This is a genomic window from Mucilaginibacter lappiensis, from assembly GCF_050433765.1.
Taxonomy (GTDB): Bacteria; Bacteroidota; Bacteroidia; order Sphingobacteriales; family Sphingobacteriaceae; genus Mucilaginibacter; species Mucilaginibacter lappiensis_A.
In genome coordinates this window covers 346,030-403,700 of record NZ_JBNPWP010000001.1, presented here as the reverse complement: position 1 = coordinate 403,700, position 57,671 = coordinate 346,030, and the positions used below count along the sequence as shown (strand labels likewise).

Annotated in this window: 39 protein-coding genes (2 of these 39 only partly in view); 15 read left to right on the top strand and 24 right to left on the bottom strand. The window is 40.6% G+C overall.

Annotated elements, in window-relative coordinates; all coding sequences use genetic code 11:
- From M2273_RS01785 to M2273_RS01745, 9 genes are all read right to left on the bottom strand, one after another.
- Positions 1-161, bottom strand: partial view of an ABC transporter permease gene (locus M2273_RS01785; RefSeq protein ID WP_429392221.1) — the beginning only. 2,263 nt of this gene lie to the left of the window's left edge; 161 of the gene's 2,424 nt are visible here — the first part of the coding sequence; it begins with the start codon at positions 159-161; the stop codon falls past the left edge of the window.
- Between the two features lie 90 nt (positions 162-251).
- Positions 252-2,627 (bottom strand): ABC transporter permease, encoded by a 2,376-nt coding sequence (locus tag M2273_RS01780; protein WP_429392218.1) that lies wholly within the window; start codon positions 2,625-2,627, stop codon positions 252-254.
- Between the two features lie 176 nt (positions 2,628-2,803).
- Positions 2,804-5,194 carry an ABC transporter permease gene (locus M2273_RS01775; protein ID WP_429392216.1) on the bottom strand — a complete coding sequence of 797 codons (2,391 nt, stop codon included), beginning with the start codon at positions 5,192-5,194 and terminating at the stop codon, positions 2,804-2,806.
- A gap of 224 nt (positions 5,195-5,418) precedes the next feature.
- On the bottom strand, positions 5,419-7,803 hold the full coding sequence (locus tag M2273_RS01770) for an ABC transporter permease (RefSeq protein ID WP_429392214.1): 2,385 nt from the start codon (positions 7,801-7,803) through the stop codon (positions 5,419-5,421).
- Between the two features lie 110 nt (positions 7,804-7,913).
- Entirely contained in the window at positions 7,914-10,280 is a 2,367-nt protein-coding gene (locus tag M2273_RS01765; RefSeq protein ID WP_429392211.1) for an ABC transporter permease, read from the bottom strand.
- 109 nt (positions 10,281-10,389) lie between these two features.
- A complete protein-coding gene (locus tag M2273_RS01760) occupies positions 10,390-12,759 on the bottom strand; it encodes an ABC transporter permease (RefSeq protein ID WP_429392208.1) in 2,370 nt (789 codons plus the stop codon).
- Between the two features lie 81 nt (positions 12,760-12,840).
- Positions 12,841-15,270 carry an ABC transporter permease gene (locus M2273_RS01755; RefSeq protein WP_429392206.1) on the bottom strand — a complete coding sequence of 810 codons (2,430 nt, stop codon included), beginning with the start codon at positions 15,268-15,270 and terminating at the stop codon, positions 12,841-12,843.
- A gap of 188 nt (positions 15,271-15,458) precedes the next feature.
- Positions 15,459-16,136 (bottom strand): ABC transporter ATP-binding protein, encoded by a 678-nt coding sequence (locus M2273_RS01750; RefSeq protein ID WP_091144824.1) that lies wholly within the window; start codon positions 16,134-16,136, stop codon positions 15,459-15,461.
- A 111-nt stretch (positions 16,137-16,247) separates the two neighbouring features.
- On the bottom strand, positions 16,248-17,504 hold the full coding sequence (locus M2273_RS01745) for an efflux RND transporter periplasmic adaptor subunit (RefSeq protein WP_429392202.1): 1,257 nt from the start codon (positions 17,502-17,504) through the stop codon (positions 16,248-16,250).
- 346 nt (positions 17,505-17,850) lie between these two features.
- On the opposite strand from M2273_RS01745, the gene M2273_RS01740 reads away from it, so the two are divergent.
- The 5 genes from M2273_RS01740 (at position 17,851) to M2273_RS01720 (ending at position 23,775) form a co-directional block, all read left to right on the top strand.
- Complete coding sequence (locus M2273_RS01740; protein WP_429392200.1) at positions 17,851-19,206, top strand: sigma-54-dependent transcriptional regulator; 1,356 nt, start codon at positions 17,851-17,853, stop codon at positions 19,204-19,206.
- Complete coding sequence (locus M2273_RS01735; RefSeq protein WP_429392197.1) at positions 19,196-20,542, top strand: sensor histidine kinase; 1,347 nt, start codon at positions 19,196-19,198, stop codon at positions 20,540-20,542. Before M2273_RS01740 ends, M2273_RS01735 begins: the two co-directional genes overlap by 11 nt.
- Positions 20,543-20,582: 40 nt before the next feature.
- Positions 20,583-21,149 (top strand): NADPH-dependent FMN reductase, encoded by a 567-nt coding sequence (locus M2273_RS01730; protein WP_429392194.1) that lies wholly within the window; start codon positions 20,583-20,585, stop codon positions 21,147-21,149.
- A gap of 94 nt (positions 21,150-21,243) precedes the next feature.
- On the top strand, positions 21,244-23,127 hold the full coding sequence (htpG, locus tag M2273_RS01725; RefSeq protein WP_429392191.1) for a molecular chaperone HtpG: 1,884 nt from the start codon (positions 21,244-21,246) through the stop codon (positions 23,125-23,127).
- A 126-nt stretch (positions 23,128-23,253) separates the two neighbouring features.
- Complete coding sequence (locus M2273_RS01720) at positions 23,254-23,775, top strand: DUF4251 domain-containing protein (protein ID WP_429392189.1); 522 nt, start codon at positions 23,254-23,256, stop codon at positions 23,773-23,775.
- A gap of 77 nt (positions 23,776-23,852) precedes the next feature.
- On the opposite strand, the gene eutC is transcribed toward M2273_RS01720, so the two are convergent.
- The 13 genes from eutC to M2273_RS01655 all read right to left on the bottom strand — a co-directional run bounded on the left by eutC (position 23,853) and on the right by M2273_RS01655 (position 39,902).
- The gene (eutC, locus tag M2273_RS01715) at positions 23,853-24,611 is read right to left on the bottom strand and encodes an ethanolamine ammonia-lyase subunit EutC (protein ID WP_429392187.1); all 759 of its coding nucleotides are present in this window, start codon (positions 24,609-24,611) and stop codon (positions 23,853-23,855) included.
- Between the two features lie 2 nt (positions 24,612-24,613).
- Positions 24,614-25,996 carry an ethanolamine ammonia-lyase subunit EutB gene (locus M2273_RS01710; RefSeq protein WP_429392185.1) on the bottom strand — a complete coding sequence of 461 codons (1,383 nt, stop codon included), beginning with the start codon at positions 25,994-25,996 and terminating at the stop codon, positions 24,614-24,616.
- A 50-nt stretch (positions 25,997-26,046) separates the two neighbouring features.
- Positions 26,047-27,390 (bottom strand): ethanolamine permease, encoded by a 1,344-nt coding sequence (gene eat / locus M2273_RS01705; RefSeq protein WP_429392183.1) that lies wholly within the window; start codon positions 27,388-27,390, stop codon positions 26,047-26,049.
- Positions 27,391-27,623: 233 nt separating this feature from the next.
- On the bottom strand, positions 27,624-28,556 hold the full coding sequence (locus M2273_RS01700; RefSeq protein WP_429392180.1) for a sugar phosphate isomerase/epimerase family protein: 933 nt from the start codon (positions 28,554-28,556) through the stop codon (positions 27,624-27,626).
- A gap of 232 nt (positions 28,557-28,788) precedes the next feature.
- On the bottom strand, positions 28,789-31,386 hold the full coding sequence (locus M2273_RS01695) for an MGH1-like glycoside hydrolase domain-containing protein (protein ID WP_429392177.1): 2,598 nt from the start codon (positions 31,384-31,386) through the stop codon (positions 28,789-28,791).
- Between the two features lie 260 nt (positions 31,387-31,646).
- Positions 31,647-32,717: a dipeptidase gene (locus M2273_RS01690; RefSeq protein ID WP_429392176.1), complete on the bottom strand. Its 1,071-nt coding sequence runs from the start codon at positions 32,715-32,717 to the stop codon at positions 31,647-31,649.
- Position 32,718: 1 nt separating this feature from the next.
- A complete protein-coding gene (locus tag M2273_RS01685; RefSeq protein ID WP_429392173.1) occupies positions 32,719-33,831 on the bottom strand; it encodes a D-TA family PLP-dependent enzyme in 1,113 nt (370 codons plus the stop codon).
- A 147-nt stretch (positions 33,832-33,978) separates the two neighbouring features.
- Complete coding sequence (locus M2273_RS01680) at positions 33,979-34,443, bottom strand: RidA family protein (RefSeq protein ID WP_429392170.1); 465 nt, start codon at positions 34,441-34,443, stop codon at positions 33,979-33,981.
- A gap of 97 nt (positions 34,444-34,540) precedes the next feature.
- Positions 34,541-35,629 carry a hypothetical protein gene (locus tag M2273_RS01675; protein WP_429392168.1) on the bottom strand — a complete coding sequence of 363 codons (1,089 nt, stop codon included), beginning with the start codon at positions 35,627-35,629 and terminating at the stop codon, positions 34,541-34,543.
- Between the two features lie 104 nt (positions 35,630-35,733).
- Positions 35,734-36,549 carry a hypothetical protein gene (locus tag M2273_RS01670; RefSeq protein ID WP_429392165.1) on the bottom strand — a complete coding sequence of 272 codons (816 nt, stop codon included), beginning with the start codon at positions 36,547-36,549 and terminating at the stop codon, positions 35,734-35,736.
- A 26-nt stretch (positions 36,550-36,575) separates the two neighbouring features.
- Complete coding sequence (locus tag M2273_RS01665; RefSeq protein WP_429392164.1) at positions 36,576-38,132, bottom strand: phosphatase PAP2 family protein; 1,557 nt, start codon at positions 38,130-38,132, stop codon at positions 36,576-36,578.
- Between the two features lie 27 nt (positions 38,133-38,159).
- On the bottom strand, positions 38,160-39,095 hold the full coding sequence (locus M2273_RS01660; RefSeq protein WP_429392162.1) for a hypothetical protein: 936 nt from the start codon (positions 39,093-39,095) through the stop codon (positions 38,160-38,162).
- A gap of 255 nt (positions 39,096-39,350) precedes the next feature.
- The gene (locus tag M2273_RS01655) at positions 39,351-39,902 is read right to left on the bottom strand and encodes a hypothetical protein (RefSeq protein WP_429392160.1); all 552 of its coding nucleotides are present in this window, start codon (positions 39,900-39,902) and stop codon (positions 39,351-39,353) included.
- A gap of 171 nt (positions 39,903-40,073) precedes the next feature.
- Between M2273_RS01655 and M2273_RS01650 the strand changes: the two genes are divergently transcribed.
- From M2273_RS01650 to M2273_RS01635, 4 genes are all read left to right on the top strand, one after another.
- Positions 40,074-40,634 carry a YeeE/YedE family protein gene (locus tag M2273_RS01650; RefSeq protein WP_429392158.1) on the top strand — a complete coding sequence of 187 codons (561 nt, stop codon included), beginning with the start codon at positions 40,074-40,076 and terminating at the stop codon, positions 40,632-40,634.
- Positions 40,635-40,636: 2 nt separating this feature from the next.
- A complete protein-coding gene (locus M2273_RS01645; RefSeq protein ID WP_429392155.1) occupies positions 40,637-41,047 on the top strand; it encodes a DUF6691 family protein in 411 nt (136 codons plus the stop codon).
- A 20-nt stretch (positions 41,048-41,067) separates the two neighbouring features.
- On the top strand, positions 41,068-41,652 hold the full coding sequence (locus M2273_RS01640) for a TlpA family protein disulfide reductase (protein WP_429392153.1): 585 nt from the start codon (positions 41,068-41,070) through the stop codon (positions 41,650-41,652).
- Positions 41,653-41,809: 157 nt separating this feature from the next.
- Positions 41,810-43,360 carry an alpha-N-arabinofuranosidase gene (locus M2273_RS01635; protein ID WP_429392150.1) on the top strand — a complete coding sequence of 517 codons (1,551 nt, stop codon included), beginning with the start codon at positions 41,810-41,812 and terminating at the stop codon, positions 43,358-43,360.
- 78 nt (positions 43,361-43,438) lie between these two features.
- Here M2273_RS01635 and M2273_RS01630 read toward each other — a convergent pair whose 3' ends face one another.
- Complete coding sequence (locus M2273_RS01630) at positions 43,439-44,056, bottom strand: beta-class carbonic anhydrase (RefSeq protein ID WP_429392148.1); 618 nt, start codon at positions 44,054-44,056, stop codon at positions 43,439-43,441.
- Positions 44,057-44,081: 25 nt separating this feature from the next.
- The gene (locus M2273_RS01625; RefSeq protein WP_429392145.1) at positions 44,082-44,723 is read right to left on the bottom strand and encodes a redoxin domain-containing protein; all 642 of its coding nucleotides are present in this window, start codon (positions 44,721-44,723) and stop codon (positions 44,082-44,084) included.
- 463 nt (positions 44,724-45,186) lie between these two features.
- Between M2273_RS01625 and M2273_RS01620 the strand changes: the two genes are divergently transcribed.
- From M2273_RS01620 to M2273_RS01595, 6 genes are all read left to right on the top strand, one after another.
- Entirely contained in the window at positions 45,187-46,809 is a 1,623-nt protein-coding gene (locus M2273_RS01620; RefSeq protein ID WP_429392142.1) for a L,D-transpeptidase family protein, read from the top strand.
- A 398-nt stretch (positions 46,810-47,207) separates the two neighbouring features.
- Positions 47,208-50,405: a SusC/RagA family TonB-linked outer membrane protein gene (locus M2273_RS01615; RefSeq protein WP_429392140.1), complete on the top strand. Its 3,198-nt coding sequence runs from the start codon at positions 47,208-47,210 to the stop codon at positions 50,403-50,405.
- A 5-nt stretch (positions 50,406-50,410) separates the two neighbouring features.
- Positions 50,411-52,003, top strand: coding sequence for a SusD/RagB family nutrient-binding outer membrane lipoprotein (locus M2273_RS01610; protein ID WP_429392137.1), 1,593 nt, complete (start codon positions 50,411-50,413; stop codon positions 52,001-52,003).
- Positions 52,004-52,280: 277 nt separating this feature from the next.
- Entirely contained in the window at positions 52,281-55,475 is a 3,195-nt protein-coding gene (locus M2273_RS01605) for a VCBS repeat-containing protein (protein ID WP_429392136.1), read from the top strand.
- On the top strand, positions 55,475-56,815 hold the full coding sequence (locus tag M2273_RS01600; RefSeq protein WP_429392134.1) for a vanadium-dependent haloperoxidase: 1,341 nt from the start codon (positions 55,475-55,477) through the stop codon (positions 56,813-56,815). Before M2273_RS01605 ends, M2273_RS01600 begins: the two co-directional genes overlap by 1 nt.
- A gap of 29 nt (positions 56,816-56,844) precedes the next feature.
- Positions 56,845-57,671: the 5' portion of an FG-GAP repeat domain-containing protein gene (locus M2273_RS01595; RefSeq protein WP_429392131.1), read on the top strand. Its footprint extends 724 nt past the window's final position; only the first 827 of its 1,551 coding nucleotides appear in the window; its start codon is at positions 56,845-56,847; its stop codon lies off the right edge, out of view.

Here is a 57,671-nt window from a genome sequence, read left to right as displayed (position 1 = left end):
GCTTTTTTGTTGAATCGATCATAGCTCAGTTCATCAATCACATAAAATACGATCAATAAACAGGTAGCCAACCCAACAGATAGCCCTAAAATATTGATAGCTGTAAAGCCTGTGTTTTTCCGGAGGCTGCGGAACGCGGTTTTGATGTAATTTTTTAACATGATTTTTAAATTTAAAAATTCAGACCCTAACTTCCCCAGCTCTTTAAAACCTACTACTCACATAACATACAACTCAAGTTCTGGTTACCCCTATTCGCTTCTTAAACTTTTCACAGGATTTGCCAAAGCTGCTTTAACAGATTTGAAACTAATGGTAAGCAATGCAATTAAAAAAGTAAAAAGCGCTGCCAAAACAAATATCCACCAATGCAATGTGGTGCGAAAAGCAAAATTTTGCAGCCATTTACTCATGCAATAATAACCAACAGGCATAGCGATCACCGTGGCAAGTAATACTGGTTTAAGTAAATCTTTTGATAATAGCAGCAAAATGTTTTGTACCGATGAACCAAGCACTTTACGCACGCCTATTTCTCTTGTGCGCTTAGCTGCTGTGAATGATGCTAAACCAAATAAACCCAAACAGGCTATAAATATGGCCAAGCCTGAAAATATACTCAACATAGTTTGCTGTCTGATATCGTTTCTGTAGGTTACATCAAATTGCTGATCAAGAAACTTATATTCGAAAGGATAAACAGGTGCTACCTGATTGTAAATATCCTTTATGTTTGCCAGGGCAGCTTTGATATTACCCGGTTTTAATTTTATTACGGCTACCCGCCTGTCTTCGTTTGGCGCAATGATCAGGGCATCCATATTTTCTTTTAGCGACAGGAAGTTAAAATCCTCAATCACCCCTATTACTCTCCGTTTTTTATCATCACGTACGGTGTTTTTTACCCATTTACCTATCGCCTGTTGGGGGGTAAACCCAAGCAATTTGGCAGCAGTACGGTTAAGGAGTACCGCATCAGTAGTGTCTGTAGCATATTGCGGGGAAAAATTACGGCCTGCTATTACCTTTAAGCCCAGCGTTTTTATATATTCAAAATCGGCAAATTCAGTTCTTGATTTAAATATTTCATGCTGACCTTCTACTTCGAAGCCATGAATATCAAAAAAGCCACCCGGCTCGCCCGACATAAGTGATACCGAAGCTACACTGCCTGAGTTTTGCAACTCATCTTTAAATGCACGGCGGTGGTTATAAATATCATCATTATCTATACTTACAATAACCGTTTGTTCCTTATCATAGCCAAGCGTCTTGCTTTTTATAAAGTTCATTTGGTTCATGATAACTATGGTACCAATGATCAGTAAAACAGAAATACTGAATTGTAACACCACCAACGACTGCCTAAGCAGCGTACCTCCTTTGCCCAGGCGTAATTTCCCCTTCAAAGCCTGTATAGGCGAAAATGCCGAAAGAAAAAATGCCGGGTAGCTGCCTGCTATAAACCCGACAACTAATATTACGCCAGCCAAAAACAAATAAATGGGCGGCTTATTCCAGGCAACAGTTAATGTAAACCCAAGTAACTGGTTGTACCAGGGCATCAGCATTAGCAATAGACCTATTGATAGGGCACAAGAAATTAATGCCAACAAAAGCGATTCGCCAATAAATTGTATAATTAAATGATTGCGTAAAGCCCCCATCACCTTTCGCATACCTACTTCTTTTGAGCGCTCAACCGCTCTTATGGTTGATAGGTTCATGAAATTGATGCAGGCAATAAGCATGATCAGGATGGCAATGGATATAAAGATGAACACTACGGTTTTGTCGCCGTGCCTTACATTATCAAACGCAGATGATTGTTCAAAATAAATATTATCCAACGGGGTGAGTTTAAGATCAAAGCGGGTACCGAAACGGGCCATATCCTTACCCATATACTTATCCATAAACTGAGTAAAACGGCTTTCAAGCTGCGCCTTGCTTATATGATCATCAAGCAGTACATAAACAAACATGCTGTTGTTGATCCAAACATTAAAGCCATCATCATGAACATAATTTGATAATGGTATCACCATATCAAAATCCATGTGCGAATTTGAAGGTACATCTTTAACTATGCCCGTAACTTTTAGTTGAAGACGCTTATCCATTTGAATAACCTTACCCATAGCATTATCAACACTGCCAAAGTATTTTTTTGCTGTGGTTTCACTAAGTACTATACTACCCGGGTCTTTCAGAGCTGTAACCGCATCACCTTTTTTAAGCGGGAAAGAAAACAAAGTAAAAAAGTCGGCATCGGTTGCGTAAACTTTCTTTTCGTTAAATGCTTTTTCGCCAAATGATACCAGATCATTTCTTGGTGCTACACGTACAGCTTTCTTTATCTCATTAGGATAATCATTTAATAATGCTGGTGCATACGGGCCCGACAAATATGGCACCCTTGCCTTGGTGGCATCAAAACCACGCATAACACGGTAAATATTTTTTCCCTTTGTATGAAATTTATCATAGCTGAATTCATTGGTAATATACAGGAATATCATAAGGCATACGGTGATCCCCATAGTTAATCCAAGTATGTGAATGAGCGAAAATGCTTTATTCTTATAAAGGTTTCGCCACGCTATTTTTATATAACTTTTTAACATGATATTAAAAAAATCTTAAACTCTAAATGCTAAACCCAAAACTTAAATTCTAAACACTAAATCCTAAACTCTAAATTGCCGGGTATTTTTCACTACTCACTACTCACTACTCACTACTCACTACTCACTACTCACTACTCACTACTCACTACTCACTACTCACTACTCACTACTCACTACTCACTCTTTAAACTTTTAGCCGGGTTTGCCGTTGCTGCTTTTACTGATTGTGTACCTACAGTTATAAAAGCGATCAATATGGCTGCAATACCGGCAATGGCAAACACCCACCATTGTATATCAACACGGTAAGCAAAGCTTTGCAACCACTTGCTCATACCATACCAGGCCAGCGGCGAGGCTATAACTGTGGCAACCAATACCAGCTTCATCAAGTCTTTGGACAACAGCGTTACAATATTGGTTACACTTGCTCCTAAAACTTTTCTGATGCCTATTTCCTTAACCCGTTGTTCGGCGGTGAAGGTTACCAGGCCAAACAAACCCAGGCACGCTATACAAATAGCCATTAAAGTAAATACGAACAGGATTTTTCCTTGCTTTTGTTCGGATTGGTATTGGTTGGCAAAATTCTGATCCAAAAAATGAAATTCAACCTTGTTTTCAATATCAAACCGGCTGTATATTTTGCCGATATAATTAAGGGTGGCCGCTATATTGTTTTTACCCACACGTACATATAAATTATCCTCGTCGTTTGCTGTAGCGGGCATTTCCAATACCATTGGCGCAACTTTATGTTGTAACGAATAGGTGTTAAAATCTTTAACTACACCAATTATTTTTTGGGTGATAACGTTTCCCTGCTCATCAACCCCTGTACGAACAGATTTGCCCACCGCATCCTTCCAGCCTAATTCATTCACCAACGTTTCGTTCACTATGATCGATTCTTTTTTATCAGTAGGCATTGCCGGCGAAAAATTGCGACCCTGGGCCATCCTGATCTGCATGGTGGGTATAAAATCTTCATCAATAACCAGGTTCTCTACAATTTTCGATTCAGGGTTTGTTTTTCCATCGGCACCAATGTTAAAGTTTCCTGATCCTATATTATTATTACCTATCGGGTTACCAGCAATACCAACGCTTTCAACCTCCGGGTTTTGCATCAGCTGACTTTTTATAGCCGCTATTTTACTCCTGGCCGATTTATCGCTGATATGAAATGTGAGTACCTGGGCTTTATTGAAACCCAGGTCTTTGTTCATTACATAATGCAATTGCTGATATATGATGCACGAGCCGGCTATCATTACTATAGTGATGATGAATTGAAAAACCACTAACGATTTCCTGAATAATACGGTTGAAGCCTGACTACCTATCTGCCCTTTCATAGCCGAAATGGTACGGAAGCCCGAGAGTAATAAAGCAGGGTATAAACCACTCAAAATACCAGTAACTAAAGAAAACGTGATGAAAGCAAAAACTGTTTTAGCCAATCCAAATTGAAGCAGCACCAAGGTTTTACCCGACAGCTGATTAAAATAAGGTAACACAAACTGAATTAATACACCGGCCAACAATGTGGCTATCATGGTAAGCATAATTGATTCGGCAAAAAACATGAGCATCAACTGCTTTTGGCTGGAGCCGATCACCTTGCGTACACCGATTTCCTTAACCCGTACGGATGAACGCGCGGTGGTTAAGTTCACATAATTAATAACCGCTATTGCCAGTATCAATAAAGCAACGGCGCTAAATACGTATACATAGGTAATATTGCCATTAGAGCCCAGCTCGTAATCTAAATTTGATTTAAGGTGGATGGAGGTTAGTGGCTGTAGTTCAATCTGGTAATGCATTGGCCCAACGGCGCCTTTAAGGTATTTATTAAAGAACACCTCTGACGCTGCTTCTATTTTCCTGAAATCGTCATGATCTTTTAGCAACAAGTAGGTATGCAAATTAGAGTTACCCCATTTATCGGTATAGTTCGCGGGGAAGGAGCGCAGGGCTGCAAAAGTAAAATGCGAATTTACAGGCACATCGTCTATTACACCCGTAATCGTGGTTGGATTAGTTTCTATCAGGATAGTTTTATCCAAAGCACTCGCGGCGTCGCCAAATAATTTTTCGGCCAGCGTTTTTGTTAATACGATGGATTGGGGCTTAGATAAGGCAATATGAGGATCGCCGTATAAAAAATGATAGCTGAAAACGTTAAATATGGCATTATCTGTAAAAAGCATACCACCTTCGTTCATTTGCTTATCACCATAAGTTATTTTGCCGCCACCTTCGGCGTTAATACGCACGGCGTCTTCTACTTCGGGATAATCGTTCTTTAATGCCGGTGCAAATGGCGCCGATGTTACAGCTAAATTAAATTTACCACCGTTCCAACTACCATGCTGCACCACACGGAATATGCGGTCGGCTTTATCATTATATCGATCGTAGCTCCATTCGTCAGCCACATATAAAGCGATCAGCCAAAACGTAGCGACACCAATAGCAAGACCGCAAATATTTAACAATGAAAAAACTTTATGTTTTATCAAATTTCTCCAGGCTATTTTAAAATAATTCTTCAACATGGTGTAAATGGTTTAAACCTTACTTGTAAAATGCGTACCAATTAAGTAAACAACTCATTTACAGTAATTTAAAAAACACAAAGATTAACCAAACGTTCGCATCTGAAACACTCGTTGTGCGGATATGATACAGTTTTAGGGTGAAAGGTGAACCCCTCCCACCACCTCACAAATTTCGGCCTCTTTCTTTTACCTTTCCGTCTTTTGCCCTTAACCTTTCACCTTTACTCGCTTCTTAAACTTTTAACGGGATTGGTAAGCGCTGCCTTAATAGCCTGAAAACTTACCGTAGTAAAGGCTATAATAAGCGCCAGTACCCCGGCAACAACAAATACCCACCAGCTGATGTCTATGCGGTATGCAAAATCCTGCAGCCAGTAATGCATACATAGCCAGGCAACCGGAAACGCTATCAATGATGATATGAGCACCAGTACCAAAAACTCCTTCGAGAGCATATTGACTATTCCTGATACCGAAGCGCCTAACACTTTACGTATGCCAATTTCACGGGTGCGCTGTATGGTGCTGTATGATGCTAAGCCTAATAAACCCAGGCATGAAATAAATATGGCCAGCACCGCAAAATACAGGAACAGGTTACCAAAGGTTACTTCAGATACGTATTGTTTATTAAAACTTTCGTCAATAAATACATAGTTGAACGGACGCTCCGGAACCAGCATTTTCCATTTATTTTGAATTGCCGTGATAGTGGCCGGGATACTTTTTGCCGCTATTTTTAAAGTAAATACATTAGTACCTCTGGCGTTGATACGCATATTTAAAGGCTTTACAGTTTCTTGTAACGATTGAAAGTGAAAATCTTTTAAAACACCTATAATTTTACCCTGTCTGCCCCATTGCGAAAAATTTCTGCCAACCGCATCGGCAGGAGTTTTGTAGCCAAGGCTTCTCGCTGCCGATTCATTGATGACGATAGCCTGGGTGGTATCTGTACCAAAAGCCTTTGAAAATATGCGGCCCGCAGCTACTTTCATTTCATATTGAGGAATATAATCATAGTCAACATCATACATATTCATGTTCATCTGCTGCATGACACCGGTGTTATTTTGAATTTCGGAATAGGCAACACTATTACCAAGACCAGGTAAAGCCCCCGATGTGGTTGCGGAGAGTACATTAGGGATCTTTTTTAGTTCGTTCTTGATCAGTTCTGAACGACTTTGTACCGCGCTGTCACCACTAAAATCAATACTAAGCATTTGGTTTTTTTGAAAACCAAGCGGCTGGTTTCGCATGTAATTGAGCTGATCATATACGATAACGGTTCCGATGATGAGTATAATGGAAATAGCAAACTGAACAATAACCAGGCCCTTGCGCAGCAATATGCCTTTGGTTGATTTGCTGAACCTGCCTTTTAGTATTGTTACCGGTTTAAAGCCTGATAGCACCAATGCCGGGTATAAACCAGCGGTAATACCAATAAAGCAGGCTATAATGAACAGCTGAAATAAATAGCCATTGCTAAAGATGCTGTGACTGATAACCTTACCCGATAATTGATTAAACAACGACAATAAAAGGAAGCTGAACAAGCCCGAAAAAACAAAAGCTATCAGGCAAATAATAACCGACTCACTTAAAAACTGAATGGTTAACTGTTGCCTTACAGCACCTATCACTTTACGGATACCTACTTCCTTTGCCCGCTCTGTAGCTCTTGCCGTTGTTAGGTTGATAAAATTGATACATGCTATTAGGAGTATAAAAACCGCGATGATCGAAAAAATACGAACATTATATAAATTTCCGGATTCAGGTGCTCCTCTTTTTGATACCATATAAACATCTTTTAACGGCTCCAGAAAATAATCGTAATCCATGCCCTGTTTTTTGTCATTGGCGCTGTAATGCTTGTTTACAAATGCCGGCATACGCGCCTGTAGTTTATGATAATCATACCCTTTAGATAGCATGATATAGGTGTAGTTACCAAAGTTACCCCACTGGTTTAGCCTTCCCGGATTCTGTTTTTCAAGAGTTGATAAGGAAACCAGCATATCGAACTTGAAATGTGAATTTGCCGGAACATCTTTTATTACAGCCACTACCGATGCCGGATTCTTACTGTCAAGTATTAATGATTTACCAACGGCATCGGCGCTGCCAAAATATTTCTTAGCAGCGGTTTCGGTCATTATCACCGTAAAGGGTGCTTGAAATGCCTTATTTACATCGCCTTTTATTACCGGGAAAGTAAACATCTTAAATAGCGACGGCTCCGCGAACTGCATATTGTTCTCCTGAAATTTCGAATCGCCGTACTGAACCAAAAATCCAGTGCCAAATATCCTTGTATTGGCTTTAATTTCAGGATAATCCTGTTGCAGCGCGGGCCCTATTGGCGCAATTGACGATGGCCAGTGAAGTGTTTCGGTTGGCGTCTTAATGTCCGAAACCACCCGGTAAATTTCGTCGGAGTTTTGATTAAAATTATCATAACTCAGCTCAAATTTCACATACATGAAAATTAAAAAGCAAGCGGTCATACCGATAGCAAGCCCTATAATATTGATGAGTGAAAAGCTTCTGTGGCGCCAAAGGTTCCTGAAAGCTATTTTTACATAGTTTTTTATCATGATACTTTTTTTGGAGCTTAAAGCATAAAGCTGAAGGCTTAAAGCTCTACGCTGTGATTCGTTACTAAATATTAAAAAGCTTTCTGCCTTCCGCTTTAAGCTTTCTGCTTCTATTCATTTCTTAAACTTTTTGTGGGATTTATAGTGGCTGCTTTTATAGCCTGGTAAGCTATGGTGATGCCTGCTATCAGGAATGATGTGCCTATGGCTATAATAAATATCCCAGGACCTATATTAATGTGATAGGCAAAGTTTTGCAACCAGTTATGCATTACATAATAACCAAGTGGGGCCGCTATCAGGAATGCTATCCCTATTAAAAAGATAAACTCACGGGTAAAGAGGTTAACAATGCTATATAAAGATGCTCCCAGTACCTTGCGAATGCCTACTTCTTTAGTACGTTGTGATGCAGCAAAGGCAATTAACCCATACAACCCTAAACAGCCTATTAAAATAGCTATGTATGAGAACAGCTGGAAAGCGGTATATACTTTTTGCTCCTGTTTGTACATTGCAGCAATATGCTCGTCAATAAATTCATACTGAAACAGGTTATCAGGAAACAGTTTTGACCATTGCTTGCCTATGTAGGCAATGGTTTTGCTCATTGAGGTTGGCTGTATACGAATGCTGGCGGCAAAAAGGTTATCTGCACTGTACTCCAATACGCAAGCTCTGCGTTTTTTATGTTTTGATTCGCTTTGAAAATCCTGTACAACACCAATAATGGTAGAGTTTTGATTGCCATTTAAGATTACATGTTTATTAATGGCTTTTTGCGGGTCATGCATACCTAATGCCTGCAACATGGTTTCGTTAATAACCACATGGTGTGTGGTGTCTTTTTCATTCTTTTTAATGATCTTTTCGCCTGCCAGCATTTTCAACTGAAACATGTCGGTATATTTTTCATCAATAAATTTCACCTCTGTAACATTATCCTTTGTAAATCCCAGTTCGGGCGAAGAAAAACTGGTAAAGGAGTCATTATAACTTGGTGCACCTGATGAAAAACTAAGGTCTTTTACACCTGGATAACTTTCCAGTTGTTGTTTAAAAACTTCGCGTTTGACCTGATCAGGCAGGTTAACAGAAATAACGGCTTCCTTATTAAAACCCAGGTCCTGGTTTTCAAAAAAGTCCATCTGATGGGCAACGACCAGTGTTCCTACAATTAAGATCTGAGAAATGGCAAACTGAGCAATTACCAAACTTTTGCGCAGGGTTAAGCCACGGGATGAAACACCCGCCTTATTTTTAAGGGAATCAACGGGCTGAAATGCCGATTGAATAAAAGAAGGATACAAGCCCGCCAGCAAAATAACCAACAAAGTTATGGTCGCTATCCAGCTCATAACAATGGGCTGAAGTAATTGGCTGGTATCAATATTAATTGACATCCATTTTCCCGCCTGGGTAAGGAAAGTAGCGCACAGGAGCACTCCCAATATCACCGATATAAGAACGAGCACCGTGGTTTCGCCCATAAACTGCCTGATGAGCTGCGAACGGGTTGCACCCAACACCTTACGCACCCCAACTTCTTTTGAGCGCCTTATAGCCTGGGCTGTTGCAAGGTTTATAAAATTGATACAGGCTGTAATGATAATAAGCAATGCTACACCCACTAATGCCCAATAAGTATCTCTTGATGTGGGGGTTACAATATTATTAATATAGCGCTGATCGAAATGAATTTCTTTTAATGGCTGTAAAGGCATAACAGCGGCTTTAGCTATATCGATACCCCAATTTTTTTTGATAAAACCAGGCATCTTTTTTTCGAGCTGATGGATGGAATAATTAGGCGGGATTACAATATAGGCATAACTTGCACCGGGAATTGCCCAGAAATTATGCATAGCCCCCTCCAGGTTTTTTTGGATGCTTGCCAACGATACCATGAACTCTAAAGGTAAACTGGTATTGCCGGGCAGATCTTGAATAATCCCGGTAACTTTAAGGTTCAATCTATTATCAAGATTAATGACCTGCCCCATAGCATTCTGTTTACCAAAATACTTCTTTGCAATGGTTTCTGTAAGTACAACACTGTTGGGTTGCTGCAGCGCAGTATTCGCATCACCGGTAAGCCAATGGTAATCAAAAACTTTATTGATCTGTTCATCAGCAAAGGCATAACTTTTTTCACTGTACCGGTTATCGCCTACTTTAACCACAGCATCACGTCTGTAAAAAACTTGCGTAGTTGCCTCCAGTTCGGGAAAATCTGTACGTATAGCCGGTATAATGGCCAATGATACGTTGGCGTTGAAATCAAGAGCATGTAATGTTACCCGGTAAGTACGGTTCGCTTTAGTATTGTATGTGTCATAACCAAGTTCATTCCTCACTATTAAAAAAATAACAAGGCAGGCCGCAATACCCAGGGTAAGCCCAAAAACATTCAGGAATGCGTAACTCAAATTACGCCGGATATTTCTGAAAGCAATAACTACATAACTTTTTAACATAATGAAGATATTTAAACGAAAATCCTTAATCCTAAAACCTAAACTCTAACTTACCCGGCATTTTTCACTACTCACTACTCACTACTCACTACTCACTACTCACTACTCACTACTCACTACGTAGGCTTTTTACCGGGTTATTTAAAGCTGCCTTAATTGCCTGAGAACTAATAGTTATAAAAGCGACCAAAATGGCTGTACTACCGGCTATAGCCAGGATCCACCAATGCAATTCTGTTCGATAAACATAATCCTGTAACCATTTATTCATGGCATACCAGGCAATTGGCGATGCTATTATTATAGCGATCACTACAAGTACCAGAAAGTCTTTTGAAAGCATAGTTGTGATATTGGCAACACTCGCTCCCAATACTTTACGGATACCTATTTCCTTAACCTTTACCTGCGCGGTGTAAGTTGCCAAACCAAACAAACCAAGGCATGAAATAAATATGGCTATGCCGGCAAAAACGTCAAATAACGTAGCTGTATGCTGTTCCGATTTGTAGAGTTCATTATAATCATCATCCAGAAATTTATACTCAAATGGAAAGGTTGAATTGTATTGCTTCCAAAACTTCTCAACGGCCTTGATTGCTGCCGGTGCATCTTTACCTGTTGTTTTTACAAACAATTGCCATGTACTTGCCCGGTAATTAAAAATTACAGGTTCAATGGCCTGTTTTAATGAGGCAACATGAAAATCCTTTACAACCCCAATAATAATTCCGTTAGTATCATGAAATTTAAACCGTTTGCCAACCGGGTCTTTAATACCAGCAAGTCTTACAGCGGTCTCATTCAGGATCCAATGAGCCGAATCAGATTTGGCCCCGGTAAAATTACCACCGCTTACAAACTTTATTTTAAATAAATTCAGATAGTCTTTATCGATACCGTAAGGGTGTACCAAAAAACTCATGTTAGGGTCTTTGCCATCCCAATCTGTATCACTGGTAGTACTGCCGTTGTTTACAATATTGCCATCGCCGGTAGTTATACCGGTTATGGCATGATTATTCAATAAGTCGGCCTTTATGGCTTCATAATGATCCTGCATGCCATGCATCTGCAAACCAAAAACGTATGATTTATCGTACCCTAATTGCTTTTGCTGTATATAATTTAATTGCTTATTAATCACGATAGTTCCAATAATCAACCCAATAGAGAACGCGAACTGACAAACCACCAGTACCTTTCTAAAAGTGGCATTGCCCGTGCCGGATATTTTACCTTTTAACGCGTTAATGGGTTTAAATGATGAAAGTAACAACGCCGGGTATATGCTCGAAGCTACAAGTGTAGCCGCTATAGTAATCGCTATTACCTGCCATACACGAGCATTAAACAAGTCAAAACGCATTTGCTTACCCGCAATACTATTATAAACCGGCATTACGGCATATATAACACAGAAAGCCAGTAAGAGCGCTATGGCAAAGCATAAAATAGTTTCAATTATAAACTGTATAAATAAATGCTTTCTTTCGGCGCCTATTATTTTACGCACACTTACTTCCTTAGCACGCATCATGGAACGCGCAGTTGACAGGTTGATGTAGTTGATACAGGCTATCAGCAATATCAGTATAGCCACAATTGAAAATACCTTTACTATCTGCATACCGGCTGATGAACCATCAGGGTTATACAGGTGTATTTGAGTAAGCGGCTGAAGCATAAATATGCCATCAGTTGGTTTTATACCCTGGTGGTGTTTAAAATGAATTTGTGTCAATTTTTCGCCGATGGTTTTTGTTGAAGCGTCGGGCCTTACCAATAAAAAGGTCTGGGCATAATAATTACCCCAATCTTCGTCCATTGCTTTCCAATAGCCATTACCATTATATTGTTTTTTCTTTATATTCATAGAAAACAACATGTCACCATCTATACTTGAGTTGGCCGGAAAATCAGCCAGTACACCCGAAACTACATAAGGATACCTGCTATCACCAGTGATGGTTTTACCAATTGGATCTGCATTTCCAAAATAGCGTTTAGCTGTGCTTTCAGTAATTATAACCGACTGGTCATTTGGAAAAGGGTTATTTACATTTCCTTTTAATAATTTATAGTCAAACACCTTAAAAAAGGCATCATCAACCCATGATAATTTTCCGTAATCTTCCTTGAGCAATTTATCCTTATACCTGAAAACAGTATAATCAGAATTGGTAATTACCCTTACCGCGCTAACAACACCGGGTACTTCCTTTAAAGCATAAGCAGCTACCGGCGCCGGGGCCCATGGCCATACCTGCTTGCTTACACCACTACCAATAGAGGCATTAACTTTATATATCTGGTCGGCTTTTGAATTAAAGCGGTCAAAGCTTAGTTCGTCTTGTACCCAAAGTAAAATAAGCATCCCCACGGCTAAACCAATGGTAAGTCCTATGATATTTATGGCGCTATAAAACTTCTTATTAACTAAGTTTCGCCAGGCTGTTTTGATGTAATTTCTAAACATGTCTTTCTTAAATTCTAATTTCCAAAACCTAAATTGTTTGAGAACACACAACACGATCCCCGGTCCTCACTACCAATTACATTACTCATTCTTCAAACTATCAACCGGATTTGCTATGGCTGCTTTAATTGATTGAAAACTTACTGTAATAAATGCGATGAATAATGCTGCCACACCCGCCAATACCAAAACCCACCATTGAATGTTTATGCGGTAAGCAAAGTCTTGTAACCATTTAGTCATTAAGTACCAGGCCAGTGGTGATGCTATTAAAATGGATATAAATACCAGCTTCATAAAGTCTTTTGATAACATGCTTACAATAGCCGATACATTGGCCCCCAATACTTTACGGATACCGATCTCTTTTGTACGTTGCTCTGCGGCATAGGCAGCTAAACCAAACAGACCCAAACAAGCAATTACAATAGCCAAAGTGGTAAACACTATAGCGATTTTTCCGGTAAGTTGTTCGGTGCGATATGAGGCATCAAACTCCTGATCCATAAATGAATAGTTGATCTGTACGTTGGGCGATAATCCCTTCCATTTATCTTTTATTTGTGATAGCAGGGCCGGCAAGTTTGAAGTATTTACGCGGATGCTCAACGCGCCGTTATTTTCTGCAAGTGTCATAACAACCGGGCCCACATTTTCCCTCAACGAACTAAAATTAAAATCCTTCACTACCCCTATTACATGGTATTGCTTTACATTATCTAAAGTCTGCTTACCACCTAAGCTTTTGTACAGGGTCTTATTTACAGCGTTATTAAAACCCAGGAATTTAGCTGCCGATTCATTAATTACAATACCTGTCGAATCTGTTTGCATATCCTTTGAAAAGCTGCGCCCCGAAGCCATCTTCATACCCAGTGTGGATACATAATCTTCATCTATCTCCCAGTTCTGTGGGAACATGGATCTTTTTTGATCAAGCGAAGCATCTTTGAAATAAATAGCGGTGCTTTTCCAGTTTGATGTTGGCAGGAAACCCGTCATGGTGGCGTTTATAACCCCGGGAATTTCTTTTACCTCCTGTTTAAATATTTTGGCCTGTTTATTCAGTTCAAAAATATTTTGCACTATAAGCACCTGGCTGCGATTATAGCCCAGGTTTTTGGTTTGGATATAATTTAGCTGATTATAGACAACCAGCGTACCAATGATTAGAAAAATAGATATGGAAAACTGGAAAACCACCAGAAAACTCCGGAGCCAGCCACCTTTAAAACCAGCAACCAACTTGCCCTTTAATACATCAATTGGTTGAAAAGCCGAGAGATAAAAGGCCGGGTATGAGCCAGAAAGCGCACCTATAAATACAACGATAAACAACAGGCAAGGCACCATCCAAACCAGAGATTGCGTATTGATCAGTATTTCTTTGCCTGATAACTGGTTAAATAAGGGAAGCAATGCCACAGCCGCAATAAAAGCAATTACCGTAGCCATGAACGTTACCAAAATTGATTCGGTTAAAAACTGGGCGATCAGGTATTTACGTGGCGAACCTAAAACTTTACGTACACCAACCTCGCGGGCCCGGCTTGCCGAACGCGCGGTGGATAGGTTCATGAAATTAACACAGGCTATTAAAAGTATAAAAATGGCTATTGCCGAAAATATATAAACATATTGCGTTGTACTGTTAGGCCCCAGTTCACCGCTCCGGTTTGAGTGCAGGTGAATATCTGTAAGTGGTGTTAAATTCATCCTGAAAAAGCTGCCGCTTTTTTCAAAGGCGTCAATGCTCATATTAAGTTGGGCCTGCATCTGCGCACCGCTGAATTTTTTTAATAGCTCCGGAAAACTTGCCTCCAGTTTTTTAGCGTCAGCAGGATTTTTTAACAGGACATAGGTATTATAATCGCTCCGCAACCATTCGTTCGAGCGGCTATCGGGCCATGAAGACATGGAAATAAAAAAGTCGAAATTAAAATGTGATTGCTTAGGAATATCTTTTATTACACCTGTTACTTTACAAAGCGTATTATCATTAAACAACAAGGTTTTACCAACAACATTTATGCTGTTAAAATATTTTTTGGCTGTAGTTTCGGTAACTACAACACTGTTTGGCTCAATTAAAGCCGATGCAGGATTGCCGTTGATCATGGGCAGTGTAAACACATCAAACAAAGAAGGATCGGCAAAAGCTATCTTATTTTCTGATATATTAAAGTTGCCCTTTTTTACATGTGATGTGCCGGCATTTTTTAGCCGTACAGCATTTTCAACATAAGGATATTCGGCCTTTAAGGTTTTGGCCAGGGGTGGCATGCAAACGGCATAAAGCACGTTATTTTCGCCAAGTTTCAGGTCTTCATTAACACGGTATATCCGGTTCGATTTGGCATTATACCTGTCATAGCTTAGCTCATCAAGCACATATAAAACAATGAGCAGGCAGGTTGCCAGGCCCAAAGCCAGGCCCAGGATATTTATAGCGGTAAATCCTTTGTTTTTTCTAAGGCTCCGAAAGGCTGTTTTTATATAATTCCTAATCATCTTATTAAAATATTAATAGGTAAACTGCCAATTATAAACCACCCTCCATCATTCCCCAAAATATACCGGCGGACTGCCCCAAAATAAAAAACGGAAAAACTCAAGCTAACCCCTCCCGTTGAGGGAAGGGAAAGCGAGGCACTTATTAACTTATATAAACTATTTTCTTTTGGGGGGATGATCCTGATTTAAACCATTATATTCTCCATAACACTTTGACCATCAAGCAGGCGTATAATACGGTGACTGTAACGGGCATCATGTTCAGAGTGAGTAACCATAATGATGGTAGTTCCTTGTTCGTTCAGGTCGGTAAGTAATTCCATTACATCGTTACCGTTGCTGCTGTCAAGGTTACCTGTAGGCTCATCCGCAAGTATTAGTTTAGGTTTGTTAACCACAGCCCTGGCAATAGCCACACGCTGTTGCTGACCACCCGATAACTGTTGCGGGTAATGGTTACGGCGATGCATGATCTGCATTTTGTCAAGTACCTCTTCTACCCTTTTTACTCTTTCAGCTGCTGCTACACCTGTGTAAATTAAGGGCAGTTCTACGTTTTCAAATACGGTAAGCTCATCAATAAGGTTAAAACTTTGAAATACAAACCCAATGTTATGCTTGCGCAGATCAGCACGTTTACGCTCTGTAAAGTGCGCAACTTCTATATCGTTAAAAACATAGCTCCCTGCATCCGGATCATCAAGCATACCCAAAATATTGAGCAATGTTGATTTACCACAGCCAGACGGGCCCATAATGGCCACAAATTCGCCGGTTGCAATTTCAATGGATAGCTTATTTAAAGCTATGGTCTCTACCTCTTCTGTACGGTAGAATTTTTCGAGATTTGTAATTTTTATCATTGGTGCCTCCTAAATCGTCTCCGTTATGTAGCGGATAGACCTGATTTTTTTAGTTAATTAGTTTTATATATGATGTTTTATAATGACTTTCCGTTGCAGGCTACTGTCAATTTATTTTTTTAATATGAGTTCCTGTATATCTCCATAAGTTTCATAGCTCGAGGTAATTACCTTATCACCCGGGTTTAAACCTTCGGTTACTACATAATAATCAGGGCTTTGTCTTCCAAGCTGAATATCAACTTTATAAGCACGCTTACCGTCTTCGCTCACTTTAAATATCCAGTTGCCTCCTGTTTGCTGGTAAAAACCACCCTTAGGTACCAATACCGCCTGGGTTTCATCGCTCAGTGCAAGCCTTACCTGCAAGGTTTGGCCTTTACGTATGCCTTTAGGCACCGTGCCTACAAACTGCATATCAACCACGAAACTGCCGGTTGCTTTTACCTGCGTGTATACCTTTTTGATAACCAGATTATATGTTTTGTCGGCAAAAGAGAAATCACCTTTTAAGCCGGTATATATACGTGATAAATAATGCTCATCAATATCAACCCTCACTTTAAAGCCGGATTGTACGTCGATCTGACCCAGATGTTCGCCTTTATTTTTGTTCTGGCCAACCTCGGCGTCCATGGAGGTTAACTGACCATCAATTGGCGCTCTTAAAGTAAGGCCTGCAACTTTTTTGCGCATCAGCGCCAGGGCAGCTTTCATTTGTGTATAATGCTCCTGAGCCTGCTGATCCTGCTGTTTAACAAGCGTGGTATCCTGCTTTAATATTTGTATAGCTAACCTTCTGCGGTTAAGCTGGTAATCATACGTATTTTTAGCCGATTGATACTCCTGTAACCCAATTGCTTTTTGATCATAAAGCCTTTTATCTAATTTGTAGATCCGTTCAGCTTCTTTAAAAGCATTATCTACATCGGCCATGGTATTGAGTTTGGTAATGGTAGCCTGTGATGCATTGTTGTGTGATATCTGCATTTGGGTTTGCTCAGCAAATACCTGCGACTCCTGGGTGGCCAGGTTTAATTCTTCATCAACATTGCTTAATTTTAAAATAGGATCACCTTTTTTTAGCATTGCACCGTCTTCCACATACTTTTCTTCCACCAAACCACCTTCAGTAGCATCAAGAAAAATAGTTGTAAGGGGCATTACCACGCCATTTACAGGTATAAACTCCTGAAATGGGCCTTTTGTAATAGTACTAATGGTTATGCGTTCGGTATCAACATCAAGTTTACTTTTACCCGATGTAAAATAAATGCTTCCGCCAACTAATAAAACAATGCCTGTTATGCCCGCAATTGTTAATATCCGTTTACTGTTCCAGGTCTTTTTTTCAATTTTTCTGTCCACTGTAGTTTATTATATTTTGAATAGTAGTTACAAAAAGATATGCCACAAATTAAAATACTGTATTTCAGTACATTAAACACAAAATAAGCAATTGAAGCGTACGCTTCTGTTACAGCAAGTGTTCGGTTATGATACAGTAGATTAAGATGCACATGGCCTGCATTAAGCATTCATAGTTGATTTACAGCTTAATACTTGTATTATCATAACTGGTATGAAATTTAAGCATTCAATTATTAATTTGCACAAATAATTTGATTCATGTACCAAGGTTAACAATTCATAGTAACAAATGCGTATACTGTGACTTTTAAACCATAATCTTTAAAAATTTAAAAGTTATTAAATGATACTTAAAAAAGCAACTATATTAATTGTTGACGATGACCCGGATGTGCTAACCGCGGTTAAGCTTTTATTAAAAACAGAGGCGCAGGAAGTGATTACCGAAAAAAATCCGGAGAACTTAAACTGGTTGCTACAGCGTAACGAGGTTGATCTTGTTTTGTTGGATATGAACTTTAACAGCGCTATTAACACAGGCAATGAGGGTTTATATTGGTTGCGAAAAGTAAAGGACTGGAAACCCAATGTTAGCGTTATCATGATAACTGCTTATGGTGATATTGATCTTGCGGTACGCTCATTAAAAGAGGGAGCTAATGATTTTATTGTAAAACCCTGGCATAACGAAAAACTGATTGCTACCATAAAAGAACTTTTAGATAAAAAAGAAGGGGTAAAAACCACCAAGACAGCTGTAAAAAGTACTGCCGGTGATACCTCCATTCTGGGCGAATCGGAAGTGATGCAGGATATTTTTTACAAAGTGAATAAAATTGCCCCTACCGATGCCAATATTTTGCTCCTTGGCGAAAATGGCACCGGTAAGGATCTTATGGCCAAAGCCATACATGAGCGGTCATTACGGGCTGATAAACCTTTTATTAAAGTTGATGTAGGCGCACTTACCGATACTTTATTTGAAAGCGAGCTCTTTGGTCATAAAAAAGGAGCTTTTACTGATGCGCGCGAAGACCGTACCGGGCGGTTTGAAGATGCCCAGGGCGGTACGTTATTTTTGGATGAAATTGGTAACATTACCCTGCAACAACAAGCCAAGCTGCTCACCATACTACAAAACCGCCAGGTAACCCGTTTGGGCACCAATAAAGCCGTTGATATCGATATCAGGCTTATTTGTGCTACTAACGTACCCATGCATGAGCTGGCTAATGAAAACCGGTTTCGTAAGGATTTGATTTACCGTATTAATACCGTTGAGATCAATATGCCGCCACTGCGCAGGCGTAATGAGGATATCACCATACTGGCCAGGCACTTTGCCAAATTGTATGCCAGCAAATACCTTAAACCATCCGTGGATTTTGATGCTGCAGCTTTGCAAAAACTAAAATCATACAATTACCCGGGCAATGTACGCGAATTACAGTATACTATTGAAAGGGCCGTTATTATGGCCGATGATCATATACTAAGACCCGACGATCTTATATTTTCTATTTTAGAGACGGCCACAGACACTGTTGTCGACGACGACAATATACAGTTAAGCACCCTGGAAAAAAATGCCATACTAAGGGTTATTGAAAAACATAATGGCAATATTACCAGGGCGGCCAAGGAACTGGGATTAACCCGTACGGCCTTATACCGCAGATTAAGCAAATATGATATTTAACCGATATGAATGGCGGCTGTTGCTGCGTGTGTTCCTGATGTTTTTGGCCCTCATCGCGGCAGCATTTGTTACCGTTAAGGGCTTGTACCTGTACCTGGTTATATTTATACCATTGGTAACTTACGCGGTTATCGAAATGATCCGTTTTCAGAAAAAAGCGCAGGAAGAAGTAAACCAGTTTGTAGAATCCATACACTACCGCGATTTTTCGAGACATTTTGATGTACGCCGTGCTCCTAATGAACTTAAGCCGCTGCGCAAAGGATTTAATGACATCAATACCACGTTTAAGCTCATTAGCCGGGAACGGGAAACACAGTACCATTACCTGCAAAAGATACTGGAACTGGTTGATACCGGAATTTTATCGTTCGAAGAAGAAACAGGCAGCATAAGCTGGATAAACGAGGCCTTTAAAAACCTGATCAGTATTCCCTATCTTAAAACAGTTCACTCACTTGAAAAGCGCGAACCCGCTTTGTACCTTGAATTGATCAAAGTAAAACCTGGCGATAGCAAAATTATAACCATAACCCGCAACCAGCAGCTGGTTAAAATTTTAATAACCGCCAGTGTAATGCGCAGCGATGATATTTTATACAAGCTGATAGCTTTCCAGAATGTAAGCGAAGCGCTCGACGAAACAGAATCAAAAGCATGGCAAAAATTGCTGAATGTAATGACCCACGAGATCATGAACTCTGTTGCCCCTATTTCGTCACTGGCCGATACATTGAAGAACCGCCTGCAAAGCCCCGAAATTGCCAATAGTGTTCAAAGCAGCGAACTGGAAGATCTGGAGTTGGGCATTGATACCATAAAAAGACGTAGTGAGGGCTTACTTAAGTTTACAGAAAGTTACCGCAGCCTCAATAAAATAACCAAGCTCGATTTGAATAAGATCATGGTGCGCGATTTGTTTGAAAACCTAAACAGCCTGATGAGGCCAACGCTGGAGAAGAAGAACATTGAACTTGAAATTATACTGCGCGACCCAACCCTGGCCATCCAGGCAGATATTAACCTGATTGAGCAGGTAATGATAAACCTGGTGGTTAATGCCATTGAAGCCGTTAAAGACCGTGAAGCACCACGTATCGTATTGTCCGGAGAAATTCAGAGCAATAGTAAAACCCTGGTAAAAGTAACTGATAACGGTTTAGGTATGCCGCCTGAACTGCTCGACAAAATATTTATACCGTTTTTTAGTACCCGTAAAACCGGCAGCGGTATAGGGCTTAGTTTGTGTAAACAGATCATGCTGCTGCATAAAGGAAACATCCAGGTACAATCAACCGAGGGTAAAGGTTCGTCGTTTATACTGCAGTTTATATAAGCTCCCTAACCCCTGAAGGGGGAACTTTTTGATTAGACTGATGGAAAAAGATAAATTAAACTTTGTAACTCCCCCTTTAGGGGGTCGGGGTGTTCTTGCAATTTCAGGCAGTCTTCGATCCGGTTCTTCCAATCACCATATTCTGAAATATCTGGGCAGCCTTGCTCCTGCAAATATCAGTTATACTATTTACAGTGGGCTGGCCCAAATACCGCCTTTTGATCCGGGTTTGGATACGGATGACCCACCAGCCGCTGTTGCGGAGTTGCGCCAGCTTTTAGCTGATGCAGATGGGATTATTATTTGCACACCTGAATATGCCTTTGGCGTGCCCGGTCAGCTTAAAAACATGCTGGATTGGATGGTTTCCAGCAGTTTGTTTGTTGATAAACCTGTGGCGCTTATCACAGCCTCGCTGGGTGGCAATTATGCCCACGCATCCCTCCTGCTAACTTTAGGCGCTTTAACAGCTAAAGTTATTGATGATGCAACTTTACTGATCTCCTTTATCCGTTCAAAAATGGCCGTTGATGGCAGTATTGCAGATATAACAACAAAGGATAATTTATATACGGCATTTAATGCATTTTTGATGGCCATAAGTTAAACTAACACTGCCAATTTGACAAAATATCACCTTTGGAACATGCATTGATGGTTGCAGGGTGAAAATCATATTAAATCAATCATATTATAATATTATGCAAGAAAAAGGCAGCATTTCGATCCACACCGAAAACATTTTTCCGATAATTAAGAAATTTCTTTACTCAGATAATGAGATATTTTTGCGCGAGCTGGTATCAAACGCGGTAGATGCTACCCAAAAAATTAAACGCCTGGCCTCCTTAGGGCAATACAACGGCGAACTTGGTGATCTGCGTGTTGAAATAGCATTTGACGAGGAGAAAAAAACCATCACCATATCTGATAACGGTTTGGGTATGACCGCCGAGGAGATCAAGAAATACATTAACCAGATAGCATTTTCGGGTGCTACTGAGTTTGTTGAAAAATTTAAAGAAGCCAAAGATGCCAATGAGATCATCGGTCGTTTTGGTTTAGGTTTCTATTCTGCATTTATGGTGGCCGATAAGGTAGAGATCCAAACCTTATCATACCAGGAAGGCGCAGAACCAGCTTACTGGGTATGCGATGGCAGCACAGAGTTTGAAATTGGCGAAGGTGTATTGGAAGAACGCGGTACCGAGATCACCCTGTACATCAATAGCGAATCGGAAGAGTTTTTAAGTAAGTATAAACTACAGGAGATATTAGACAAATACTGTAAATTTTTACCTGTACCTATCAAATTTGGTACAAAAACCGAATCTGTTGAGGATGGCGTTGACGAAGAAGGCAATCCGAAATATACTTCAGTTGAGGTTGATAATATCATCAATGAAACCAATCCTATCTGGACAAAAGCCCCATCTGAATTAAAAGACGAAGATTACCTTAACTTCTACAAAACGCTTTATCCTTTCAGTGAAGACCCATTGTTCTGGATCCACCTAAATGTTGATTATCCTTTCAACTTAACTGGTGTATTGTATTTCCCTAAGCTGAAGAACGACTTTGAGGTATCAAAGAACAAGATTAAATTATTCTCGCGCCAGGTATTTATTACCGATGAGGTAAAAGATATTGTTCCTGAGTTTTTAATGCTGCTACATGGCGTTATTGATTCACCGGATATTCCGCTTAATGTGTCACGCAGCTTTTTACAGGCTGATAGCAATGTTAAGAAGATCAATAGCTATATCACCAAAAAAGTTGCTGATAAATTGGCAGAGCTGTTTAAAACTGACCGTAAATCTTACGAAGAAAAATGGACCGACATTGGCTTGTTTGTTAAATACGGCATGGTTAGCGAAGACAAGTTTTATGATAAGGCTAAAGACTTTGTTTTGGTTAGCAACACCCAAAAGGAGAACTTTACTTTAGCCGAATATAAAGACAAGGTTGAAGCCATACAAACGGATAAAGACGGTCAACTGATTTACCTTTACACCAATGACCCATCAAAACAGGATGCTTTTATCCAGTCGGCCGGTAAAAAGGGTTATGATGTATTGGTGATGAATTCGCCGATTGATAACCACTTCATTAGTCAGTTGGAGCAAAAGCTTGAAAAAACATCCTTAAAACGTGTTGACGCTGATGTTGCTGATAAACTGATCAAAAAAGATGATGCATTAGAGCACATTTTAACCGAAGAGCAAGCGACCACAGTAAAAACCATCTTCGACAAAGCCATTAATAAACCTGCCTACAAGGTTGAGCTGGAAAGTCTTAACCCAGATGAGTTACCGGTAACTGTTACCATGGATGAGTTTATGCGCCGCATGAAAGATATGGCAGCTATGGGCGGCGGTATGGGCTTTTACGGCAACATGCCCGATAATTATAAGGTAGTTGTAAATGGCAACCACAAACTAATCACCCGCATATTGCAGGAAGAGAGTGAAGAAGTACAGGCACAACTTTCAAAACAGGCGTTTGACCTGGCCCTGCTTTCGCAAGGCTTATTAACCGGTGCCGAGCTTACTGAATTTGTTAACCGCAGCGTTAATTTAATATAAAATAGCAGCTTAAATATTTCAAAGCCACCCTCATAAACGGGTGGCTTTTTTGTTTTAAATAATGATTAAATTTGATGTAATTAAACCTAAATACTACTTCATCGTCTAACCATCAAATACTTAATTATGAAATCATTAAAGAAAATATCAATATTATTGGTGCTGGCTTTTATAAGTTTAAATGTGGCTTATGCACAAACCACCCGTAAGGACAAAAAAGCCGCTCATGTTGCCGAAATTAAGAGTATGGTTGAAGCCCAAAACTATATATTCAATGCTAACTATGTCATCCCTTCCAGGGGCGCCAGTATGTCATTAACTTCTAATTATGACCTGGTAGTATCTAAAGATACCATTATCGCATTCTTACCTTATTTTGGCAGATCATATGCTGCGCCTTATAACCCTACCGAGGGTGGTATCAAATTTACTAATACCCATTTTACTTATAATTCAAAAGCAGGTAAAAAAGGAGGCTGGACTGTTACCATAAAACCAATCGGCAAAGATAAAAACGTTAGCGACTGGCGAGATGTACAATCCATGATGCTTAGCATATCATCAGACGGTTATGCATCATTACAGGTGATCAGCAGTAACCGCACTCCTATTTCTTTTAATGGAACTATTGAAGCGAGAAAGAAATAAGCGGAAAAGCTGAAAGCCTAAGGCTGAAAGTTAAACATAGTAATGGTTTTGAGCTTTTTGCCTTTGGCTTTATGCTTTCAATGGCTTTCCAGTAACCCTGCGTTATCCTTTAAATCCACACCCGATAGCTTACGTTTAAAAGCTTCACTAGTCAGGTAAAATATTTTTTTAGCTGCTTTTTTGTAGATTAAGCCGCCGGGCCTGATGTTGGATATGCAATTACGCATCTCATCGGTAAGGCCTGGTTTTGGATTATAAGTAAGATATGCACCCAGACTATCTGCCGAACTTAGCCCTGGGCGTTCCCCAATAAGCACGAGGGAAAGTTTTGCATTTAGTCCATGACCAATATCATCGCCAATGGCTACCCTGCCCTGTTCAACCATACTTATAGGTGCCAGCTTAAAACCTGCTGCTAATAACTGCGGAATAAGTGCCTGTAATAAGCCTACGGCGTTTTCGTTAACCGCGGTGGCCGATAAACCATCAGCTAAAATAATAGCAATATCGGTTTCCGGACGGTGATCAAGCAGTAGATCAAGAGATCCATCATTTAACCGACGTCCAAGATCCGGTCTTTGCAGGTATTGACGGCGATCATTAACTCTGCTGTTCAGGTGTAAAACGGGCAGATCAAATTGTTTAAGTACATCAGTTAAATTATTGATATCCAACTCAGAATATACCGCATCACGGGCATGGGCATGAGCCAGTTTAAACTCCAGCGATTGCTTTAAAGGAATGCTGGTACCCACTCGTCCAATAGCTATCCGGGCCGAAGTAAACTCCTGCAGTGCCTTTAATGATTCTATTTCCTGTGGGACGTTTCTCTTCATAGTCAAATTTCCAAATGAGCACCCAATAACCCATGCGACGAACTGACCGGCAGCATATTTCCTTTAAAATCTACTATCCCTTGTTTGATGAGCCATCGCTCAAATTCGGGTGCAGGCCTTAAACCAAGCACTTTACGCAGGTACAAAGCATCATGAAACGAGGTAGACTGATAATTGAGCATAATATCATCGGCACCAGGAATACCCATGATAAAATTACAGCCAGCTACGCCCAGCAAGGTAAGCAGGTTATCCATATCATCCTGATCCGCCTCAGCATGGTTGGTATAGCAAACATCAACTCCCATAGGTAAACCAAGCAGCTTTCCACAAAAATGATCCTCTAAAGCGGCCCGTATAATTTGTTTGCCATCATATAAATATTCAGGCCCGATAAAACCCACAACTGTATTGACCAGTAATGGCTTAAACTTTCTGGCCACAGCATAAGCCCTTACTTCGCAGGTTTGCTGATCTACCCCAAAATTAGCATTGGCAGACAAGGCACTACCCTGCCCGGTTTCAAAATACATTACGTTATTGCCTACAGTTCCCCGGTTTAAAGATAGTGTAGCCTGGTAGGCCTCCTCAATTAAACCCAGGTTTACACCAAAACTGGTGTTAGCCTGCTCTGTTCCTGCTATTGACTGAAAGCAAAGATCAACCGGGGCGCCTTCATTAATGAGTTGCAGTGTGGTGGTAATATGGCTTAATACACAAGTTTGTGTAGGTATATCAAATTGATTCCGAAAATTATCCATCAACCGTAATAAACCGCTTACTGCCGCAGGACTATCTGTAGCCGGGTTAATACCGATAACCGCATCGCCACTGCAATGCAGCAAACCATCAATAATGCTTGCCGCAACACCTTTAGGGTCATCTGTTGGATGATTAGGTTGTAAACGGGTGCTGAAATGTCCCTTTAAGCCTATCGTATTCCGAAAACTGGTAACCACCGAACATTTTTTAGCAACCGCTATCAGGTCCTGATTACGCATCAGTTTGGATACTGCTGCTGCCATTTCGGGGGTAAGTCCAAAGGAAATATCAGTCAATGTTTGTGTGTCTGTTTCATCACTTAACAACCAATCACGCAGTTCACCAACAGTTAAATGGCTTATTAAGTTAAAAGTTGTAACATTATGACTATCAATAATTAACCTTGTTATTTCATCCTGTTCATAAGGAATCACCACCTCATTCAGAAATGTTTTTAAAGGCACGTCAGCCAATGTGATCTGTGCTGCTATCCGCTCCTCATAGCTTTCGGCGCACACCCCCGCCAACTCATCACCCGAGCGGTATGGTGAGGCCTTGCCCAGCAAAGTTCGCAGGTCGTTAAACTTATATACTTTGTTGCGTATGGTATGCTTATAGGCCATTCTATCCGGTTAATTAATTCATTGGTCACTCATTAGGCACTTTATAATTATTATTTTGCAAAATCAGGGCCGGGCATCATAAATTCATCTGTAAGCTGTACTTTATGTTTTCCCATCAGCATAAAAGTTAATATAACAACAACCAATCCTGCAAAAAATATCAAACTTACGAGTACGTTAAAATAGATGATGGCAAACAAGCATACCACTGATATAATTAGCGCTGTTGCCGGGAACACCGGGTAAAATGGTGCTGCGAAAGGCCGTTCGAGCCGTGGCTCTTTCTTGCGAAGGATAAATAAGCTCATCATGCTCATCATATACATTACAATAGCCCCAAGTACCGAAAGGACAATGATCTGCGCTGTAGTACCGCTATAAATGGCTGCAAAGCTAACTACACCGCCGGCAACAAGCGCCCAATGCGGTGTTTTAAAGCGATGGTTGATATTGGCCAGTCCTCTGGGCAAATAACCGCTGCGAGCCATGGCAAATACCTGCCTTGACGATGCCAGAATAGTACCATGTAAAGATGCTATCAACCCAAACAAGCCTATGCTGGCAAATATTTTGGTAAGTCCGTTGGTTTTGCCTAAAACTATACCAATGGCTTCAGGTAGGGGATAATCAAGGTTGCTGAGTTTGCGCCAATCTGTGATGCCACCGGTTAATATCATGACACCCAGGGCCAAAAACACCAGCGTTGCCAATGCCGATATATAACCTCGTGGGATATTCTTTTTAGGTTCCTTTACTTCTTCGGCCACCATGGCCACTCCTTCTATAGCCAGGTAAAACCAAACTGCAAAGGGCAAGGCTGCGAATACTCCAGACCAGCCAAATGGCATCGGATTGCTTAAATAGTTATCCATTTTAAAATGCGGTGATACTATACCCATATATAGCAATAATTCGGCGACAGCCAATATGGTAATGAATACCGAAAATGTAGCTGATTCTTTTACCCCCGATATATTGAGGATAATAAACGCCACATTAAACAACATTGCCGATTGCATAATGGGAATAGTCGGGTATAAAAAATGCAGGTAGCTCCCCAACGAAATGGCTATAGCAGGCGATGCCAGAAGGAAATCAATAAGCGTAGCATAACCCGCTATTAATCCTCCAATGGGACCCATTGCCCGGTAGGCATAAGCAAAAGCGCCACCTGCATGTGGAATTGAGGTGGTAAGCTCTGTATAGCTGAAAATAAAGGTAATATACATCAGCGTAATAACCAATGTGGCTATCAAAAAGCCAATAGTACCCGATACGGCCCAACCTAAATTCCAGCCAAAATATTCGCCTGATATAACCAGCCCAACAGCTATTGCCCATAAGTGAACAGGTTTTAATACTCTTTTTAACTGCTCTGTAGGGACTGTTGCCATAAGTTTGATTTAATGCGCCTTTAAGATACTTAAAGCGTGTGTTAAATCAAAATATTGATATATTATGGAATTGTTAAGGGTGGTTATTGGTTCAATTATTTTTAGTGGGAACTGCAGTAAAAAAAGCGTCATTGCGAGGTACGAAGCAATCTCTAAGCTATACAGAGCGGCTATATAAACCGGAGATTGCTTCGTACCTCGCAATGACGTGTTGGAGAATGGTGGGTAAATACCTATACCTTCAAGGTATTCTTCAAATAACTAATACTGCTGGTTACACTTGCCAGTGCGTCCTTAGGCATGTCATGCTCCACAAAAAAGTGCTGCATACCTGCTGATGCTGCGGAGGCGAAAATGGGTTTAAAATTGATAGTACCGCTGCCTACCGGGAGTATATTTTGCCGGCCTGCATCAAGGTCTTTTACATGCCACAACGGGAAACGTCCGGGGTGCTGTTTAAACATTTCAACCGGATCTTTACCGCCTTTTATAGCCCAGGCCAGGTCAAGCTCCATTTTTACATTTTTAGGATCAGTTTCACTAAGCAACAGATCGTACGGTACTTTGCCATCAACCGCATGAAATTCCATATCGTGATTATGGTAAGCGAATTGTATCCCTACCTTTTGAGTGGCTTCTCCTGTTTTATTTAACACCTCAATGGTCGATTTTATTTCATCAAGTGTAGCAGTTGGCGAGTTTGCGCAAACCAGGTAACTGATGCCACCTTCGGCAGCGTCATCAACAAGTTGCTGCATATTGTCCCGCAGGTTTTTCATTGGGGGTATCACCATTGGTTTGCCATCGGCACCGACAGGCATTTTTGTTCCCGGAGGAAGTTTGAACGGGGCACCCAGTACATGATGTGATGTCCAGGCCATACCCAGATCATTCACCATAGCTTTAAACTCTTTTGGGCTCATGCCGTAGTAGCCGCCTTTTTTGCTAAATGCCGATTCCATTTCTTTGTAACCGAGACCCGCGATTTTGGTCAGGGTGCCTTTTACATCTTCGTCAATGATGCCAAAAAATGTATACAGCTGCAAACCTACCGGATGTTGAACCTCTACATTGCTTAATAAAGTACCGGCCCTGCCAGATAAAGCTATGCCGCCAAGCGCCAGTGCACCAGCGCTTTGAATAAATTTCCTCCTGTTGTAATTCATGCTGATAATTTTTAGTTTTTATAAGTGGTACAGTAAAACTAAATAATTTTCGGCATGAAATAAATTTTATTGTGTAAAAAAGACACAATAAAATCCGAGAAGGATTTTACCCATCACTTCAATTGCGAGGAACTAAGCAATTTTTACATAAGCAAGTCAGTTATTCATATCTATCTTCTCTGTATAGCATAGAGATTGCTTCGTTCCTCAATGACGTGTAGAAAAAAAGTAATCACACATACAAACAATTGGCAATTAATCCTGTCCAGCCGGTTTGATGGGATGCACCGGCCCCACGACCATTATCGCCATCAAAAAATTCATAAAAAAGTATATAGTCCTTAAAATTAGGATCAGTTTGCAGCTTTTGGTAATTACCAAATACCGGTCGGTTGCCTTTATCATCACGTAAAAACAATTTTGATACCCGGCGATAAAGTTCGTTAGCCACTTCTTTGAGGTTCATATAATTACCGGATCCTGTAGGGCATTCTACTTTAAAATCATCACCATAGTACTCGTAAAACCGGTGCAGACTATCAATGATCAGGTAATTTATGGGCATCCAGATAGGGCCACGCCAGTTACTGTTACCCCCAAATAAGCCGCTGTCGCTTTCTGCAGGTGTATAGGCAATACCAAATTCCACACCGTTCACCGCAACATGATAAGGGTGTTCCAGGTGATATTTTGACAAGGAACGAATACCATAATCGCTTAAAAACTCATTTTCATCGAGCATATATTTAAGCAGGGATTTCATGCGGAAACCCCGCAGTAGGCTAATAAGATGCTTCCCATTTGCACTTTTTTCGTTCCAGCGCGAAACCAGTGATGCCAGGTCGGGCCTGTTTTCGGCAAACCATTTCATACGGTCCCTGAATATCGGGCTATCGGTTATATCAGTTTCATTGAGCACTTCGGTAGCAAATAAGGGAATCAACCCTACTATGCTCCTTACCTTCATTTTTATCGAACCATCATCAGGAAAACGAATTTGGTCATAAAAGAATCCATCTTCGTCATCCCAAAGGCCTTCATTATTATCGCCCAGGTTTGACATAGCCCCTACGATGTATATGAAATGCTCAAAAAACTTGGATGCAATATCGGCGTAGGCCTTATTTTTTTCAGCCAGTTCAGTAGCTATGCGCAGCAAATTGAGCGAGTACATGGCCATCCAACTGGTACCATCGGCCTGCTCCAGATGCTGGCCCATAGGCAAATGCATATTCCTGTCAAAAACGCCAATATTATCCAGGCCCAAAAAACCACCTTCAAAAACATTGTTCCCCGAGGCATCCTTACGGTTTACCCACCAGGTAAAATTGAGCATCAGCTTATGGAATATCCTTTCCAGAAAATAGGTGTCTCCCTTTCCATTATTGGCTTCTTTGTCGGTTTTATAAACACTCCAGGCAACCATGGCATGCACAGGAGGATTACCATCGCTAAAATCCCACTCATAAGCAGGTAGCTGCCCGTTGGGGTGCATATACCAGTCGCGGGTAAGCAGTATCAGCTGGTTTTTAGCGAAAACCATATCGATCCTGGCCAGTGGCAAACAATGGAAGGCCAGATCCCAGGCCGCAAACCAGGGGTATTCCCACTTATCGGGCATGGATACCACATCTCTGGTATTCAGGTGCATCCATTTACTGTTACGGGCATTTTTTCTTTGCTCAGGTGGTTTAGGCTGTGCCGGATCGCCTCTGAGCCAGTGACGGATATCGGAATAGTAGAACTGCTTGTTCCATAACATACCCGCAAAAGCCTGTCTTTGTATCAGGTTGCGATCTTCAGTCTGTTTAGTGCCGTGTATGTCATTATAAAACTGATCGGCTTCAGCAATGCGGGTATTAAATATCTGGTCAAAATCCTCAAAGCTGTAGTTAGCATCAGGCGATAGCCGCAAACGTATGGTTACACTTTGTTTGGCGGCAACGGTTATATCGTAATTAACCGAAGCTTTTGTACCTGTATTCCTGGGGTTAATGGTATCTGCCCCGTGGACTATATGATCGTTAATACCGCTTTTAGGATATTTAATCCCATTATCATAGTTATACAGGCGGCGTGTATCGGTCTCATTTTCACAAAACAATAAACTACACGAACCTTCGGTATGTAGCCATAAAGGATCAAGATCTTTATGCGATACCTCTATCTTTCCCTGCCCATTGGCAGCTAAATAAGGCTTATAGTCCTTGTATCCCCAGCTCCAGGTATTACGAAACCACAGGGTTGGCATTACATTTAACGTCGCGTCCTGATCACCGCGGTTGTGTACGGTTATCTTGATCAGAATATCATCCTGCACATTTTTGGCGTATTCGGTAAAAACATCAAAATAGGCATCCTTGTCAAATATCCCGGTGTCAAACAGTTCAAATTCGGGATCATTACGGGTACGGCGTTTGTTTTCGGAGCGCAGCCAATCATAAGGAAACTCCTGCTGTGGATATTTATACAGCATTTTCATGTACGAATGCGTAGGCGTACTATCCAGATAATAATACAGCTCCTTTACATCCTCGCCGTGATTACCTTCGGGGTTGCTGAGGCCAAAATAGCGTTCCTTAATAATGGGATCTTTTTTATTCCAAAGAGCGATGGCAAAACACAGATTTTGCTGCCTGTCGCAAATACCTGCAATGCCTTCCTCGCCCCAGCGATAGGCTTTACTGCGGGCCATGTCATGAGTAATAAAGTTCCAGGCATCGCCATTGGCGCTATAATCCTCCCTAACGGTCCCCCACTGCCGGTCGCTTACATAAGGGCCCCATTTTTTCCAGCTTGTGTCTTTTAACCTTGATTGTTCTGCATTCATTGTAAAAATCCCTCACAGTATAATGCTGCTTTTTAAGCAAGTGTTTGCAAAGTATGCTTATTTGAGGAAAGTTAACACTAATGCGGGGTTTGTTTTACATCAATGTGAAGAATGTAGGGATGTTATCCTAATTTGTCATTGCGAGCGACAGCGTGGCAATCTCACCATACAGGTTGCACAAGCAAAGTTCGTTACTCGTCCTATGAGATTGCCACGCTGTCGCTCGCAATGACATAGTTTTATTTCTTACCTCCAATTTCCTACGCCCAGGCATTTCTTAAGAACCGCAGCCAGTTACCGTGCATCATATTTTCAATATCTGCATCGGTATAGCCACGTTTTTTTAGCAGTGAGGGCACTTTTTGCAGATCAGCAATAGTTTCCAGATCATAAGGGCACTGCTCGCGACCGAAGGCACCGTCAAGATCTGAGCCCATGCCAATGTGCAGGGCATTTCCTGCTATCTGGCAAATATGGTCAATATGGTCAACCATCACCTCAAGGTTGCAATTCATCCCCTTGGGAGTTGATACGCCCCTAACCCACCCGGGTACCATCATCCAGGCATCCAGCGCAGCGCCTATCACCGCGCCACGGTCAATCAGTGCTTTGATCATTTCATTGCTGTATTGGCGGTTGTGGTTTACCAATGCGCGGCAATTATTATGGCTGGCCCAAACGTGACCGTTAAAATTATCCAGAGCTTCCCAAAAGCTGTCATCGCATAAATGGGTGGCATCTAAAATAATATTCAGCCGCTCCATTTCTTTTAGTAACTCATGCCCTTTGGGCCCCATATAACCAGTAGCATCGGTGCCTTGTGCATACCTGCCGGGGCCATAGTGTGCAGGGCCAACGGCACGCAGACCGTAATTATAAGCACGTTCAAGATGTTGTACAGTAACAATTGAATCAGCACCCTCCAGGCTTAAAATATAGCCTACAGGTTTATGATTGGTTGATTGACCATCGTTCCAAAGTTTAAGGTGTTTTTCCAATGATGGCAGGTCATTTACCTGACCCATTTCACCAGCATCTTCCATGGCTTTATACCAGGCTACCTGCCCCTGGGTTTGTGCCCAGGCCTGTTCTGGTGAATGCCAGCCTGGCAATGGATTATCAGGAGCTACATAACGCCCAATTTGTGTAGCAACCACCAAACCAATGTTGCCTTTACGCAATTCGGATAATGAAACTACAGCTTTAGCACGATCAGGTTTATCGGTTAAGCCTTCTTCACGCTGGTTAATTTCGGCAAGCGGACGAGTCAGGTCGCGGTTCCACTCCAGCGCGTTCATGCTTAAATCTAAATGGGCATCAATTATAAACATATCAGATAGTTATTTTACGGTCACGTGCGGCATTAAGCCATTCGCCATTAAGTGTATTATTTTCAATTATATAAGTGCGCTCATATAAAGCTACAGTTGGGCATATATGATGTGGCATGCCATATAGTACATCACCCACCTGGTAAGCATGATCTTTACCAGCCTCTACCACCAAATGCTCTTCGCTCTGCCCTACTGGTTTAAGTTCGGGGGCATTTAAAAAATAAATTCGTTTGTTCAATTCGTTTTCAGCAGATACTGATTTATGCCCAACATCCAGGCAAACTTTAGTCGCATCAGGCAGGGATATTACTCTTGTAATTACCAATGCGGCTGGTAAAAACGGCTGTTCAGGCATTCCCAGTTGATAACCTTTATCCCAATAAACAAAAGTTCCGGGACTGCACTCAACTTGTTTTCTTTTGGAGTGAATAGGAAACGTGGGAGATCCACCAGCCACAATAATAGGTTCGGGATAGCCCCTTTGTTTCAAATCCTGTTGCAGCTTTAATACCGGTTCAAAACCCGCATTACAACGCTCTGTACGGGTTTCAAGATCAACATCATGAATATGCCCATCATAGGCATGAAGGCCAACCGGGTTAAGACCAGGCAATACGGCACAATCCATATATAACTGCAGTGCTTCAAACCCTGCAGGGATGCCAGTGCGGTTCATGCCAACGTTAAGATCGAGATAAACATTGATCGTTAACTTATTGGCTTGTGCAATATCAGATATTTCTTTTGCAGCAACGGCATTATCAACCAAACATGAAAACTTGGTATGAGAATACGTTTGCATCAGCTTGACGAACCTATAAAGCTTAGGGCCAACCGGCTGATAAGCAAGCAGCACATCGGGCGCTTTACAAACCGCCAGCAATTCAGCCTCAGCAATAGTAGCGCATTTAAACTTATGGACATCCGCGGCAAGCAGTAATAAGGTAACTTCCTTATTTTTATAGGTTTTTACATGCGGACGTAACCGATCAACATTATTGATCATGGATTTAAGCAGATCAATATTTGCTTTTACCCTATCAGGATAAACTACCAGGGCCGGAGTATCCAGCTTTTCAACGTCGTCAATTATGTACCAATCTTGAGTCATGAGTTGTGAGTTTTGGGTAGTGAGTTTTGAGTACTGGTGCTGAGTTTTTTGTCTGAACCGCGATTCATCAGATTAAAAGATTGCCATGATTTTCGACAAATTATTTAACAACTCAAAACCCACCACTCAAAACTCTTAAAACTATTCTCAGGCTAATTCAAACAAAGCCTCGATCTCTACCGGGATATTATCGGGTAATGAACCCATACCTACAGCACTGCGTACGCCAATGCCATTTTCTTCGCCCCATACTTTAGCAAAAAGTTCACTGGCGCCGTTTATAATAAAGGGATGTTTCTCAAAATTAGGTGTGCAATTAACCATACCCAATACTTTTATTACTCTTTTTACTTTGTCAAGACTGCCTATGTTGGCTTTAATGGTGGCCAGCATAGCTAAACCAACCTGACGGGCAGCCAGTTTACCATCTTCCTGTGAAATAGTATCGCCAATACGACCGATGATCAGCGTACCATCGTCCTGTACGGTACCATGACCTGATAAATACAGGTATTTGCCATCAATTAAACATGGTTTATAAACGCCAAGCGGCTTTGGTGCAGGCGGTAGGTTTAAACCCAACGCTGCAAAGTTTTCTTCTGGAGTGTTCATGCGATAAAATTATAAAGATTAACCAATAAATAACAACAAAAAAGCCGGGGATCTCACTCCCGGCTTCTACTTATCAACTAAACTCTGTATATATGTTTTAAAATCTAAAAGATGCACCAATATTTATAGAGTAATCTGCAAACGCAGCGTCGCCTATAACATAAGTACCCGTTCTAATGCTGTTTTCTTTGTCGGTTACACTTTGTGTACGGTCACGTTTTAAGGCGATAGGTACATTAGCAAAAATGTTTATCCTTTTTAAACTATAATTTATTGAAGGCTCTGCGGATATGATATATCCCGGACGGCGAAATGCATTACTTTTACCAATCAGGTCATGTACCGGGATACCTTCTATTCTTCCACCTGCAGATAAAGTAAGTGCGTTTAATGCCCCGCCAAATGTATAGTTTACTCCAATCCTTGCCAGATATTGATCAGGCACGCTTGATATAGCCTCGTTAGCTAATGAGGCGCTTAATACCTCGCGGTAAGTGCGGGTACCATTGGTGTTGCGTGGATTTGCCATATAATACAGATTGGTATATCCACTAAACCGACTGGTAAAGTTTAAAAATCCGTTCATTTCAGCAATAATACCAACACCACCATCGCCCAACTGGATAGATTGATCAACCGGGCGTGTTTCTGGCGTTACATTAAAAAATTTAGACTGGTAATTGTAATCGCCGGTTGGCAGTTTAACACCCAGGCCTACCTGAATGTTGCCCTTTGATGCAGTATGACTGTTAAACAACCATCTGTTGGCAACTATGCGCATATCGCCAATTCCATGCGAGTATGAACTATGCCTCTCTTTACCACCATGTTCATATAATGACGAACGGGTATTGATGAGATAAGGCATACCAACAGATACCGACCAATACTGGTTAAAAATCCTGGTTATACCCAAATCAATGGTGCTTTGATGGTTTATCACCTCGTTGCCTATTACCAGGCGTTGTTTTTGTTCATCAGCACCTTTAAAATGACGGAATGATTTAAAGTATCGGTATGATACAGAAAGCTGCCAACCTTTACTGCTGGAATCCTGCATGGGGTGTTCCATGTTGGCAAGTGGGCCACTGCTCTTAATGGCTACACATCCCTGGGCGTTTGCATGAGTATAAGTAAATACTGTGTAAAAAGCTATTGCGAAAAAGAATTTTAGAGTAAATTTCATGTTGTTTTTTATGATGATTTTTAAAGGTTTAAGACAAATTTTTTAAATAAAGTCAGGCATTTAAGCCTGACTTTAACCTGCTCTCATACAGGATTTTATTTTGATCAACTAACTCTCAGTTTATTTATATTTTTCCACGGAAAGACGATAAACCCCGATGGCGCTTTTTTAACCGCGAACCATAAAGCCAGCAATACACCATAGCTGCCCCCCCGCTCTATCCACTCAAACATTTCATAGTGCGGATAAAACATCTCACTTGTTATTTTCCAAATGATAAATACGAGTAATAAATTTTTAAAAGGACGGATCAATAGCGAAAAAGCCGCTATTATCTCAAATACACCTACTATCTGGGCTGTTTTGCCGGGATCATGAAAACCTATGGAATTATATTGATTAACTAGGCTGGCCTTCTCTATAAAATTAAGGCACCCGTGCCCCAACAGCAGCAAAAATGCAAACACCCTTAAGCAATTGATAACCGTTTTCAAAGTGGATGCATTAATAACCACGTTATCATCCATACGGCTAAACCATTGCTTAACGGGTATTTTAAAACCGCCCTGTAATAACAATAGCACAAAGGGAACCCCAAAATTACCTGCACGTTCAATAAACTCAGCAAATGGCTCTCCTGATAAAGGGCGCATAGATGCAGTGACTACACCCCATATAACCAACCATCCGGCCACAGCGCGTACGGGGTAAATAAGCATGGATATACCCATCAATATGTCAACAACACCCACAACCGGCATTAAACGGTAAGCTGCATCCTGACCAATACCAACCAATGCAAAATAATTGCACCATATTGGTTTGGTGATAATACCGAATGCGCCATGCCCAATAAAGCACATAGCCACAGCGAGACGAAGTGTGAAATAAATTTTTTGATCGGTAGTTAAACGTAACATTTTATCAATTTTAATACTTCGGATTGTTATTTATCTGCTCCGTCTGTTTTTGCTCTTTGTACCGCGTACTGGCCAACTTTGTTTCCGGTTACCAGGCCAACTTCACAATCACTACGGTAATGAATAGCACCGTATAACCTTGACATGGCAGCATCATGCGCCAGGTCAGTAAATTTAGTACCCCTGTCAGGAAGCAAATAAGTTAATACAGTCGCGGCTGCTCCGCTAAAATTAGAGTGCCCGGATGTATACGCCGGAAAATTTGGCACCCCAGTTAAAGTTTTAATTGCAGGGTTTGCCTGTGATGGGCGCTGGTTAAAGTAAAAATACTTGGTATCCCAGCAAACTATAGCTGCATCCATTTCGGCCATGTTTAGTAATGCAAAGTTACGTGCCCAGCGTACTTCACTGTATTTTTGTTTTACAAATTCATCAGCAGCAATGGCGTTCCAGTGGCCTGTTGGCGTATAGGTAGCCACACCATCGGCCCAAAATGCTACCTGTTCTTCATGTGCGCGTGACCTGTCTTTGCTGAATGCCAATACTTCTTCCGTTTCTTTTTTAAACTCAGGAGAGTTAGTTAAATATGGTGCCGGCGGCCTGATGGCCACTACGGTAAGTGTATCAAACAAAAACGGGATAACTTTTGAAAACAGCGGCAACATAGGAGGCCTTTTAGGTGTTTCCAGGCTAATCCAGAATTGCTCGCCTTTACTGCTGGCTATTGTTTGAAAAGCCTTCCATATATCAGGACTTCCCCCAGCCTTGCCAGCACGATCATTACGTGCACGGTTAGCAAATATAGCGGCAACCTGTTTACCTAATGATTCGCCCGCATTAATCTCTCCCCTGGTATTGGCACCAGCCATTATTCTGTATAATTTTTCTTCATCAGCCTTTTGCTGAATAAAAGCTATTTCGGTTGGAAATAATAGTTTCATTATCTCAACGGCAGCACCAGCGGCAACAGCATCCTCGCTCGGATATGATGGCAATTCAGATGCCGGAACTAAAGCCTGAACTCCTGAATCATTTTTGTAAGGAGCGGTGCGTTTGTATATATTTTTAAAATGCCAGGCAGCCACCAATGCGTCATACTGCGCTGCACTTACATAAGCATAGGCACGTGCCGCGTACGGCGGGTTTGAAAAAGGGAATTCGGGATAATTGAACGGATTGGCCGAATTAGGGGCCGGATAAGTACCGTCAGGGTTCTGATACGGCGGTACATTATGCTTTGCTACCAGCTCACGTAATATCTCATTCCAACGTAATACCGAGCCAGCGCTCCAGTATTTAATAGATGCCTTCTGATCACTGCTTAAATTACGCTGAAGCGCTTTGATTTCATTTAAATCGGCAACATAAGCCGGCGATGCAACGGCATCCGGTGCGGCTACATTCAGTACACTAAAATCGGTTACCAGTACTGGCTTCCAGGTATCAGCATTCAGATCAATATTACCTGGTGCAAGCGCAGGATACAGTGAAGTGCGGTCAACAACATCTTTTTTACATGATGAACCAAAAATGGTTACACCTAAAAGAATGGTTGGGATTATATAAAGTAATGTTCTTTTCATATCGATTATCATTAAATATCTACCTGTCTATTTCTCTTTCTTAGTGCTAAAAACATAGTACACACCTCCGTAAAAGCTTCTTGTTTGCCCAACATTTCTGCCTTTCAAAACATAATTACCACCAGCGGTAAACTCTAAACCACTGATAGACTGGAAGCTGTATTTCAATATCAACCCGGCAATGGTAGCATTCATTTTATTGCTCGGAAAAGGCATGTCGTTTTTCCTGATATCAAAACCGCCAAGGGTTGTTACTTTAGTCAACACGGCCTCAGCATTAAATTTTAAGCTGCGAAAACCCGAGCTTACAAAAAAGTTGGTAACATTTGGCATTTCAACCTCATTGGTATAATGCATTTCGGTTGTGTAGTATGAATTTCTGTCAATAGTGATATTGCTGCGCCTAATGTATTGCCCGGCACCAGCTACAAAGAACCTACCTGTTTGATAATTAAGCAAACCACGTAAAGCCACATTCTTGCTGTGTAAACCTATTGATAAGGGTAAAAAATCGGCTTCGTAATTAGTTAACGGGATCGATCCGGATAAAATAGCATGGAAACTAAATAATCCTTTGCCTAACTCCTCCTTAATGGCCATCCATTTTACAGACCCACTCAGGTCCTGAAAATTTTGTTCCCCTCTTAGAGTCCCGGCTGTTGCGTGGGTTTTAACATAAGGCACCATCAGTGTTAGGTTAATGCGGTTTGATAGTCCGTAAGTACCGCCCACCATATACGTACTGGTGCTCACGGTACCCAAGTTAAGGTTATCGCGCTTAAAGGTACCTTCCCAGTAATGATCCCAACTGCCATGGGTATATATACCGGCCGCACAAAAATAATTTTCAGGGATCATGAGCGCGTCGGCATCTGTTTGGGCCTTAGCAAATTGCGAAAGCGTAAGACAGCAAGCCGTAACTAAACAGCACCTGTAAAAATTCATTGATAAAAATTTCATCATATATATTAATTAGGGTTTTGCTAATAAAATAATTAGAAACAGGCTGAAAGACAATTATTCAAAAGCACCCTGAATAAGAATGTTCTTAATAATTTATCAGCAATAAAAAGATAATTGAGTGTAAACTATGTTATAGTTAATAATATGCGCATTACAATAAAATGCAACAACTTGTTCTTGAACAATTATCAAACGGATTTATAGCTTTAATTAAAGCATATAAAGCAATTCAACATCATAATTTACAGGTAATAATTAGCAGGTAAAATCTGGCGGTTTGCCGGGCGATTCGATAAAGGGAGAATTTAAATGGTAAGATATAGGGTTTATGCGCATTTTAAGCATTGTTGAAAATGCTAAAAATTGGTAATGCATTTCCTGGAAACTATATTCACTACCGAAACTTACTTTTTTGAGAGAGGATTCATGTCCTTTTTTACTCAGGGGAACATCACTGAACTCTTTGGCGATAATTAAGTTTGCAGTTACAAGGCGGGTTTTAACACTATTGGCAATGCAAATGAATGACATCGTGTCCCTGGTAACTTTATATCTTAAATAATTATAATAAACGCCTTTTAGCTGAAGCTGGCCATGATCAACTACATAATCACTCCATTCGTGAATACCCGGTAAATGCACGGGAAGCTTTATTTCAACAAGTTTGGTGGAGTCTACCTTGTTTTCGTAGATCTGTTTAACTATCTGAACTTCCGACCGGTGAATTAAATACTTAAATACCAAATTGTATCCGCCCAAATTGAACAGGTGTACATTTAATAATAATATGGCAATAAGCTTTTTCACCAAATGAAGTAATTAACAAGGGGTATAAACTATTGTAAATATATTGATACAGTTGATTAAAACAAATAAAAAAATAAAATTACTTTTATTCGTGTAAATAGCACTGGTACAAATTATAGTATTGCTATTTACTATAGATACCTTTGTTAGGATGAGTTATGGCTTGTAATTATGGACTTCTTTAAACAACCCTGGCCCTGGTATGTGGCAGGCCCTCTGATAGGCCTTGTTGTGCCCGCCCTTTTATTAATGGGCAATAAGGCATTTGGTATATCATCTTCACTAAGGCATATCTGCGCTGCCTGTTTACCTGCAAATATTCCATTTTTTAAATACGACTGGAAAAAAGAGAGCTGGAACCTGTTTTTTGTTGCCGGCATTATGCTTGGCGGATATATAGCAACTCAATATTTATCAGGGAACCATGCGGTTAATATTAATCCACAAACCGCTACCCTGCTCAAACGACAAGGCGTAAATGATTTTAGCAGTTTATTACCAGGGGATATATTCAGCTTTCAACAACTGTTATCATTAAGGGGCTTCATCTTTATAGTTATTGGCGGTTTTATGGTTGGCTTTGGTACAAGGTATGCCGGTGGCTGCACATCGGGTCATGCTATAATGGGTATATCAACTTTGCAGTGGCCATCAATGGTAGCTACCTGTTGTTTTATGATTGGCGGCTTTATCATGACCTGGTTTATTTTACCATACCTTATCCAGCTATAAATATGCGTAACATCAAATACCTTATTACAGGCTTGCTTTTTGGAATAGTGCTGGTTAAATCAGAGGTTATATCCTGGTTCAGGATACAGGAAATGTTCAAGTTGCAATCCTTCCACATGTACGGCATTATTGGTAGCGCTATATTGGTCGGCATGGTTTCCGTTTTATTAATTAAACATTTTAAAATCAAAACCTTACCCGGCGAAGCTGTAGTGATCCCCACAAAAAAGTTTCATTGGGGTAATGTTTATGGTGGATTGATATTTGGTTTGGGTTGGGCGATTACAGGCGCTTGTCCGGGCCCGCTGTTTGCCCAGATCGGTAGTGGCTTTGGTGTAATTACTATTACACTACTCAGCGCCATTGCGGGCACATGGGTTTATGGTTTATTGCGTGACAAACTTCCGCATTGATTTTTTTATAATTTAAAGGTATGCTGAAAAGAAAAATAACCGCGGGAAATGTTTTGTATGCGTTAATGATGGTTGTTGTTCTTGTTATGCTGATTAACCCCAGCGCAAAGAGTTTGTTGATAAGAAGCCTGATGAAAGTTGGTTTCTTTCAGCCTTCAATACCGGTTGCTGTTTCAAAAAAACCTTTGGCCGATCCATTTAACATCAGCTTCAGGGATAACAATGGTAAAACAGTTAATACAGCCGACCTGAAGGGCAAAGTGATATTTGTTAATTTTTGGGCCACCTGGTGCCCACCTTGCATTGCCGAAATGCCATCTGTTAACGAGCTGTATGCACAGTTTAAAAACAACCCTAACGTAGTTTTTATGATTGTTGATGTAGATAATGATTATAAAAAAGCAAATGGGTTTATGCAGCAACATCAATATAGCTTGCCCATGTTCACCCTGACCAGCGAGGTTCCGGATGATATAATGGACGGTACTATCCCTACCACGTTGGTTTTTAATAAAAACGGGGACCTTATATACAGCCATTCGGGTGCTGCTGATTATAGCAGCAGTAAGTTTGTAAATTTTTTACAAGCGGTTAGTAAACTTTAATTAAGAGTATTTTGATCATTATCTAATAATAATTGTGATCTATACACAAATTAAAACCAATAATTTAACCTGATTATTAAAAATTAATATTTGTTCTTTATACACTTATTAATTTTTTTTCTTTTATTTACATATCCAAATCAGAACCTAAAAATCAATGAAAAAGAAAACACTTATCTACCTGTGTACTTTAGCCTTATGCCTCATTACGGCCTCGGGCTTTGGTCAAACCGGCACAATCACTATCAGCAACGATTCAAAAACAACCATCAGCCGCAACATTTACGGTCAATTTGCCGAACACCTGGGTCGCGGCATCTATGATGGTTTTTGGGTTGATAAATCATTACCTGTAAAAAAACAGGGCCGCATAAGACTTGATATTGTTGATGCCTTAAAAAAAATAAAGATCCCCAACCTGCGCTGGCCCGGTGGATGTTTTGCCGATGAATACCATTGGCGCGATGGTGTTGGCCCCTCCGCGCAACGCCCACGCATGGTTAATACCAACTGGGGCGGTGTAACTGAAGACAACAGTTTCGGCACACATGAATTTTTGGAGCTTTGCAGCTTACTAAAATGCGAACCCTATATAGCCGGTAACGTAGGCAGCGGCACCGTTGATGAAATGTCGAAATGGATTGAGTACCTGAACTCCAACAGCACAAGCACTGTAGTAAAGGAAAGGGTAAAAAATGGTCACCCCGAGCCTTACAAGGTTAGTTTTTGGGGTGTGGGTAACGAGAGCTGGGGCTGCGGTGGTAACATGACACCCGAGTTTTATGCCGATCAGTTTAAACGTTATGCTTCTTTTGCTAAAGATTACCCCGGCGCCAAACTTAAGAAAATAGCCACCGGCGCCAATGCCGGTGATTATAACTGGACCGAAGTATGTATGAAAAACATACCATTACACATGATGTATGGCATATCACTTCATTACTACACTATACCTACGGGCAGTTGGGGCAAAAAAGGGTCAGCAACAGCGTTTAGCGAAAAGGAATATTTTGGTACCATGGTGAATTGTCTAAAAATGGAAGAACTTGTTACCAAGCACTCGGCTATTATGGATAAATATGATCCTGAAAAGCGTGTGGCTCTGGTAGTTGACGAGTGGGGTATTTGGACAGACCCTGAACCAGGTACTAATCCCGGCTTTTTATACCAACAAAACAGCCTGCGCGATGCATTGATCGCTGCAACAACCCTTAACATTTTTAATAACCATAGCGACAGGGTTAAGATGGCCGCTCTGGCTCAAACTATAAACGTACTGCAAGCCCTTATTTTAACCGATAAGGAAAAAATGGTGCTTACCCCTACCTACCATATATTTGATATGTATAAAGTGCATCAGGATGCCAAATACCTGCCTATAAAATTAGATGTACCTGATTATGAAGTTGACGGTAAAAAGATCCCGGCGGTAAACGCTTCCGCATCGCAGGATGCTACAGGAAAGGTTCATATTTCATTGGTTAACCTTGATATCCACAACCCGGTAACCATTACTACTGGTTTTAAGGATATTAATTGGTCAACTATAAGCGGTCAGGTACTAACCTCTGCCAATGTTACCAACATAAACACTTTTAAGGATCCGAATAAAATTCACCTGAGCAATTTTACAGGCGCTAAAAAAGATGGCGACAAACTGGTAGTTACGCTACCTGCCAAATCAGTGGTAACTCTGGAGTTGAATTAGGATCTTAAATTATTCTAATGAATAAAGCCTGTTTGATCCATATCAAACAGGCTTTATTTTGATGTATGCTCTTACAGATCAAATTAAAACTTCGCCTGCATGTGTTGCTTCCGGAACCTCGATCAGCTTGCCCGAATGTACATAATAAATATATCCGTAAATGGGGATACTTTTTGAAACCAGCGGATGCTGCCTTATCCGCTGTACATCCTCAATAACGCTTGCCTCCAGGTTTTTAAAAGTTAAAAAAGCAATATGATTAGCCTCATTCGAGCCACCGCTTTCTTCGGTATTCCGCCAGCCGTTTTCATCTACAGTGGCCGTTTTAAGGCTTTTAGCTAACAGATCGCGGATAATTTCATCCGTAAACAAAGCCATACCACAGTCGGTATGATGAATAACAAACCACTCTTTTGTTCCCAATAATTTATGCGAAATGACCAATGACCTAATGGCATCATCGCTGGCCCGACCACCTGCATTACGTATCACATGCGCATCGCCTTCGGCAAGGCCGGCATATTTAGCGGGGTCTAACCGGGCATCCATACAAGTTAAAATAGCAAACCGGCGCGCCGGAGGTATGGTTAATTTAGACTTATCGCCAAAATGCTTTACATATTCCTGGTTAGCTGCAAGCACCTGCTGATGCACCCTAGTCTTAACCTTTTGTAACTCATCTATTGTGTTTGACATGGCTTTCCTATTAAAACGTTCACAACTATGCCGACTTTTTACTGTTGCCGATCAGTGCTGATTCATATACTGATGAAATAATATCCCCGGCAGAAAAAGTACCTAAAAAATCCCAGTCAATATGACTATAGATAACCTGTTTTGATGGATCAATAATATAAGTAGCCAGCAAAGGCACGTTTACATCAATACCTGAAAATCTATTCCAAACCGGATCGTTTTCAGAGAAAATCCGGAATGCACGGGCTATCTCCTTGTCCTCATCATAATAAAAGTTCAGGGTCAGGCTGTTTTCCCAGGCTTTCTTTTCCAGTTCGTCAGTACGTTCATCGCTAATGATAAGCAGGTTGCCCCCGCTTGCTTTTATTTCGTTATGGATATTATTAAGCTGTTTTAGCAAGTTAAAGCCCTGTTCACGCCAGTGATGCGAGTAAAAGGCAATAACCAATGGTTTATTTAACAAATGCCTTAAAGAAACAGGGCCATGTGTTTCGGCGCCATTAAAAAACTGTTGCCAGCGGCTATAGTCATTATATAATTTAAGTCCGGGTATAAAGTTACCTGCTTTTACAGGTTTTAAAGGCTGATAAGGTTTAAACGGGAGATCAGCATCGGCAACAATTTCTGACAGATCAAAAAACGGATATTTATTATTTGTAGTTAACATTTTTTGTAGAATGAAGATTTAATGGAATAATGTTTTTTATTGATGCGATGATTTACTAATTCAATCGCAACAACGGCACAATCCGTAAATTATATGGTATTGATATAACAGCCTGTTGGTTGCAGACGTGCTAATTTGATTAACCAGATAAGTGTTCATAAAAAATATGTTAAATAATGAAGTCAGTAAAATTTTAATTGATCAGAGGTTTGGAGATAGGGAAAACTCAACAACAGTAACACATACACAGCATATTTTTAAGTTTATTACCACTTAAAAAGCTGGTTATATACTGGTTAAATTTATTGTCTGACATAATTCTGAATGATATAGAACAAATATACTATTAAATCTATAAACTTAGTATACATTTTTTGAAATAATTATTCTATTTTTTGTTTCCTATCTTTCCGGCAAAAAATATTCTATGTTAAGCAGGTCATACACGTACTATACTTTACTTATGGCTGTATGCATTTTTACACTATTTAGCTGTAAGCAAAATGCCAAACGTAACCAGCAATCAAAAGCCGATTCACTAAAAAAGAAAATAGTTAAGGAATGGAATAAAACCATACCCGGCAATTTCAGTGATCAAACTAAAGCTACTTTTGACAGTGCGCAGATAGTAATTTTTCTTAAAAAATATCCGGCCTTTAATGCTTATGCTCAGGATATCAACCTATTTTATAGTAAACGTAGGTTTGCTTACGCATGGTATGTTAATGGTGTGCTGATTGAGCAGGCCGGAAACCTATCAGACAGGTTAATCAATTTGCAAAACGAAGGCGTATATAAAGCCATCCCCTACCCAAAATCGTTAGATTCATTGATATTTGATGTCCATCCCAAAGCAAAGCCAGGAAAAATAAATATCAACACCGAGTTGATGCTTACCGCGCAATATTTTGTTTTTTCAAAACTGGCTTTCCAGGGGATGAGTGATTCAATAACCCGCTCGGTTAATTGGTACCTGCCCCGGAAAAAGGTGTCATACAACGATTACCTTGACAGTTTGTTAAAAAAACCAGGAAAACCGGGCAGTACTATGCCCGAACCTGTTTACAGGCAATATGATTTGTTAAAAAACTACCTGGCCAAATATCGCCATCTTGATGTTACAGACAAGTGGCTACCCATTATTCTGGATGAAAAATTAAAACCCGGCGATTCTCTGGAAGTAATATCTTTAATAAAGAGGCGGCTTTATAAACTGGAAGATTTTAAAGGTGACACTTTAAATAATGTTTACAACGATGAGTTGAAAGAGGCGTTTAAGCAGTTTCAGCTAAGGCATGGCCTAACTGCCGACGGCATTGCAGGCTCAGGCACTATTGCCGAATTAAATGTGCCCATAAAAAACCGCATACAGCAAATCCTGGTTAATATGGAGCGTTGCCGCTGGCTCCCGGTAAGCCTGAACACCGATTACCTTGCCGTTAATATACCCGAATTTAAGCTGCATGTTTATCATGCCGACAGTTTACTTTGGAGCTGCAATGTAGTGGTTGGCCAGGAAGTGCATCAAACGGTTATTTTTTATGGCGTAATGCAGTTTGTTGTTTTTAGCCCTTACTGGAATTTACCCGAAAGTATTATCCGCAACGAGGTTTTACCTGCTATAAAAAGAAACCCTAACTATATTAATGAGCATAATATGATCATTACCGGCAAAGTCAATGGCTTGCCTGTGATCAAACAAAAACCTGGCTCCGCAAATTCATTGGGATTGGTTAAATTCCTTTTCCCAAACAGCTACAGCATTTATTTGCATGACACTCCATCAAAATCATTGTTCGGCGAATCATCGAGGGCCTTTAGTCATGGTTGCATCCGTGTCGGCGAACCGGCCAGGCTTGCATCCTTTTTGTTAAAGTATGACAGCACCTGGACAGCTGCCAGAATCAACAAAGCCATGCACCTGGGTAAAGAGCAGCAAATAACCCTCAAACAAAAAACGCCTGTTTTTATAGCTTATTTCACCGCATTTACTGACAGGAGCAACAAGCTCAATTTCAGGAAGGATATTTATAACAGGGATGAACGACTGGCTTCTATGATCCTGTCAGGAAAAGGCAGTTATTAATTACTATTAATTTACATTAAACAACAATTATTCCTACCTGTAAAGTAGAGTATTATGGTTGCCCTATGCCGTAAATGCCGCTTATAATACTGTTAAATCAAAGCATTAAAATATTTTTCACGGGTTTGTAGGCAATAGTTAAAATTTAATTGTCCCTACTTTAAATCACCATAATGCCGCCCTGAATTATTTGTGGCCATTAATGTGTATTTAATATAAAGACATTATTTATTAAACCCGAAAAAATTTAGGCCTATGTAGAAAATGCTTACTTACCCTACCCCAAGGCACAATTACCCGGCGGGAATTGCTGCCCCACAGAATGATTTTTGAATGTTTATAAATACAGGTACTGGTAACAGCACCTTGTTATTAACTCCCTTTAAATTCAGCAAAATATGAAATTTTTTAAACACCCAATGGGTGTACACAGGCACTGGATATCAAAATCGTTGCCCATATGTAAATTAGCGCTTGCAGGCTTAGTTCTCATAAATATGCATGCTACAGCCGCTACGTCTCCTAAAAAAACAAACGATTTAAACTTTAATACTAAACCCAGCATTGCAAAAGTTACCGGTAAGGTAATTGATGAAAAAGGCGAACCGCTAATTGGTGTAAGCGTTAGAATAAAAGGTACCACCACAGGTACGCAAACTGATACCCAGGGCAATTTCACAGTGGATGCAACTCCGCAAACTGTATTGATTGTGAGTTATATTGGTTTTACTACCCAGGAAATAACTGTAGGTACAAGAACTTCATTAACTATTTCTTTAGTGGCCAATACCAGCCTGAATGAAGTTGTAGTTACCGCATTAGGTATTAAAAAGGAATCGAAAAAGGTTGGTTATGCTTTAACAACGGTTAAAGGCGATCTGCTTGATAAAGCAAAAGAATCAAACGTAGCCTATTCATTAACGGGCCGTGTGGCTGGTTTAAGCATTAGCGGAACCAATGGTGGAGCTGGTTCATCTGCCCGTATATTGTTACGTGGTGTAACCAGTACCAGCACTACCCAGGGACCATTGTTCGTAATTAATGGCGTTCCAATGGATAACACCCAAAGGGGTCAATCAGGCGAATGGGGCGGTGCAGATTATGGTGATGGTATTGCCAACATCAACCCGGATGATATCGAAACCATGACCGTATTAAAAGGTCAGTCGGCATCTGCGCTTTATGGTACCCGTGCCACAGGTGGTGTTATTTTGATCACTACCAAATCAGGCAAGAAAAACTCGGGCTTTGGCGTAGAGTACAATGGTAATTACCAAATGGATAGGGTTTATGATAATACAGATTTCCAAACTACATATGGCCAGGGCGAAAACGGGCTTAAACCAGTCAATGCTGCCGGAGCATTAAGTTCAGGTAACCTGGCATGGGGAGCAAAGCTTGATGGTTCACAAGTAATCCAGTTTGATGGTAAAAGTTATGCATACTCAAAAACAAGCGATAATTACACTAAATTTTACAAAACAGGTAATACTTTCACCAACACCGTTTCTTTAACTGGTGGCAATGAAACCGGCGCTTTCCGCTTGTCATTATCTGATATGAATAACCATGCTATTATACCAAACAGCGGATTGAACAGGAAAACTTTCAACTTTAACGGCTCTCAAACAGTAATCAAAAACCTGGACATTAACCTGGTTGCCAATTACATTATAGACGACGAAAAAAACCGTTCGGGTTTAAGTGATGGCCCGGGCAATCCCAACAACGTACAGTTTTTGGCACCAAATGAAGCGCAGAGCATTTTAGCGCCAGGAACAAAAGCTGACAAAACCGAACAATCATTTACAAATGATGTATACGTAACTAACCCTTACTTTGCAGCCTATAATTTTATATCCAATACAAGAAGAGAGCGCTTAATATCTTCAATATCTGCCAGGTATAGCGTAACACCATGGGCATACGTTCAAGGTCGTATAGGTTACGATAATATACATGATGAGCGTATAAATATTACCCCAACAGGTACTGCTTATAACTCTGGTAACAATGGAGATTTAACTCAACAAACAACACAAACAACTGAATTTAACGCTGATGTGCTGTTAGGTGCTAAGCACGACCTGATTAAGGACTTTTTGAACCTTGATATATCAGTGGGTGGTAACATCCGTAAGAACCAATATGACGGTACAAGAATAAAAGCAAATAATTTTATTATTCCTTATTTTTATGACCTGTCAAACGGTTTAACAAGAACCAGCGGAACTATTGGATCTGATTCTGATTCACCAGATGATGACCCTAAAAAACAACAAGTTAATTCTGCGTATTACACCGCTGATTTTGCTATAAAAAACTTTTTAGTTTTAAGTACCAACGGACGTTATGATTATTATAGCAGTATATCAAAAGAATTAGGCCCCGGAATTTTCACTCCTTCCGTTTCAGCAAGTTTTATATTCTCAGATCTTACTCATATAAATGGCCTTGATTTCGGAAAACTTCGTCTTTCTTTCGCAAAAACAAGTGCTGGTGCGCTACCATATGCAAACAGAGTTTACTACAAAGTAGCCAATTCAATTAATGGGAATAATGCCGTTAATTTTTCTGATCAACTACCTAACGCAAATTTAAAGCCATTTACGCTGACTGAGTTTGAAATTGGTACTGAGCTAAAATTCCTCAACGATCGTATAGGATTAGATGTTTCTTATTTCAGCAGAAAAACTAAAAATGAGATAGTTAACAGTAGTATTGATTGGTCAACAGGTTATCAGCACTATTACATTCCTACCGCGTCCGTTAGCAATAAAGGTATAGAGGTGGAGTTGCATGGCTCACCTGTGAGAACCAGCACCTTTAGCTGGAACCCTTCTTTTAACTTTACTTATATTAAAAATAAAGTATTGGCTACTGATGCTACTGACAGCAATATTGGTTTGGGTACTTATCGCCCGTTAAATGCGACCACAGCTTTTGTTAAAGGTATGGCTGGTCCGCAAATTCTGGCTAATGACTATAAACGCGATGCCAGTGGCAACATTATATTTGACGCCACCGGTAATGCCGAAATCACAGCACGTACACCAATGGGAAGTGTAACACCTAAATTTTACGGTGGTTTCAATAATGATTTTACCTATAAAAACTTTAACCTGGGCTTCCTTGTTGATTATCGTTTTGGTAACAAGGTATTATCAGCGACTAATTACTACAGCATTTTCCGCGGTTTAAACAAAATGACCCTTGTTGGCCGTGAAACTGGTGTAGTTGGCGTTGGTGTAACCGAAAGTGGAACGCCAAATACAGTAAACGTTCCGGCCGAAACTTACTATCAAACCTTAGCGCGTAACGTTTCAGCGCTCAACGTTTTAGATGGTAGCTTTATTAAGCTGCGTCAAGTTACATTTGGCTACAGCATCCCTAAAAACATTTTAGGCAACAGCCCATTCAACTCTATTACTGTTTCATTAGTGGCCAGAAACTTATGGACAATCATGAAACATACCGACAACATTGACCCTGAATCAAATTTTGCTCCAGGTATCAATTATGCTGGTATTGAGGGTACAAGCGTACCTGCAGTTAGAACATACGGGTTAAATGTTAACTTTAAATTTAAAAAATAACAAAGATGAAAAAACAACTGATATATAGTTGCCTGCTTATAGGTGCCACCTTTATAGCGGGTTGTACTAAAAACTTTGACCAAATAAATACGGACCCCACTAAAATAGATGCAGGTTTGCTTAACCCAAACTTTTTGATGGCCCAGGCACAAATTAAGTTTTCAAATACCGGCTACGATCAATTGCTATACCAGAGTATGTGGTCACAATCGTTGGCCTCAACTTATGATTATTATGGCAATGGCGATAAATATATTTATGCAGGCAGTGGGCGCGATTATTATTCAAGAACTTGGAATACAAGCTACGGCTCTTCTACTTTGGTTGATGAGATGAAAGACCTGGTTAAGGGTAACGCGGCTTATACCAACCTTGATAATTGTGGAACCATCTTTAGGATGATGATTTTACAGCGCATAACTGATGCTTACGGGGATATCCCTTTCTCTCAGGAAGGGCAGGCTAAATCAGGTATTACTACGCCTGTTTTTGATACCCAGCAAAGCATTTATACTTCTATGCTTAGCCAGCTTGAAACCGCAACTGCAGCTTTAAATGTATCGAAAGATAAACTTACTTCTGATCTTTTCTATTCAGGTGATATCTCAAAATGGAAAAAACTTGGATATTCATTAATGTTACGCGCAGCTATGCGCCTTACTAAAGTTGACCCTGCCACTGCCCAAAAATATGCTGAAAAAGCGTATGCCGGCGGAGCAATGGCATCTATTGATGATAATGCAAAAGTAAAGGCAGATAATGCCAATGGTAACGGGAATAGTGATGCGGCAGCATTATTGGTAACTGATGACTTCAGGGAAGTAAGATGGTCAAAAACCTTGATCGACTATATGAAATTGACTGCTGATCCACGTATTAGTGCTATAGCCGAAATATCTACCGGTACTGGTAAAAAAGCCAATGAAAATCAGGTTGTAGGTATCAACACAGCAAGCCTGCAAGCAGGCATGCCGAATGGTTACGATCAAAAGGGAGGCGCTTTTGATATTTCAAAAGCTCCTGGTTATCCTGGCACAAGCCCTGCCGACCCCTCAGTTGCAAATGATGCAGCTGCTCCGGATGGCAAATATTCACGTCCGCAGTTTGCAGTATATGACGACCGTAGCCGTTATAATTTTCTGATGACTTACGGAGAAAGCGAGCTTTTATTTGCCGAAGCAGCCACAAGAGGCTGGAGTACTGGTTCTGCAGCAACACACTATGCTAATGCACTTACTGCTGATCTGCAAACCTTAGGTCAGTTTGGTACAACATCTGTACCTGCTGCAAGCATAACTGCTTATGTTGCTGCTCATCCTTTGGTTGCTGGTACTGCTTTACAACAGATTAATATGGAGTATTTTGTTGAAACATCAGCAACATTCAACTTCAATGAAACCTGGGCTAACTGGAGAAGGTCGGGAATTCCTGTTTTAACACCGGTAACTTATCCAAACCAGTTTGCTGTATCAACTATTCCAAGAAGGATCCCTTATCCGCTTGGACTGCCATCAACAAATGCTACAAATTATGCAGCTGCAGTTGCCAGGCTAACAGGTGGAGATACCTTCACTGCCAGAGTATGGTGGGATAAATAATACCCCTATAATATAATCCATTCAAAAAACAAGGCTATGGGTTCATAGCCTTGTTTTTTGATTTTATGCTAAATGGGGCGTTGATATTGGTAGTAATTGCAAATCAATTCCTTATTTTTATACATCCGGTACTCAAAATAAAATCCTCTAATTAATGTATTGTTTACTCCCATTTAGGTCCTTTTTAAAAAAGGTTTTTATCAATAAATGGAGCGCTATACTCTTTTTATGCTATTATAGCCTGGCTGTTAAAGCTCAACAGCCGCTTTTTAAACTATTGCCCCAAGAAGCAACCAGCATAAACTTCCGTAATGACCTGGTTGAGAGTGAGGGTTTAAATGTGCTGTCATACGAGTACCTGTACAATGGCGGTGGCGTTGCTGTAGGTGATATTAACAACGATGGTTTTGAGGATCTGTTTTTCACCAGTAATTTAGGACAGAACAAGCTGTATCTTAACCTGGGTAATATGAAGTTTAAAGATATTACTAAGGATGCAGGTACAGGATTAGCGGGCAGGCCGGGCGATTGGAAAACCGGTGTTACCATGGCCGATGTTAATGGCGATGGTTTACTGGATATTTATGTATGCTACTCGGGCCTTGGCGATAACAGTAAACGCCGCAATCAATTATTCATAAATAAAGGCAACAACAAATTTGTTGAACAAGCAAAAGAATACGGCTTAGATGATCCGGGGTATAGTACACAGGCTGTGTTTTTTGATTATAATAATGATGGTAAGCTTGATATGTTTTTGCTTAACCACAATGTTAAAAAGATCAGCAATTTAGAGTTTGCCCAAAACAAAAAAGAAACCGACGAACTGGCCAGTAACAAACTTTTTGAAAACCAGGGCGGTCATTTTATTGACGTTTCAAAAAAGGCAGGCATCATTCAAAATCCGCTCACTTTTGGATTGGGTGTAGCCATTGCCGATATTAATAAAGATGGTTACCAGGATATTTATGTAACTAATGATTACAACGAACCCGATTATATGTACATCAATAACGGGGACGGAACTTTTACAGACAAAAGCAAGCAAAGCTTAAGGCATCTTGCGCAATTTTCAATGGGTGTGGACATTGCCGACATGAATAATGATGGCTTTGCTGACATCCTTACCCTGGATATGTTACCGCCCGATAACCGCAGGCAAAAACTTTTACAATTACAGGAAAATTACGAATCGTTTGAGCTGATGCTGCAGCAGGACTTGTACAAACAGTACATGCGTAATATGCTACAGTTAAACAATGGCGACGGCACTTTCAGCGAGATTGGTCAACTGGCTGGCATATCAAATACAGATTGGAGCTGGTGCCCATTGATGGCCGACTTTGATAATGATGGCTATAAGGACATTTTTATATCAAATGGTTATTTCAGAGACTATACCAACAAGGATTTTTTACGCTATTGGGGCGATTACAAGCTAAAAAAAGCTATGGACCGTGAGCCCTACCTGTTAATGGACCTGGTGAAAGCCATGCCATCAACCGCTTTATCAAACTACATTTTTCAAAACAATCACGATCTTACTTTCACCGAAAAAAAACAGGATTGGGGCATAACCAAACCGGGGATATCAAATGGTGCGGTTTATGCCGACCTGGATAACGACGGTGATCTTGACCTGATTACCAACAATATTAACAGAGAAGCTTCCATATATCAAAACATGACCATGGAAACCGCCAAAAAGAATTATGTAGCTATAAGCTTAAAACAAAATGGTCCTAATGTAAATGCTATTGGCGCTAAAGTTTATTTATATAATGATAAAAAAATTCAGTACCAGGAGGTTAACCCTAACCGTGGTTATCTATCGTGTGTATCAACAGTATTAAACTTCGGTTTAGGCGATCAAGGCAAAGTTGATTCGATACGGGTGATATGGCCCGATCAAACTACACAGTTATTGACAGCTGTTAAGGTAAATCAGCGCTTAAACATTACTTACAAAAGCGGACTATCCGCATACAAACCTGTCGGCAAAAGCATTGCTAAACCCACCTTTAGCCTTGCAAAACCAATTATTGACTATAAACATACCGAAACCACCATAAATGATTTTAAGCGCCAGTTGCTGATGCTTTTTATGAGCTCAAAAACCGGCCCTGTTATAGCCAAAGGTGACGTTAACAAAGATGGACTGGAAGACCTGTTTATCGGCGGCGATCAAAACACACCTGGTAAAATATATATCCAGAAACCGGGAGGCATGTTCACGATAAACGAAGTGTCTGACCTGAACAATGAAAACACTTCGGCAGCAGTATTTTTTGATGCCAACGGCGATGGGTTCCAGGACTTATACGTAGCCAAAGGTGGCTATTCTTTATTAGAGCCCGGCACCTCTGATCTGCAGGATAAACTATATTTTAATGATGGCAAGGGCAATTTCACTTTATCAACTACTTCCCTACCCGCACTAAATGCAGATAGTAAATCATGCATCCGCCCATATGATTATAATAATGATGGTAAGATCGACCTGTTTGTTGGGGCCAGTACCATTCCCGGCCAATACCCGGTAACGCCCAAAAGTTATTTATTAACCAACGCCGGCGACGGGCACTTTGTAATTACCGATGCGCCATTTGCACAATGTGGCATGGTAAAAGATGCACAATGGGCAGACCTTAATAACGATGGCCGTAAGGACCTGATCATTTGCGGCGAGTTTATGCCCATTTTGGTTTATACCAATACAACTAATGGCTTTGTTGACGAAACCGCTAAATATTTTGACCACCAGGAAAATGGCTTTTGGAACAGCTTAACCATTGCCGATGTGGATGGCGACGGAAAGCCTGATATCATAGCAGGTAACCTCGGTAACAATACGCAAATTCACACAACTGATGCTCAGCCCGCTGAAATGTACTATGCCGATTTTGACGGTAACGGATCAATAGATCCATTTTTTAACTTTTATATACAAGGGGTGAGCTATCCGTTTGTAAGCCGCGATGAACTGAATGAGCAGATCTATCCTATGCGTAAAAAATTCAGTTCGTACAAAGCGTATTGCGATGCTACTATGAAGGATATTTTTAGTCCGGATGATCTGGCAAAAGCCACCAAGCTAACCGCTAATGACGTGCAGACCAGTTGCTTTTTAAACCGAAACGGCAAATTTATAAAAGCGCCGTTACCGCTTGAGGCCCAGTTTTCTATGGTAACCAAAGTAGTAGCTGCCGATTTTAACCATGATGGCAAAACCGACCTGTTGCTGTTGGGAAATCACGCGGATAACCGCTTAAAATTAGGCAGCTTTGATGCAAACTACGGCTGTTTGTTAACAGGTGATGGGAAAGGCGATTTTAAATATCAAAGCCAACCATCGTCCGGCCTATCAGTTACCGGTGATGTAAAATCGGCCACAGAGATAAAAATAAACGGTGCCAAATATGTGCTGATCGGTGTATCGGGCCAGGCGCTACAATTTTATAAAGAGAACTAATGATCAAAAATGTATTCACTTTTTTGCTGGTGATGTGCAGTGTTACTTTTACCTACGCGCAAAAAAGCAAAAAAACAATTCCCGAATATTTACAGCTCGACAAGGCCATCAATGCCATTTCGGCTGTGATGATACATGATGTGGTAAACCCGCCTGCTGCTGCCCGTTATTATAATTATGTGATGCTGGGCGCATACAACCTTACATCTTTAAACAATAAAGATATTGTCCCCCTGGCCAATTTTGTAAAAAGCTATAAAGAAGATAACCATATCAGCATTGATAATGGTAAGTACAATTACCAGATAGCTGCCATATACTGCATGTTGGAAACCGGCAAACAAATGCTGCCATCGGGCTTTATGCTACAAGACGATGAAGATAAGTACATCAAATTACTAAAAGCCAATAAAATTGATGACGAGGTAATAAAACAATCTATAACCGCGGCTACAGAGATGGCGGCTAAGGTCATTAAATATTCCAAAGGCGATAACTATAGCAAACTAAGTGGTAAACTGCGCTATACGCCTTTAAAAGGCGGTAAAAACTGGTATCCTACTCCTCCCACCTATATGGAAGCGGTTGAACCAAACTGGAAAACCATCCGGCCAATGCTTATCGACTCATCCAATGAATTTGTACCGGTTAGGCCCACTCCTTTTAGCACGGATAGTACGAGTGAATTTTATAAACAGGCCTATGCGGTTTATGCGGTTTCTAAAAATCCGCCAATGGAACAGATCAATATTGCTTCATTTTGGGATTGTAACCCTTTTGCTGTTACCACGTCTGGCCACATGATGATCGGGTTTAAAAAGATCAGTCCGGGTGGGCATTGGATGAATATCGCAGGTATCGCGGTAAAAAAAGCTAACCTGAGTTTTGATAAGTCTGTTACCGTGCTAACGCTGGAAGCAGTTACCCTGATGGATGCCTTTATAAGCTGTTGGGACGAGAAATACCGTAGCAATGGCATTCGCCCCGAAACTTATATCAACAAATACATCGATATTACCTGGGTGCCTTATTTACAAACACCGCCATTCCCTGAATACCCCAGCGGACACGCGGTATTGTCAAATGCCTCGGCGGGTGTTTTAACTTATCTGTTGGGCGATAATTTTTCATACACCGATGATTCTGAAGTACCATATGGCGTAGGGCCGCGAAGCTTTAAATCATTTATTGAGGCTGCCGAGGAGGCATCCATATCCCGGTTTTACGGAGGCATTCATTTTAAGGATGCCATAGTTTTCGGTAATAAACAAGGCCGGTTGGTTGGGGCTAAGGTTATTGAAAAAATTAAAGCAGCTAAAGTTACCCGCCAAAACAAGTAGGTAACTCCACGTAGTTAAACAATCAGCTTATGAATTTAAGAGCATTAATTTTAACCGGGCTTTTTGTTTTAACCACCATTATTTGCCTTAACTCGTTCACTGCAAAAAAGCCGGTATCTGTTAATGATGATGGTAAAATGTTGTTCATGAGGTATTGCACCACATGCCATATGGAGCCCGATCCCGCCAGTTTAACTAAAAATATATGGCAAAGTCATGTGTTACCTATCATGGCCAGCCGCATGGGGATCATCTATCCTAATTATGATCCTTTAAGGGGGTTGACCGATGAAGAACGGCTTATTGTAAAAAAGAACCGCATTATACCCGATGAGCCTGTTTTGACCAATGAAGAGTATGGTAAAATTGTTAATTATATCCTGAACATTGCACCCGACAGTGTTTCGCTTGATGAAAAACGGTTAACGCGCAACAGTACCTTAAAACAGTTTGTAAGGCAGGATATCCAGATAAATGACAAAACGCCCTCCCTTATAACCGGCCTGAAATATAACACAACCACAAAAACCCTTTGGATAGGTGATTTTTATAAAAAGGTATACAATTGGCAGTACGATAAAGGTGTAACCAAAGTTGTAGATAGCAATAGCCCAGTGGTTGACTTTAACTTTTATAAAGGCGATACTTATTTTACGGAGATTGGTAAATTATATCCTACCGAATTAAGTACAGGATCGTATTCACAACTTAAAGATAGTACCAGTTCGCCATTAGTTACAGCTTTACACCGCCCTGTTCACACCGAAATTGAAGATTTGAATAATGATGGTGTACCCGAAATTGTGGTATGTAATTTTGGCAACAAAACAGGCTCGCTCTCGCTGTTTAAAAAGGA

What these genes read in the sequence shown, in the direction of transcription:
- M2273_RS01780 (WP_429392218.1), bottom strand. Translation starts at nt 2,627, where the DNA reads ATGTTAAAAAGTTATATAAAAATAGCGTGGCGAAACCTTTATAAGAAT.
- M2273_RS01775 (WP_429392216.1), bottom strand. Translation starts at nt 5,194, where the DNA reads ATGTTGAAGAATTATTTTAAAATAGCCTGGAGAAATTTGATAAAACAT.
- M2273_RS01770 (WP_429392214.1), bottom strand. Translation starts at nt 7,803, where the DNA reads ATGATAAAAAACTATGTAAAAATAGCTTTCAGGAACCTTTGGCGCCAC.
- M2273_RS01765 (WP_429392211.1), bottom strand. Translation starts at nt 10,280, where the DNA reads ATGTTAAAAAGTTATGTAGTTATTGCTTTCAGAAATATCCGGCGTAAT.
- M2273_RS01760 (WP_429392208.1), bottom strand. Translation starts at nt 12,759, where the DNA reads ATGTTTAGAAATTACATCAAAACAGCCTGGCGAAACTTAGTTAATAAG.
- M2273_RS01755 (WP_429392206.1), bottom strand. Translation starts at nt 15,270, where the DNA reads ATGATTAGGAATTATATAAAAACAGCCTTTCGGAGCCTTAGAAAAAAC.
- M2273_RS01750 (WP_091144824.1), bottom strand. Translation starts at nt 16,136, where the DNA reads ATGATAAAAATTACAAATCTCGAAAAATTCTACCGTACAGAAGAGGTA.
- M2273_RS01740 (WP_429392200.1), top strand. Translation starts at nt 17,851, where the DNA reads ATGATACTTAAAAAAGCAACTATATTAATTGTTGACGATGACCCGGAT.
- M2273_RS01735 (WP_429392197.1), top strand. Translation starts at nt 19,196, where the DNA reads ATGATATTTAACCGATATGAATGGCGGCTGTTGCTGCGTGTGTTCCTG.
- M2273_RS01730 (WP_429392194.1), top strand. Translation starts at nt 20,583, where the DNA reads ATGGAAAAAGATAAATTAAACTTTGTAACTCCCCCTTTAGGGGGTCGG.
- htpG (WP_429392191.1), top strand. Translation starts at nt 21,244, where the DNA reads ATGCAAGAAAAAGGCAGCATTTCGATCCACACCGAAAACATTTTTCCG.
- M2273_RS01720 (WP_429392189.1), top strand. Translation starts at nt 23,254, where the DNA reads ATGAAATCATTAAAGAAAATATCAATATTATTGGTGCTGGCTTTTATA.
- eutC (WP_429392187.1), bottom strand. Translation starts at nt 24,611, where the DNA reads ATGAAGAGAAACGTCCCACAGGAAATAGAATCATTAAAGGCACTGCAG.
- M2273_RS01710 (WP_429392185.1), bottom strand. Translation starts at nt 25,996, where the DNA reads ATGGCCTATAAGCATACCATACGCAACAAAGTATATAAGTTTAACGAC.
- eat (WP_429392183.1), bottom strand. Translation starts at nt 27,390, where the DNA reads ATGGCAACAGTCCCTACAGAGCAGTTAAAAAGAGTATTAAAACCTGTT.
- M2273_RS01700 (WP_429392180.1), bottom strand. Translation starts at nt 28,556, where the DNA reads ATGAATTACAACAGGAGGAAATTTATTCAAAGCGCTGGTGCACTGGCG.
- M2273_RS01695 (WP_429392177.1), bottom strand. Translation starts at nt 31,386, where the DNA reads ATGAATGCAGAACAATCAAGGTTAAAAGACACAAGCTGGAAAAAATGG.
- M2273_RS01690 (WP_429392176.1), bottom strand. Translation starts at nt 32,717, where the DNA reads ATGTTTATAATTGATGCCCATTTAGATTTAAGCATGAACGCGCTGGAG.
- M2273_RS01685 (WP_429392173.1), bottom strand. Translation starts at nt 33,831, where the DNA reads ATGACTCAAGATTGGTACATAATTGACGACGTTGAAAAGCTGGATACT.
- M2273_RS01680 (WP_429392170.1), bottom strand. Translation starts at nt 34,443, where the DNA reads ATGAACACTCCAGAAGAAAACTTTGCAGCGTTGGGTTTAAACCTACCG.
- M2273_RS01675 (WP_429392168.1), bottom strand. Translation starts at nt 35,629, where the DNA reads ATGAAATTTACTCTAAAATTCTTTTTCGCAATAGCTTTTTACACAGTA.
- M2273_RS01670 (WP_429392165.1), bottom strand. Translation starts at nt 36,549, where the DNA reads ATGTTACGTTTAACTACCGATCAAAAAATTTATTTCACACTTCGTCTC.
- M2273_RS01665 (WP_429392164.1), bottom strand. Translation starts at nt 38,132, where the DNA reads ATGAAAAGAACATTACTTTATATAATCCCAACCATTCTTTTAGGTGTA.
- M2273_RS01660 (WP_429392162.1), bottom strand. Translation starts at nt 39,095, where the DNA reads ATGATGAAATTTTTATCAATGAATTTTTACAGGTGCTGTTTAGTTACG.
- M2273_RS01650 (WP_429392158.1), top strand. Translation starts at nt 40,074, where the DNA reads ATGGACTTCTTTAAACAACCCTGGCCCTGGTATGTGGCAGGCCCTCTG.
- M2273_RS01645 (WP_429392155.1), top strand. Translation starts at nt 40,637, where the DNA reads ATGCGTAACATCAAATACCTTATTACAGGCTTGCTTTTTGGAATAGTG.
- M2273_RS01640 (WP_429392153.1), top strand. Translation starts at nt 41,068, where the DNA reads ATGCTGAAAAGAAAAATAACCGCGGGAAATGTTTTGTATGCGTTAATG.
- M2273_RS01635 (WP_429392150.1), top strand. Translation starts at nt 41,810, where the DNA reads ATGAAAAAGAAAACACTTATCTACCTGTGTACTTTAGCCTTATGCCTC.
- M2273_RS01630 (WP_429392148.1), bottom strand. Translation starts at nt 44,056, where the DNA reads ATGTCAAACACAATAGATGAGTTACAAAAGGTTAAGACTAGGGTGCAT.
- M2273_RS01625 (WP_429392145.1), bottom strand. Translation starts at nt 44,723, where the DNA reads ATGTTAACTACAAATAATAAATATCCGTTTTTTGATCTGTCAGAAATT.
- M2273_RS01620 (WP_429392142.1), top strand. Translation starts at nt 45,187, where the DNA reads ATGGCTGTATGCATTTTTACACTATTTAGCTGTAAGCAAAATGCCAAA.
- M2273_RS01615 (WP_429392140.1), top strand. Translation starts at nt 47,208, where the DNA reads ATGAAATTTTTTAAACACCCAATGGGTGTACACAGGCACTGGATATCA.
- M2273_RS01610 (WP_429392137.1), top strand. Translation starts at nt 50,411, where the DNA reads ATGAAAAAACAACTGATATATAGTTGCCTGCTTATAGGTGCCACCTTT.
- M2273_RS01600 (WP_429392134.1), top strand. Translation starts at nt 55,475, where the DNA reads ATGATCAAAAATGTATTCACTTTTTTGCTGGTGATGTGCAGTGTTACT.